The organism is Runella limosa DSM 17973, assembly GCF_000482465.1.
Taxonomy (GTDB): Bacteria; Bacteroidota; Bacteroidia; order Cytophagales; family Spirosomataceae; genus Runella; species Runella limosa.
Map to the genome: position 1 here is coordinate 194,950 of NZ_KI519429.1, position 40,737 is coordinate 235,686.

The window sequence follows — 40,737 nt, forward strand, 5'->3', positions numbered from 1 at the left end:
CTTTTGCAGTATGGTGTTCCGCCATAATTTATTGTTGCACTTGGAACATCAGTGATAACAACACTTGCCGTCGCACTCACTGCCGAACAACCGCCCGATGCCGCAAGCGAATACGTCACCGTGTAAGTCCCCGCCGTCGATGTACTTGGATTGATTGCACCAGTCGTCCCGTCAAGAGTCAAACCTGAAGTGGAACTGAACATTCCGCCGCTGCTGCCAGTTAATGTTACCGCTGCACTTGTCACACTTTTGCAGTATGGTGTTCCGCCATAATTTATTGTTGCACTTGGAACATCAGTGATAACAACACTTGCAGTCGCACTCACTGCCGAACAACCGCCAGACGCACCAAGAGAATACGTAACCGTGTAAGTACCCGCCGTAGATGTACTTGGATTGATTGCACCAGTCGTCCCGTCAAGAGTCAAACCCAACGTGGAACTAAACGTCCCGCCGCTGCTACCAGTTAATATTACCGCTGCACTCGTCACACTTTTGCAGTATGGTGTGCCGCCATAATTTATTGTTGCACTTGGACTTGTTGTAATCGTCACGCTTGTTGTCGCTATCACCTCTGAACAGCCACCTGCCGCAGCAATTGTGTACGTCACCGTGTAAGTCCCCGCCGTGGATGTACTTGGATTGATTGCACCCGTCGTCCCGTCAATACTCAAACCCGACGTGGAACTAAATGTTCCGCCGCCGCTACCAGTTAAGGTCACTACCGCCGATGTTAAACTTTTGCAAAAAGGACTGCCTCCATAAATGATATTGGCCGTTGGAGCAGCATTTACTGTCACACTCCCTGTTATTATATTCGACGTGCAGCCTCCCGCATTACTTACTGTTAATGTATAGTTGATCAAATTGCCTGAAGCAGGATCACTTAAATTAACAACGATTGGCGTGGTAGGCAAAGGTGCATTGCTCGCCCCAGTAATGCCTACCCCCGAAATAGAATAGGTTGTTGGCGAGCCTGTTGTGGCAGTGTAAGGTATGGTGAATGAATTACTGCCTGCACAAATGGCTGGACTTGGACCAGTGGTTATCGTCGGTAGTGCGCCCAGCGTCTGACTGACGGAGGCTACGTAAGAACAACTGTTGGTGGCATCGCTTACTGAAAAATAATTGACGTATGTTCCTGGAAAACTACGCGTGCTGCTGAAGCTGTTTGACGCCAATTGATACGTCCCTGCCGAGGTAGTTAGGGCAGCCTCTTGGTACCACGTAGTCCCAACGGTCAACGTATTACTAGCCCCTATTTGCAGCGCTGGACTACATCCTGAGATGGGAACAGCAATAATCCCGTTGTTGACTACGTTGGGTATGGCATTACCAACCGGGTATTCAATGACACCATTATTCACTAAGCCCGAAATAGAATTTGTATGCGCACTCGCAGTACTTACCCTAAAATAACCCGAATTAGTAAATGAGTTAGTCCCCGTGTTATTAATCGGTGAGGTCATAATGAGCGTAGCACAAGCCCGATTCGTAAACGTCCCTTGACTCCTTATGCCCACAAGTGTTCCGCCTGTGTTGGTTCCAATACTTACTTTACCCGCATTGACAAAAGTAGCATAGTTGAAAATACCGTTGAAACTTGTTCGGTCAATACTTAATTCGCCCCCCTGATTGTTGTTGAAAGTTCCCGAGTTCAGAATCCCCGTAGAACCTGCACTGCCTGTGCCCCCTATCGTAATTTTAGCGCTGTTGGTAAAAGTACCACCACTGACATTGATTGCGTATTGAACAACACCATTGATGGTAATTTCCCCACTTCCGTTGTTTGAAAAAGTAGCAGCAATCGACGGAGTGAAGTCTAGCCCCCTGTCACCTACATCACTCAGAATAATTTTGCCACTATTGGTAAAATCGCCCGCGCTATTCAACGCCGTTTGGCTAGTTTGGCTAATGTTGATTTCCCCACCCGCAAGATTGGTAAACGTACCTGCACTCACCAAGCCAATCACCCCACCCGTTGCGTTGGCTCCGATGATGATTTTGCCCGAATTGGTAAAGGTATTGATGGAGGCATTGTTAAGACCAGCGGCGGTGAAACGGTCGATGCGAAGCTCCCCTGCGTTGGTAAATGTACCGTAGTTGCTTAGCCCTACGCTGCCAACACTGGAAGAATTGCCAAGCACGAGCAAACCGTTGTTAACCACCGTACCACCTCGGACAATCAACGCTGAAGTAAGGGGGCCTGATTCAATTTTTGAGCCATTGATGGTCAAATTCCCCGACGCATTCAGCGTCAGCCTTGCACTAGACAGCACCTCCATCGACTTGGCAACCGCCAACGTCCCTGCCATAATCTCGGGTTTGTTGCTGGTGTTCGGAATCACTACGTCGTCATTCACCGTTGGCACAGTGCCATCTTGCCAGTTGCCCGCCGTCGCCCAATCGGTTGAAACGCAGCCCGTCCATGTATCGGTCGTGGTTGAAGCGGTAAAAGGCGAAGTCAGCACCACTGGATTGCTCCCGTATGTGGCTTCACAACTCGAAGAAGCCTGAAGACGCGCTTTTAGTTGATAATTAGCCGCCGATAGGTTGTTGAAGGTTGCACTACCTTGCCAACTACTGCCATCATCAATGCTGTATTCCAGCGAACTACTTGCAGTCGCATTGACCACAATCGTCCCTGCCGTACTACAACTAGGCGGCGTTACCGTGGGAGCAGTAAATGTGATGGGATTCGCCGCGTTTTGAATTGTGCCCGTGCCATCAAGGGTCGTGCCACTATTGCTAAAACGAACATTGCGGCCGTTGGTGATTAAATTACTCAGGCGAAGCAGCAGCGTTTCTGCGGATTCCGTCTTACAATCACCGTTGATGGTCACATCGACTTGTTTGCTCGTTTGGCCCGCTGTAAAAGTAAGCGTCCCTGAGTTGGACTGATAGTCGCCGTCGGCGGTAGTGGCGGTATTATCAACCGTAGCATAGTTGAGGGAAACGTCCGCATCCGAGGCTGTATTCATCGTTACATTGAAGCTCATGGTCACCGTTCCCGTACTGCTTTCGACGACTGTTGGATTGTTGATAGAAACAACGATTGGCGCATTAACCGTTATCACCACATCATTATTGTCCGACCCTCCCATGTAACTAATGGTCGCCGTCAATCCACTTCCTCTGAAATTAGGAATCGTTGCTCCTTCCAATAAGTCCGTAAATGTTCCTAAAATGGCGTCACTACCGTCATTGTCCACAATGGTGAAGGTATTACCGCCTACGGGTACGTAAGTACCCGTCAAAAGCAAATTTACTCCCGCGAGGTTAACCTCACCTGTTATTTTGAGTTGGGTATAAGTACTGCTCGTGCCGTTACCCAAGGTGGTTCCATTGATGACGATGCTTAAATTACTCGCAAAAGACAATCTGCTGGCCGTCACGTCTGTATCACTGAAAGTGGGCTTAACAGCCACTGATGAAAGGGACATCGTTCCGCCACCCGTATCGAAGCCCCCATCGCTGATGAGCACATCTCCACTGCTAACCAATTGTACGTTGGTACTGGCTGGGCGGGTGATGGCAGATGAAACATCAATGATTCCACTGTTGGCATTACCGATAACAAGCGTACCCGTCGTAATTTGATCGAGTTCAGTATCACTGAGCCCCAAGGGGCCGCCTGTCGTATTCGTCGCCGTGCCTAGGTTGATGGCGACATTGTTGGTATAGGGTCGCAACGTGGTGCTACCCCCTGGTACTTGGGTACTGACCGTACCTGCCAAACTCATGCTGTTGGCTATCAGGGTTATGTTGCCTCCACTGGTAGCCGTCGTGATGGTGGCTGGAGATTGATGATTGATACCAACGCCGCTCGATCCGCCCTCAATACCTGTAATGATGATATTGCCGCCGCTTGATGTGATTTGAGTGCCAGCATTACCGATGTTTACGCCGTGATTACTAAGACCAGTCCCTGACCCACCTTGGCCAGTGAGAGTTACAGTACCACTACCACCTGCTCTGATCTGTGACTCGAATCTCATATAGATTCCAAAATTAGCGTCACTCGCCGCCGTCCCCCCACCTACTGCATTTATCGTTACATTGCCACCAGTAGAACTTATTAAACTACCTTCACCATCTATATTAAGGCCGTGGTTAGCACCAGCCGCCGTGCCTGTACTCCCGTTGGCTTGTATTACTACATTACCACTACCACCAGCCAATACCTGAGCGCCACCATGGATACTCATTCCCCTATTATTAGATGATGTGCCTGAGCCACCACCTTGTGCCGTGATATTGATGTTCCCATTGGTACTATTTATGCTCCCTCCAGTAAAATATATCCCATGATTACTAATTCCGCTTGTGTTTGCACCTGTACCATTTACCGTTACGCTACCCGTGCCACCAGCAGAAATTATACCACTACTGTAAATCCCATAATTGCGTCCGCCTGCTGAAGTGCCTCCACCACCTTGCCCAGTTACGCTGATTGCACCACCTGAGGAGTTAATCTGCGCGGTACTCGAACTCACATATACCCCGTAATTATCACCACCCATGGTATTGCCTCCTGTGCCATTTACAGTTACTGTACCCGTGCCACCTGCAGTGATTTTAGCAGAACTTAGGAAAACCCCAGAATTAGAGGCAGAACTACCCGAGCCGCCCCCTTGACCAGTTACACTGACATTACCACCGCCAGAGGTGATTTGCGTATTGGCTCCAGTGAGATAAACACCATAGTTGTCGTTTCCAGTAGTTGTTCCTCCCGTACCTTGTACCGTTACCGAACCACTGCCACCTGCCGTAATCGTACCGCCTGACTCCTGCCAAATACCATAATTAGCTATGCTGTTACCAGTACCGCCCCCTGTTCCTGTTACGCTCACATTTCCTCCCGAGGAGGTAATCATCGTACTTGTATTACCAGCCACATAGACACCTGCATTACCATTGCTAACACTACCACCTGTACCAGTCACGCTTACATTCCCGCTGCCACCCGCAGTGATTGTTCCACCTGTAGCTACTATTACCCCTCGATTTAGAGCACCCGAACCCGTGTTATTACTTGTACCGATGACAACAACATGACTTCCCAAAGAAGTAATACGTGAATTTGTCCCTGTGACATTTACACCAGCACCACTACCAATCATTGAAAAACCTACCCCTTCGATGGTCGCTGTACCACTGATGCCGCCACTGATCACTCCTCCGTTTCTGACATATACGCCATATACGGGTACGGGTACCGACGGCAGGTTTTCACTTTTGCCCTTGATACTGAGCACACCAGTGCCATTGACTCGCAGTGTTGCACCATCTACCAGTACACAATAAAAACCACCAACAACAGCCGTACCTCGGTTGGAATCTACTATCAGGTTACCATTACTGGTTTCGAGTGATGCGTTGTTGTCCAATCTTACACCTTTGCTTACTTTCAACGTAGCCGTACCTGTACCCGAAAGAATGAGATTCGCCCCCGAGCTAAAGTCCACCGCGTCAATGCCAGGGGTAGCAGTATCGTTTTGTAAATCTACGTCTAGGTTGGCATCAGTAGCAAAAGTAATGTCACCATTAAAATTCACGTGGTCATCTCCTGCCCCGCCATTGATGGTCAAACTGGGGAGAAGATTAGTAATGTTGAATTCCCCTATACTGATAATGTCATCTCCTACTTCGGTATTGACCACAATGCTAGAAACTTCCGAAAGTGCTACGTCGGCAGGCGTGCTGAAAGCCGTTGTTGCACCGCCATTTAGGGAGTAAGTTCGGGTAGCAGGTACAGTAGCAAAGCGAATATTAGCACCACTTTCTGAAATGTTCAGCGTTTCGCCATTACCCGACACATCGGTAATGGTAATGACACCGCCTGTGGTGCTGATGGTATAATCGGCGGGACAAACGGTGCCACCATCGATGATACCATCACAGTTGTTGTCGATGCCATCGCAGATTTCGGTAGCCCCTGGCTTAATATCAGCGTTGTTGTCGTTGCAATCTCCACTGGTTGCTGATAATTCAGTCACTAATTTATATCCTGCTGGGCGCTCGCACTGCATCAAAGTCGTACCGCTCGAATAACCATCGTTGTCCAAGTCGGCATAATAGGTCGTAGGTGCTACCACATTAATCTCGACACTGGCCGTTGCAACACACCATCTAGAATCTTGGTAATTTACCGAATAAGTACTTGTCACACTCGGATTTACGGTAATACTTTGGGCTGTTGAAGCATCATTCCACTGATATAAAATCCCACCATCGCTAGCTTTTAAAGTAACAGGGTCGTTTTCACAAACAATACCATCATTGGCCGCTACCCCTGAATTTTCGGTTATTTGAATGCTGACACTGGAGAGTTCGTTAACCGTGATTGTTCGGTTGTTTGTCAAACTACACCCATCTCTAGTCACAGTGACGCTATAAGTTGTCGTTGCGATTGGACTGACAGTAATACTGTTTGTCGTTTCTCCATTGCTCCAACTGTAAGTCGTACCAGTCCCTCCGTCAGGCACACCCAAAGTAACTGACGCCCCTGCACAAATAGTCCCATCATTGGTAACAGTACCAGAGTTTTCGATAGCTGCTAAGTTAACGTTCGGAACTGACGGCGCCGCATTGATAACCACGTTTGCGGAAGCCAAAGAAGTACAACCTTCCGCATTCGTCACCGTAAATGTATAAGTACCTTCAGTTAAGCCGGTTACCGTCGTCGTTGTGCCATTACCCGTGCTCGTGACCGACCCAGGATTACGCGTCAACGTCCATGTTCCACTGGCAGGTAAACCGCTCAACACCACCGAGCCTGTCGATGTTGTGCAAGTTGGCTGCGTTCTTGTCCCTACCGTTGGCGGAGCAGGAACTGCACTTAAATCGCTGCTAATTCTCCAGCTTTTGGCCGAAGTTAAACTAGCCCTATTCCCCTCCGAATCGCAGTATTTTAGCCCCGCAGCCCCCATGTCTCTTCCCGTTACGCCACTCGCATTGAAGCCCCTGAGCGTGGCATCGTAGTTAGCTGTATTCATCCCGCTGTAATCCAGAAAATACACCAAATTCACATTGGCATTAAGCTTCGTCCCCCAAGCTTCCAAGCTTTGATTGAAAACTATAGCATCAAAAAACATATAAGACATATTGGTCACCAACGAGGTATTGAAGGTGCTTAGGGATTGATTAAAGGCCCTACTGCCCCGAAACATAGCATTCATATTGGTCACCGACGAGGTGATAAAGTTATTCGGTAAAGGCTTGTTATAGATACTACAACCAAAAAACATACCACTCATATTGGTCACCAACGAGGTATTGAAACTTTCGGGAAGCGCTTGATTAAAGGAAGTACAATTACTAAACATAGCACTCATATTAGTCACTGACGAGGTGTTGAAACTTTCGGGAAGCGCTTGATTAAAGGAAGTACAACTAGCAAACATATTATTCATATCAGTCACCGACAAGGTATTGAAACCATCAGGAAGTGCTTGATTAAAGGAACTACAACCGCTAAACATAGAACTCATATTCGTCACCCCCGTCAAATTCGGCACATCAGCGGCCGTTAGGGTCATATTACTACACCCAGAAAAAGCACCTTCCATACTTGTCCAAGCTACATCACCCCATTGTTTGATTTCCATCAAGCGCTGGCGGTCAGTGCCGCTGGCCATTCTTATTTGTTGGAAATTGGAAGGGGCAATACTTAAATCAATGATGGCATTGGCGGGTAAATCTGCAATGATCAGAAATCCTCCATTAAAAGTTCCCATACCGCTTGTCCCCGCAGGAACGGTCGTCCACGTATAGCCCACTATACCCGAAGTAGCAGTACTCATCGCGAGTCGGTTATTAGACCCCGAACCAGGCTTTGACAAATCCCAACGGGTGATGAAGGGGTTCTGCGCCAAAATTTGTTGGCTCAGAAACATAAGCACGAAGAGATAGAAGAATTTTTTCATGGTTGATTTTGTAAAGGTTGTGCATGTTTGGAAGTAGGGTTACCCAACTGTCACAAACATACATTGCGTCCACAAAATCACGTCAAATCCGCCTTCTCAATCTTTTGCTCTAATGTTCCAATCTTTTGCTCTAATGTTCCACTGCCTGATTATGAGATAGTTACAACAAGCAAACTTGAGCTATTTCTGGCAATTATTCGACAGTGCGGCCATATTCTGAAGGAGACATTCCAAACTCTTCTTGGAACGATTTGGAGAAATAAGACAAACTTTCAAACCCCACTTGATACGCAATCTCTGAGACTGTGAGGGTATTTTGCTGCACCAATTGTGCCGCCCGTTGCAGGCGTATTTTGCGAATAAACTCGGTCGCAGAGGTACCCGTCAGGGCTTTTAATTTGCGGTGTAAATTGGTACGGCTTATGCCCAATTCTTTACATAATCCATCCACGTCGAAGTTACTTTCACTCAAATGGGCATCAATCACCGCCCGAATGCGCTGAATAAATTGATTGTCCAGCTGTTGGGACACTTCGTTGCCTACCGCAGGTTCGTTGGGCAGCGTTGCCAAACGCAAACTGAATTTTTCGCGGAGCAACCTGCGCTGCTGAAGCAAATTTTTGACCCGAATCACCAATTCGTCTTTATTAAAGGGCTTCTGAAGGTACTCATCTGCCCCCAAGCCTAGCCCCTCCAGGCGGTCGGTTAGGGTGGCTTTGGCCGTCAACAATACCACAGGAATATGGCTCGTCCGTTCGTCGGTTTTTAGGCGTTCACACAGCCCAAACCCATCGAGGCGGGGCATCATCAAATCCGTTATGACCATATCAGGCACGTTTTGTAGGGCTATTTCCAGCCCTTGCTGCCCGTCGTTGGCTTCTATGATTTGGTATTGCGTCTCAAAAATCTTTCGAAGGTAGAGCCGCAAATCTGGGTTGTCTTCCACGATGAGCAACACGGGCTGGTCGTCGGCGGGAACAAGGTTTTGTTCTTGCGCCGCTTCGGTCAACAACAAAGAGATGGATGTATCGGTATGGCTGATTTCAAAGGTGGCCTCTGCGGCAGTCATGTCGGCGGGCGAAGCCATCAAAGCAAACTCTACCCGAAACGTTGTCCCTTTATTTACCTCACTTTTTACCGAAATACGTCCTTTGAGAATTTCCACGAGTTCTTTCACCAAAGCCAACCCGATTCCCGTGCCTTCATAGTTTCGATGCGAAGTATCGTCCACCTGATAAAAGCGGTCAAAAATGCGCGGAAGTCGCTGGGCGTCAATCCCGATTCCATTGTCGGACACCGTCAATATCACGTCTATCGTAGTTTCTTTGGGAATATATTCTACCTCTGCTCCGACCCTTCCGTTGGAGGGTGTAAACTTAAAAGCGTTGGACAGTAAATTGGTCGTAATTTTCTCCAGTTTGTCAGCATCAAATTGTGCGTCTAAACTTCGGTGACTTTGGTGGACGTTGAAGTGCAAGTTTTTATTTTGTGCTAACGTTTCAAACGAACCAAATATATACGAAAAGAATTGAGAAACATCCCCTTTTTTAGTTTCTACTTTCAGCTCGCCTGCGTCAAATTTGGACAAGTCCAACAACTGATTAATCAGCGCCTGAAGCCGATTGACGTTGCGTTGCATGACCTGCACAAGGTCTTCGTTGGGAAACTTTTTTCGTAAATCCGCCAAAGGCCCCACCAACAGGGTAAGCGGCGTCCGAAACTCGTGCGAAATATTGGTAAAAAACCGCGTTTTGAGCGTATCTAATTCCTGCAATTTTTCGGCCTCAAGTTTCTCGGTTAATAGCGCCTTTTCTGTCCGAATCTTGTCTTTTTCAGTAACATCAATAATTTTCCCCAACACCAACGACAAAGCGACGATTTCGATAAAATTGGTAAAATAAATGAGCGGATACGTCCACGAAAAATTGATAACTCCCAGCGCCTGAAGGTTTAGAAACAGAAAAGGAACCAACGTAATAAAGCATGGAATCAGCAAATAACGATTAAATTTAATTTGTTTGATGATTGCATACAAAGTCGTTGAAATCAGGAGTGCTTCCGTAAAAAGAAAGAGGTAATTATTAAATTCGAGCAAATGCGTGCGCGGCCACCAAAAAACGGCCAAAACCTGTCCAATACTCAGCACAACAACGCTCAAAAACACCCACCGAAGCTTGGGAAAATGACGTGGCACTTGCAGCAAAGAATACATAAAGAGCGTGTAAGTAGCGGGCATAAGCTGATAAAAACCCGAATTGAGTACCTTAGCCAACCACGGAATATCGCTAAAATAAGCCCCAATCAAGCCCATAGATCCCAAAACCGACAAGGTAACAATCACTGTATGAAAGGCATACCAGCGGAAGGAAGTATTGCGGATGTACAACGCCAAAATGATGTTATAAAGCACCCTTAGCAGCTGGATTCCAATCTCCATCCAAATCGGCGCCAGGCTTGTTGACACCTGATCAATATACACTTGATGGGTCATCAACGTGAGTTGTCCTACGACACTCTCATCGGCTTGCAAGCGAACGTAATACGTACTGACCTGATTTTTAGGCAATACCCCTAATCGAAAAACGGGCAATTGCCCTTGGTATTTTTTCTGGGCATGGGGCGTCAACATCCCACCGTATTGAATTTGCACAGTTCCGTCGGGTTGCTGCACGTACAAATCCACGTGATCTTTGAGCCCATCGCTCCATACCATATACCAGTTATTTTGGTCCAAACGGCTCTGATTATCCACCTGAACCTTAAACCAAAACACATCTTTAGAAAAGGCATACTGAAACGCGGGCGCGCTAACAGGCATAAATTTCTGCTTTTGTACTTCCGTAAAACCCATTTTCTGGGTAGGGTCACGAAACACCTCCGCAAATTGACTCAGGGTCACCGAAGATACACTGTCGCTAATTGTAATTGCCTTTTGCGCAAACAATTGTTGATAACCTATAAATATAAAGCAGACAACAATTAGTTTAAAATTCATAACAGTCAAAATAGGGCAAGTAGCGTATTCTAGTGAAATAGAGCCACAAATAACGTCAAAATTTATTTTTAACCTAAGATTGTTTTTGCATACTTTTATTTTTATTCTTCTAAAAAGGTATATTTTTCATCCACCTTCCTAGTTCTCTCTTTTGCACGACAAAGGGTTGCCTGAATGTATCTTACACTCAAGCAACCCTTTATTAAGCTCCGCTAAATTTGGCTTACTGCCCCACCTTCACCACTTTCAAAGTAGTTTGTTTTTCGGAGGTCGATACCTTCAAGAAGTACATTCCCGTCGGTAACTCGCTCACCCCAAACTCCTCTTGGTGTGTATTGGTCTCAGGAACAAATTGGCGACGCAACACCTCACGACCCGAAGCATCGGTTAAGGTAGTTTGCACTGCTTGCCCTTTGCTGTCTTGCACTTGGAGGCGGAGGATATTGGTGACGGGATTGGGAAGGACAGTGGCGAAACTGTTCGGATTTAGATCCCTTCGGGATGACAAATTGGTTGCCATTTCCCTCGCTGCTCCCACGCCTACTCCATCTTTCGACTGGATTCTGAACCAGTATTCTTGGTAGGCCAGCACGTTGCCTTGTGGTTGGCGCGTTGAAGGATAGATACTGCCCCAACCCTTCATGTCCCAATAACGAATGCCGAGTTTGTATAAACCTTTCGGTAAACCTGCGTCATATACATTGCCGCCCGCACCGTTGTCTTGGTAGAAACCATACGCTGGGTGATTCTGGGCGTATAACTCCGTCCAGCCTTCGCGGTTGGCGTACATAAAATACGGCGCGTTGTTCTCGTGGGTGTTGAAGGAACGAATCACGCCCATCTCTGGCGTCGCCAACATGTCAAAAGTTAATGAACCGTCTGTACTCAAGCCGCAGGCTTCCACGTTGATTGTCCAGTAACGAGGCGCTATTTTGTTGGCATTTTCTACGTAAAATAACGTCGGATTCACTTGCGTACTTTGCTCCAATTCAGGGCCACCGTCGCGCGTGATGAATTGGCTACTCCACAACGATTTATCGTTCGCAGGTTTCACCGCTGATTTGGTTTCACCTACGTTGATCAACGTCAACACAAAAGCATTCCAATAAATATCTTTACGAACACTTTCTGAACTTTGACAACCGCCTTCAAATAGACACTTCGCCCAGTACGTTTGCTTGGTGACGTTGTTGAACGCTACCTGAAAACTTGGCGCAGTTACACCTGTATTCCAAAATGTTTGGCTTCCCGCAGGACAGTTGGCCGAAACCGTTACCGTCGTTCCTGTGCAAACTATCTCTTGCGAAGCCGTAATTACGGGCGCTACTTGCGTTGGTGTCAAAGTAAACGTCACCACATTACTTTTCTCGCTCACGCAGCCATTTTCCGTTTGACAACGAGCGTAGTATGACGTCGTGGCACTTGGAACGGTTGATGGCAAATTGGGTAAAGCCACGTTCGTAGTTGCATTGTACCAAACTGTTCGCAAACTTCCACAAGTTGATTGTCCACTGAAACTAGCCGTCGCATCACAACTGCTTGTCGATGACAACGACACCGTCGGAGCCGTTGGAATAGTCACTAATTTTAACCGCATCACCCCCGATTCAGATTCTACGCAAGAAGGCGTTCCGTCTGATTTGCGGCAACGTACGCGGTAATTATGAAATTGATTATCCACCAAGCCCGTTGGCACACCCGAAGAATACTCGCCCCCATCCACTGAGTAAAGTACGATTTCACCCGCTGCACAATTGGCATTGAACGTCAGCGGAATTGTAACCAAACTACACACTTCTTTGGTCTCGCCTACGGCAACTGTTACGCCATCTACCACCAACGACACGTTTTGGGGAATAGAAGCACGGTTATTAATCGTCAATTCTATTACACCAGAATAGGTCGAAGCACAATTGGCATCGCAAGCCGCTTGGTAGCGGTGGGGTTGGTTATTGGATGGTTGGGAAACTGGGGCAGTTGCTGACCACGCACTCCACGCGCCACTGCCTACTTGCACGCGCCAAACGGGCGAACCCACCACACACAAACCCGAAACATTAAACTGTAAACTATTCACAGGATTGGCATCCGTATCACACAAAACAGGGTTGTTGCCTTCGTTGAGGGTTTGTTGGAGCGTATTAAGGGTAATCGTAGGTTTGCCTTGAATAGCAACAACCGTCGTCGCATTTACCCCTGCGCAACCGCCTGACGACGCGATCGAATACGTTACCGTGTAAGTACCCGCCGTGGATGTACTTGGATTAATTGCGCCCGTCGTCCCGTCAATACTCAAGCCCGAAGTTGAGCTAAATGTCCCACCGCTGCTGCCAGTCAAAGTGACTACTGCGCTTGTCAACGTTTTGCAGAAAGGTGTGCCCGCATAACTTATCGTTGCACTTAGGCTATTGATAATCGCTGCATTGTTATCGTTGCAATCTCCTGTCGTTGAAGTCAACTCGCTCGCGGCTTTGTAATTCGTTGGACGTAAACATTGCGTCAAGGTCGCTCCGCTCGAATATCCATCGTTATCCAAGTCCGCGTACCACACCTGACCAGGCTTTTCCAAAGCATCGCTGTCATCGCAATCCGTATTGTTGCTTACATAGCCCGTGGGCTGACTGCAAGCTTGTTGGCTCACCGAAGCATTCCCAAAACCGTCATTGTCCGAATCCGCATAATAAGTCGTTAAGACCCCTTCATCCACCAAACCATCACAATCGTTGTCAACTCCGTCGCACACCTCCGTTGCCCCTGGTTTAATGGCTGCATTGGCATCGTTGCAATCTCCTGTCGTTGATGTCAACTCGCTCGCGGCTTTGTAACCCAATGGTCGAAGGCATTGCGTCATCGTCGCTGCCCCTGTTTCAGCATATCCATCGTTGTCACTGTCTTTGTACCACACCTGAATTGGCTTTTCCAAAGCATCATTGTCATCGCAATCTGTATTGTCAGTCACATAACCCGCTGGAGCACTACACGCTTGCTGGCTCACCGAAGCATTCCCAAAACCGTCATTGTCGGCGTCGGCATAATAAGTCGTTAAGCCTCCCTCATCCACCAAACCATCACAATCATTGTCAACTCCGTCACACACTTCCGTTGCCCCTGGTTTAATCGCTGCATTGGCATCGTTGCAATCTCCTATCGTTGAAGTCAATTCACTCGCTACTTTGTAATTCGTTGGACGCAAACACTGCGTCAAAGTCGCTCCGCTCGAATAACCATCGTTATCCAAATCCGCGTACCACACCTGACCTGGCTTTTCCAAAGCATCATTGTCATCGCAATCCGTATTGTTGCTTACATATCCCGTGGGCTGACTGCAAGCTTGTTGGCTCACCGAAGCATTACCAAAACCGTCATTGTCGGCGTCGGCATAATACGTCGTTAAGCCCCCTTCATCCACCAATCCATCACAATCGTTGTCAACTCCGTCACAAACCTCCGTTGCGCCTGGTTTGATTGCTGCATTCGCATCGTTGCAATCTCCTGTCGTTGAAATCAACTCACTCGCGGCTTTGTAATTCGTTGGACGCAAACACTGAGTCATCGTCGTTCCACTCGAATAACCATCGTTATCCAAGTCCGCGTACCACACCTGACCTGGCTTTTCCAAAGCATCATTGTCATCGCAATCCGTATTGTTGCTCACATAGCCTGTGGGCTGACTGCAAGCTTGCTGACTCACCGAAGCATTCCCAAAACCGTCATTGTCCGCATCCGCATAGTAAGTCGTTAAGCCTCCTTCATCCACCGAACCATCACAATCATTGTCAACTCCGTCACACACTTCTGTTGCACCTGGTTTAATCGCTGCATTGTTATCGTTGCAATCTCCTGTCGTTGATGTCAACTCGCTCGCGGCTTTGTAATTCGTTGGACGTAAACACTGCGTCAAAGTCGCTCCACTCGAATATCCATCGTTATCCAAGTCCGCGTACCACACCTGACCTGGCTTTTCCAAAGCATCGCTGTCATCGCAATCTGTATTGTTGCTCACATAGCCCGTGGGCTGACTGCAAGCTTGCTGACTCACCGAAGCATTCCCAAAACCGTCATTGTCCGAATCCGCATAATACGTCGTTAAGCCTCCTTCATCCACCGAACCATCACAATCATTGTCAACTCCGTCGCACACCTCCGTTGCACCTGGTTTAATCGCTGCATTGGCATCGTTGCAATCTCCTATCGTTGAAGTCAATTCACTCGCTACTTTGTAATTCGTTGGACGTAAACACTGCGTCAAAGTCGCTCCACTCGAATAACCATCGTTATCCAAGTCCGCGTACCACACCTGACCTGGCTTTTCTAAAGCATCATTGTCATCGCAATCTGTATTGTTGCTTACATAACCCGTGGGCTGACTGCAAGCTTGTTGACTCACCGAAGCATTCCCAAAACCGTCATTGTCCGAATCCGCATAGTAAGTCGTTAAGACCCCTTCATCCACCAATCCATCACAATCGTTGTCAACTCCGTCGCACACTTCCGTTGCCCCTGGCTTGATTGCTGCATTGGCATCGTTGCAATCTCCTGTCGTTGAAGTCAACTCGCTCGCGGCTTTGTAATTCGTTGGACGTAAACATTGCGTCAAGGTCGCTCCGCTCGAATATCCATCGTTATCCAAGTCCGCGTACCACACCTGACCTGGCTTTTCTAAAGCATCATTGTCATCGCAATCCGTATTGTTGCTTACATAGCCCGTGGGCTGACTGCAAGCTTGTTGACTCACCGAAGCATTCCCAAAACCGTCATTGTCCGCATCCGCATAGTAAGTCGTTAAGACCCCTTCATCCACCGAACCATCACAATCATTGTCAACTCCATCGCACACTTCCGTTGCACCTGGTTTAATCGCTGCATTGGCATCGTTACAATCGACCGTCGTTGAAATCAACTCACTCGCGGCTTTGTAATTCGTTGGACGTAAACACTGAGTCAAGGTCGCTCCGCTCGAATATCCATCGTTATCCAAGTCCGCGTACCACACCTGACCTGGCTTTTCCAAAGCATCATTGTCATCGCAATCTGTATTGTTGCTTACATAGCCAAGACCACAAGAGCCGATGAATGTCATGCTGTTGTTTGGGTCTCCAAATCCATCATTGTCAGTATCAGCGTAACAAACAACATTATTAATTACCGTTATCACCACATCATTCCCCGAACCTCCTAAGTAAGTAATGGTCGCCGTCAATCCACTTCCCCTAAAATTAGGAATCGTTGCTCCTTCCAATAAACCCGTAAATGTTCCTACAATGGCGTCACTACCGTCATTGTCCACAATGGTGAAGGTATTACCGCCTACGGGTACGTAAGTACCCGTCAAAAGCAAATTTACTCCCGAGAGGTCAGCTTCTCCTGTTATTTTGAGTTGGGTATAAGTACTAACCGTACCGTCACCTAAGGTGGCTCCATTGATGACGATGCTTAAATTACTGGCAAAAGACAGGGTACTTGCCGTTACATCTGTACCGTCGAAGGTAGGCTTAACGGCTACTGATGAGAGTGACATTGTCCCTCCTCCCGTATTAAAACCACCGCCACTGATGAGCACATCCCCACCGCTAATCAATTGTACGTTGGTACTGGCTGGGCGGGTGATGGCAGATGAAACAGTGATGTTTCCACTGTTGGCATGACCGATAACAAGCGTACCCGTCGTAATTTGATCGAGTTCAGTATCACTGAGCCCCAAGGGGCCACCTGTCGTATTGGTCGTCGAACCTAAATTGATAGCGACATTATTAGTGTATGGCCGCAACGTGGTGCTACCCCCTGGTACTTGGGTACTGACCGTACCTGCCAAACTCATGCTATTGGCTATCAGTGTTATATTACCTCCATTGATGGCTGTCGTGATGGTTGCTGGAGATTGATGATTGATACCAAAGCCACTTGACCCGCCCCCTTCAATACCTATTATTGTTATATCGCCTCCGCCTGAAGTAATTTGGGTGCCAGTATTAGATAAATAAATTCCGATGTTATTATTTCCAGTACTTGCCCCCCCAGTACCCTGTACCATTACCGAACCATTTCCTCCAGCAGTAATTGTACCGCCAGATTCCTGCCAAACTCCATAATTATTATTGCCAGAGCTGGAACTACCACCTGTTCCTGTAACTGTCACATTGCCACCGCCAGACATAATCATAGTGCTTGTATTACCCGCCACATAGACACCCACATTAAAATTACCACTACCTGCGCCACCCGTACCAGTCACACTGACATTCCCGCTGCCACCCGCACTGATTGTTCCATTGGTACCTACAGCTACACCTCGGCAAGTGGAACTGGCACCTGCACTACCTCCCCAGCCTGTCACAGATACATTTCCCCCCAAAGAGGTGATACGTGCATTCGTACCCGCAACATACACTCCAATATTACCGTTGGCCGATCCAGCCCCCGCTGAACCTTCTATGGTAGCAGTGCCACTCGTACCACCACTGATTAGTCCACCATTCTGAGCAACTACTCCAAATTGATTGATGGCTGAATCGGTGCCACTTTTGCCCTTGACGCTGAGTGTACCAGTACCGTTGACCCGTACCGTAGCGCCATTGACCGATACTCCAATGAAGTTGCCCGTGCTGGCCGTAGCCTGCTGATTGGCTTCCAGAGTCAAGTTGCCGTTGGTGGTTTCGAGTGAAGCAGTACCATTGCTAAAGACGATGTTGCGACTCACTTTTATCACCGCAGCACCAGTGCCAGAAAGCACTAAATTGGCGCTGTTGGTAAAAGAAACCTGATCAGTGCCAGGGGTAGCATTATCGTTTTGCAAATCCACGTCTAAATTAGCATCGGTGGCAAAAGTAATGTCACCGTTAAAATTCACTTGATCGTCTCCAATACCTCCGTTAATGGTTAAGCTGGGGAGTAGATTGGCAGAAGAAAATCCACCTACGTTGATAATATCATTACCAGCGGACGCATTTAGCGTGATGGAATTAGCTCCTGTAAGGGCTACAATCGCTGGGAAGTTAACAATAGCCCCCCCATTCAATGAATAGGTACGACCCGTTACGTTAAATTGGATATTGGAACCGTTCTGCACGACATCAAGCGTTTCGCTATTACCCGAAATGTCCCTTATAATAATATCTCCATCTGTAGTAGAAATGGTATAATCAGCCGACTGTACCGTCAAGGTAAACGAGGCGTCAGTCGTTGTATTGCAGTTATCGGCCGCTCGAACGGTGACCGTGTAGGTACCTGCGGGTACGTTGTTGGGTACGGTCACTACACCTGTCACGTTGTCCACCGTCAAGGTAGCGGGTGCCGTTGTAGGCGAAACACTTTGTACGATAATGCCAGAGATGCTGCCGTTATCGGAAGGTCCAGTAGTTGGGCTGACGGTGGTCGCGTTGCCAAAATTGACGGAAGCATTGCTGTAGGTTAATACAGGGGCTGTATTGGCCGTCACGGTGACAGCCAGGCGGTTAACGCTTTCGCAACTATTCAGCATTTGGGACGCATAATAGATGGTTCCGTTTGTGAGCAAAGTGTTTGTGGCCAATAAATTCCCATTGGTAGCCGCATCATACCATTTTAGAGCAGTTCCTGTAGCGACTAAGTCAGAGATGGTGGCCCCTGAACAGAAAGTTTGGGTGGCACTTCCAGTAGGGGCGGCAGTGGTCAAAGCGGAACAGTTTACAGTAACAGTAAAAGTACAAGTCGCCGTCGTGCCGTTGGCATCGGTGGCAGTCATCGTAATCGTATGATTTCCAACACCCAAACTCGTCCCGACACTCGGATTTTGGGTGATTGAAACCGTGCCGCAGCCGCCAGAAGTGCTGGTGATGCCCGTGAAATCTGCCAAAGTATATGGAGCAGTCCCCGTCTGGTTGACTGGGCAGGTGATGGTCAGACCTGCGGCGGCGGATTGCAATTCGTGTACGCCCATATCAACCATCGTTCCGAAAGGTCGAGCGTTTCCAAAAAGGTCGGTCGCGGGTGCACCCGTGTTCGTTCCGCGGTTCAAAACGGGCGAGCAGTTTGTGATGTGAAAATCACCCGCCGTCGAAGGCGCGGTGGCGGGGTCGAGCAGAGTGATAAAATTCGGGTAATTTGAATTTGTCGCATTTGGGATGCCATTGAGGTTGCCCGTTCCGCTGGGGGTTTGGTTTTGGATGAGGGAGTAGGTAATGACGGGCGTGGAGGTAAAGTTAGTGATAGACGAAGAGGCTGAACCCAAGCCGTTGTTGTCTTGATTGTTCCAAATAACGCAGTTTTGGATAATGCAATTTGACTGATCGTTCATCATACCGCCCCCCAGCAAGTTGATGGAGCGGTTACCAGAGATGACGCAATTGATAAAACTGGGATTGGACTCATTGTTTCGCACGCCACCACCGTATTGAAGGGAGCGGTTTCCAGCAATAAGGCAGTTGGTCAGTGTGGCGTTAGAACCGCTAAAATTGGCGATTCCGCCACCGTTGGAACTACAATCGTTTCCAGAGATAATGCAATTAGATAATTGTGGTGAAGAATTACTATTGTATATTCCTCCCCCACTATTTCTGTCAATATTCACTGATTCTACCGTAATGTTGCTGCTCCCGTTAGCATTCCCTTTCTCGACCTTGAACCCGTCCAAAACGGTCGTACTGGCATCGCTGACGGACAAAACTACATGGTAAGCGTTGTCAGAATTATTGCCCGATGTGCCTATGTCTCCACTCAAAATCGTGGAGTTCGTTATCCAGTTTCGTTGACTGAGCAGGGTTTCCGTCCCAACAAAACCGCCGTAGATTTTTACACCATTTTTCAAATAAAAAGTCTTGTCGCGCGAATCGGTGGGCAAGATGTTCCCGAAAGGGTCTTTGGTCGGCAGGTAGGTACCCGCTTTTACCCAAACCTCCTGACCGCTGCTGGCAACATCAATCGCATCCTGCAAATTTTGAAAAGCACAAGCCCAAGACTTACCGCTGCCGCCGCTTGCTGCTGACCCATCCACATACCAAACTGGATTGGAAGGAGTCGTAACGGTGAAAGTCCGTTGGCAAGTTTGGTCGGCCTGGCAGCTAAGGTCTAGGGTAAAAGTAACAGTCGTCGAACCTCCGCAAGCAGACGGTGCGCCCGTGTTGTTGTTTGTCAAAACCGCGCCGCAGCCGCCAGAAAAACTGGCAGTCGCCAACCATGTGCTAAACGCAGCATTCACAGCGGCTTGGGTCTGACCCGCCGCGACGGTGGTGCTGGCTGGGCAAGTCAATGTGGCAATCGGCTCTTCCGACCATGTGAACGTGCGGGTACAAGTGGTAGTCAAACCGCAAGCCGTGGCAGTGAAAGTAAATAGCTGACTGCGGTTGCAGCCGTTGCTGGTGACAGTGCCAGCAACACAACTTACGCTCACGTTGCCGCACTCACTGGAGGCAGTGATGGCTCCGCCGAAAGGCGCAGTATGGACGTTGGAACAAGTGGGCAAGGTAGTAGGATTGCAGCCGAGGTCAATTGTATTGTCGCAGTTGTCAAAAACAGGAGCCGTTGCTATCTGCCAATTGTAAATCTTGATGCATGTACTGAAAGTGCCGCAACCAGGGGCATTTGCCACGTAAGTAAGCGTCTGGCTGCGGTTGCAACCGTTCATCGTGATGGCTCCGACATTACAGGTCACGGAAATGGGGCCGCATTGGTTGGAAGCAGTGACATTTGGGTCACAGGCTGGCAAAGTTAATGGATTGCAGCCAAGGTTAATAACGCCGTTTCCACAGGTGCCGTTAAACGAAGGCGGCGTGACGACCGTCCACGTGAAAGTCCTTGTACAGGTAACCGTCTGCCCACAAGCCGTTGCTTCAAAGGTAAAAACTTGGGTACGATTGCAACCATTGATGTCAATCGCACCTGCGGTGCAAGTCACTGGAACCGAGCCGCAGGAGTTGGATGCAGAAACCGCGCCGCCAAAACTACCAGCAGCAATGCTACTGCAAGACGGCAGATTGGATGGGTTACAACCGAGATTGACCGTGTTGTTGGTACAGTTGGCAAAAACTGGCGTGGGAGATGGGGTTGCATTCACCGTAAAAGTCGCTTGGCAAGTAGTGGTGAAGGGTGCGCAGGTACTGGTGTAGGTAAAAGTTACGGTTTTCGAGCCACCGCAAGCCAAGGGTGCGCCCGAACTATCGTTCGTCAATACACCGTCGCAGCCGCCGCTGCCCGATGCCGTTGCCAACCAATTGGTGAAAGCCAAATCTACCGCAGATTGCGTTTGGCAGGTACCGACGGCTGTGTTTGTCGGGCAAGTCAAACTGACCGAAGGCGTGTAAGTCAATTGAATATCGTCTGTGCTTGCCGTGCAAGTCGCGTTTGAAATTGTCCAACGGAAAATATTTGCACCCACTCCAAGATTGGTAATCGTAGTGCTGGGGCTGCCTGGCGTGGTAATCGTGCCAGAACCACTGACCAACGACCATGCTCCCGTGCCAATAGTGGGCGCGTTGGCAGTCATCGTAGCGGAAGTCACGCTGACGATTTGGTCAGTACCAGCGTTGGCAGTGGTCGGTGCAATGGAGGTACTTTGCAATTCATGCACGCCCATGTCCGTCGTCGTTGCAAAAGGTCTTGCGTTTCCAAAAAGGTCGGTAGCGGGTGCGCCAGTGTTTGTGCCATTATTTGCTGCTGGCGAGCAGTCGCCGATGTGAAAATCTCCCGCCGTCGAAGGTGCTGTAGCTGGGTCGAGCGGGGTGTCGAAATCAGGGTAATTTGAATTTGCCGCATTCGGGATGCCATTGAGGTTGCCCGTTCCGCTGGGGTTGTTGTTTTGTATGAGCGAGTAGGTGATGACGGGAGTAGAACTACCGGTGGACATATTGGCAGTTGCCGAACCAGTGGTGTTTGACCCGCGGTTGTTCCAAATAAGGCAGTTTGTGACTGTCGGATTGATAGCCAGAAATGTCACACCGCCGCCACTGCCGCTCGCCTTGTTGCCAGAGACCGTGCAGTTGGTCAACGTCATGGTAGTGCTGGAGTTGTATAAGCCGCCACCTGTGCCGCCTGCAGCGTTGCCCATGAACAGGCAATTGGTCAGCGTGGCGCTGGTCGAGCTCGTGCCGATGTAAAATCCGCCACCGTTGCTCGAACCACAGGAGTTGCCCTCGAAAACACAACCCGTCACCACCACCACCGTATTGTTCTCATTGCGCATACCGCCGCCGCTACTCATAGCTGTGTTACTGGAAAATGTACAGTTGGTAAATGTTGGGCTGGATTGGTTATTGAATGCCCCGCCTCCGTTATTTGCAGCGTTTGAGGTAAAAAGGCAGTTCGTCACTTGATTTCCAATGGCACTGTTGCTGTACATCCCACCGCCACTTCCGGCGGTTGAGTTGTTGGTGAACGTGCAGTTTTGAACAAGTGTGGCCGCACCGTAGTTGTGCAAACCACCGCCGTACCCCCGAACAATTGATGTTCCCTCAACAATAATAAAACTGCCCGCACCACCATTCGCATTCCCACCTTTCAATGTGAAGCCGTCCAATTGAGTCGTGTTTGCATCGGAAACAGTAATGACGACGTGATAGGCGTTCTCGGTGTTGTTAGTAAAACCGACGTCGTCGCCGTTGAAGTCGCCGCTCAAAATGGTTGCATTAGCGACCCAGTCTCGCTCGGAAATCATGGTTTCCAAGCCATCGAAGCCGCCATAGATTTTTACACCATTTTTCAAATAAAAGGTCTTGTCGCGCGGGTCGGTGGGCGAGGCATTTCCAGATGGGTCTTTGGTTGGCAGGTACGTTCCAGCTTTTACCCAAATTTCGTCGCCAGAAACGGACACCTCAATCGCTTTTTGGAGGGTAAGGTATGCCTGCGCCCAGGAAAGCCCAGTGTTCGCGTCGCTGCCATCGGTCTTGACATAATACACAGTGGCTTGCGCACCTGTAGCCAGCAGGATAAAAATGCAGGTAAAAATGGAGCGAAAAATTTGGGGGGCTGTTTTACTGCTGGGCGAAATAAGCGAATTCGTACTGATTTGAATTTGTAAAATTGCTTTTTCCCAATCTGCACGCAGCGGAAGGGTATTTGTCCATGAATTGGAAAATGGACACAGAATTGGTAGAAAATTTTTCATTACAGTCAAGGGGGTTTTAGTAAGTAATCTGTCGCAACGAGACGGGGTCAAAGGAGAAAAACACCGCTTCGTCAAGCAGTGTTTTGGCCTTCTCCTTCTGCCTTTTCTACCACGAAAGACGAAAACAAATGTGCGTATTTCGGTTAGATGAGGGTTAGCACAAACAACGCATTCTTTAACACATTCGGCGCAGGACACAAAAAAAGCCTCATTTTGAGGCTTTTTAAAGACTTTTTTATTAAATGCTTACACTATTGGGATATCAACTTACCGACGCAACGATGCAGTCGATGTTGGCTTTAGCGATGTATGGAAAGTCTGAACGACCCGTTCCTAGGCCGTAGGTTTGGGGATTAATAGCGTCGTAAATGCCTTGCGAAATATCGCCCGAGGCAATTGGCCCCGTGTTGATGTTGGGCGCAGTACCGTCGGTAAATTCTACCAAAGCTTGGGCAAAACAAATTTTAGGCATATTGTTATCCAACATAAAACCTACTAGAATAATCAAGTGATCATCTTGCTCCGAACGTACACAATCTATTTTGCACGAAACCATTAATCCCAAATTTAGGGAAGTAATCGGAACGTTTGTTTGCGAAGACTCTTGGTTCCAAGTTCGGTAAGATTGCGTGTTGTACGTATATTGTAGGACTTCATTGTTACGGCCTGTGTATCCTTGCCATGGCATCCAAGAGCCTTGTACGACTAAATCAGTTGAATTATAAGCCGTCAAAGCATTTGCAAAAGTGGTATTATTGAATTGCATTGTTTTAAAATTAAGGGGATGAAAGATAAATTGGGGTACATTAATCTACCGTTCCTGCCTCCACGGAGCAGGTGAGGCGATTAATGGTGTGGATAATGACGGGCAGGAAGTAGAACACCCCGCCGTTGTCAGTGTACTTGTAAATTTGCCCACAAGCAAAATTAAAAATCTTACAACTGACACTAAACACGTCATTAAATACATCGGCCACTTCCGTCGAAACACCATCGGTGACTACATCCAAAAGATCCCCCGTTAACGATACAATATCTTCGATGGCATCAACGGCATTGCTGGTTATGTTAAAAGCCCCTCCTTCCGACCAATTGAAATTTTGAATGTCGGTTAAGTTTCCATTGTTGTCAAAAACGGCATAAAATTTGGCATGATCGTCGGTAGCGGCGGAGTTTTCGTGGTCTAAATGAACATAATAGCAGGTAGAATTAATATCTCTCCACGAAAACGTAGGCATATAAATCCGATACACCGAGTCTTCGATGTTATAGGCAATAGCCTCCCCCGCTAGTTTGTCGTCTTCGTACGAATCAGGAAATAACTTACTAAAAGTAGCTTCGTTGATGTAGGGCATGGGTGGGTTGAAGTCCCAAAAACCTGGCTTTGAATCGTACATGAGGAAACTTTGGATTTGTTTTTTCCAATCTCCACTATCGCCACGCGGATAATCTTCTAAATTATCATAATTCGACCCATTTGGAATCAGTAGAAAATTCCCTTGGTAATTTTCTTGGTCAAACACAATCACCCATCCGTTACTATCGGTCTGCACCGATTGAATGTCGTTTTTGAGGTCGTCTTTATTATCCGCTTTATAGTATTGCGTCCCCAAATCAGGTTGTCCCTGAACCCCATTATAGGCTTTACCATTGTCTGAATAACTGGTACCTGAAAAAAATGATACGCTACACATGATGTTTTTTGTTTAAAGAGTTTTTGTTGTTAACGTGAGAAGTAAAATAAGGTTTTTCACCCAAGGGGGGGAGAATGATTAATGTGCATAAACGTTGAGTTTTAATGAAAAACGAGGTTGTTTTCTTTTACAAAATTGAGTCATTTAGCGGGGCAAGCGTTAGCACAAACGACGCATTTTTTAACACATTTGACCCAAAATGGCATAAAAAAGCCCTCATGCGAAGATGAAGGCTCAGTTACAGCTTGTTTTTAACTTATGAATACTCTGACGGTAGCGTACCAAATTTTTCCTGAAAGCTTTTGGAGAAATACGAAAGGTGCTCAAATCCAACTTGATAGGCAATATCCGAAACCGTACCTGCTTTGGCGCGGAGCAAATCGGCGGCGCGTTGCAATCGAAACGCTCGAATGAGCTCATTGCTGGAACAATCACACAATGCATTTAATTTTCGATTCAGTTGCGATTTACTCATGCTCATCGCCGTCGAAAATTCAATCACACCAAACGCACTGTTTGAAAGGTTTTCGTCCAGCACCGCCTTTACTTTTTGCAAAAATAATTCGTCCACCGTGCTTGTTTTTACTTCGGTGGGTTGTAGCTTGGTCGGTTTTGCTTCGAGGGTTTTACTGCTGAAATAGTGGCGTAGTTTTTCCTGCTTTTGGAGCAAGTTTTTCACCCGACTCTGGAGTTCGGTTTGGTGAAAAGGTTTGGTCAAATACTCATCGGCGCCCAATTCAAAACCTTCGATACGGTCTTCGAGCGTGGCCTTGGCCGTCAGCATCACCACGGGAATGTGGCTGCTACGTTCGTCTGACTTGAGGTGGCGACAAAACTCAAATCCATCCATGCGAGGCATCATCAAATCACAAATAACGATATTGGGCGAAGTCTGAATCGCTAAATCAAGCCCTTCTTGCCCGTCGGCTGCCTCTAATATTTGGTACTCTTTTTCAAAAATACTGCGTACATACGCCCGAATATCGGCATTGTCATCAATAATGAGCAACACTTCTCCCTCTTCCTCGACAGCCAACTGATTACGTTTTTTATCGACCGACGACCCTTCCACAAAAGGCAACAAGCTGCTGTAATCCAGCGCATTTGCTTGTGATTTCTGCTGGCTTTCACTCGAATGTTCGGTTAAATAGTCTTTCCAAGTTGTTTCATCAATGGGCAATCGTACCCGAAACGTTGTTCCTACATTTTCCGTGCTTTCAACCACGATGGTTCCTTTCAATACATCAACCAACTCCTTGACCAACGCCAGCCCAATGCCCGTTCCCTCGTAGCCCCGTTTTCGGTCGGCTTCGACTTGGTAAAAACGGTTGAAAATCTTGTCGAGCTGTGCGGGTTTTATCCCAATTCCTGTATCCGAAACAGTAATAACAACTTCCCTACTCCCAGCAAGGGAAATGTACTGTATATCGACCGTCACTTTCCCGCCAGCTTCCGTAAATTTCAACGCATTAGAAAGCAAATTGGTCACGATTTTTTCTACTTTGTCTTCATCCACAAATCCATGTACTTCATTCTGATTTTGAGACACGTCCAAACGCACCCGACGACTTTCGGCCAAAGAAACAAACGAACCCGTCAACGTTCGGAAATAACGCACCAATTCGGTCGAAGTAATTTCAGGTTTCATTTGTCCCGCTTCTAACTTACTGATGTCCAACAATTGATTAATCAAAGTCAGCAAGCGACTGGCGTTCCGCTGAATGACGGGAAAGCGACTATCCGCCTCGTATTCCTGAATAATTTGCTCCATTGGCCCCAAAATCAAGGTCAACGGCGTACGAAACTCGTGCGAAATATTGGCAAAAAAGTTGGTTTTAATCCCGTCCAATTCCGCCAAACGTTCGGCTTCTTTGTTTTTGTAAAGGAGTTGTTCTTGCAAACGCACTCGGTTCAACTGCGCCAAATAAAGCCGATACACAATCAAGGAAAGCCCCACAATATACCCCAAATAGGCCCACCAAGTCCGATAAAGGGGAGGATTTACGGTAATTTTCAGCTCCACTGGCGTGCTCCACTGACTACCATCAGCCGAGCCAGTCAGCTGAAAAGTATAGCTTCCAGAAGGCAATTGCGAATACGTAACTGAATGGGCTGTCCCCGCCTCGATACGCTTTTTGTCAATGCCCAACAGTTGGTAACGAAAACGATTTTTAGGGGCATTTTCTAAATCAATCAACGAAAAACTAAACGTCACTTGGTTTTGATCATGCGCCAATTGAATAGACGAAGTTTGCTCTATGCTTTGGGCTAAAATCTCGGTTTCGTCGCCTGGCATCACTTCTTGGTTGTTGATTTTCAACTGATTGATTTTCGGCAATTGGCTCGCTTTCGTACGTTGTAAAGCCGCTGGCGAAAACACCGTCAAGCCGTTTACTCCCCCAAAAACCAGTTCTCCTTTGTTTGTTTTAAAACATGAACCTACCAAAAACTCATCGGCTTGAAGCCCATCTTTGGCGGTAAAATTGGCACTAACAAACGTTTTTGGATTAAACTGTACCAAGCCATGATAGGTACTCAACCACAGGCTTTTGTTGTCATCGGGCAACATTCCAACGATATAATCATCGGGCAAGCCGTCATTGACGGTAAAATGCTCAAAAGTACCTTTTGTTTTATTCATTCGATTGAGGCCGCCACCGAGCGTTCCCACCCACAAGTAGGCAGTAGGCTCGTAAGGGTCGTCCAGCATCATTGATACTTGGTTTTCAGAAAGGGTAGTCGCGTATTTTGGGTGGTGCCTAAAAAGACGAAATTGGTAGCCGCCTTTGGAATGAGAAGTGGCTTGAAGCAGTCCGTTTTGCGTACCCAACCACCACGTTCCTTGTCCATCACAGTAAGCAGAAGACACCTTTATGTTGGAAGGAACAATTTTTTCGTAGGAATAATATCCCAATCGTTTTTGAAGCGTATCAAATTTAATAATTGAAGAACCTAAGCCCATAATGAGCACGTTTCCTTGTTTGTCTTTGTACATTCGACCTAAATTTTCCCCCATACTTTGGATTTTTAAGTCGTATTGTTCGGTCATTTGTAAATCATTACGAAGGTGTCTGAGGGTCATTCGTGAAAAACTGACAGCATCATTTTGAAGTTGCCAAAACCCACCTTTTCCATCTTCGACCATGGCGTGAACGTCTCTAAAAGTAGGCAATGGCGAAAGACTTTGTGTTTCTGTATTTGTGGTAAAATAAAATGCTTTAAAATTATTAATGACCCACCTGCCATGGGTATCCTCCAAACCTGACCAAACGCTCCTTCCCTTAAAATAATGTTTAAACTGCTGAGGCTCATTGGTTTCTTTCAAAATTCCATAGCCACCCGTACTCACCCAGCAGTTTCTGTGGGTATCGGATTTTAGCCCTCCAAAAAGAACAAGATTATCCGATTGATAAACAGGCGATGTCGTCAAAATATCAGAGGTGAGTCGGGTATAATGCGATTTATAAAGTCGTTTGTTACATAAAATAAGTACTGTCCCGAAGTCATCAATTCTGATTTGGCTTGGATTTTCGTCGGGGTTGCTTACGGCAAAAAGCACTACGGTCTTATTGTTTTTATAAGCCAATACCAGATTAGGCTGAGTAAGGATAAGCGTGCCATCGGGAGCTTCGTATATATTCAGAAAACGCCCCGTATCTACAGGTTCAATTGTAATCGGTATGTATTGATGATTGAGGTAGTCGATACGGCCAAAACCCGCTTGGGTCCCCACCACTAGTTGTTTGTTTTTGAGAAGTTTAATAAAATTTACCCGCATAGTTGAGGCGAGGTTCGTCTTCAAAAAAGCTACCTCAACACGGTCGGTAAAATCTTCATTTACTGGAAAGTTTCCTTTTTTCAAATCATCGGGGAGCGTGATTTTATAAATTCCGCCCGTCAATGTGCCCACCCACAAATCGCCTCGGCCGTCTTCGGATATACAATAAATATGCTGACTGGTCGCAGCGCGTGTATTTTTTTTATCGGTCAAAAAACAATGGTAAAACCGTTGCGTTTTGACATCAAACAAATTCAATTCACCGCTTTCTGTACCAATCCACAGGCGGTGGTGCTTGTCTTCGTAGAGGGCCGTCGTTTGGTTAGAAGTAATGGTATAAGAAGGAGTGGTATGGGTGGTAAATACCTTAAAACTATACCCATCGTAGCGGTTTAGACCCGCTTTGGTTGCCATCCAAACGTATCCTTCTTGGTCTTGAAGTAGGTCAAAAACAGTGCCATGAGAAAGTCCATCGGCCGTTGTAATGGAACGCCATTGACTTTGTTGAGCAAAAAGTAGGGTTGAGCAAAAGTAAAAAATCCAAAAAAAACGCATTTCCAAAGGATATTTATCCTCAAATTAAGCATTTTTTTTGGATATAACAGTCCAGCAATATCTATAAAACAAACAAACCGCTCACTCTCCCAAGCAAATCAGGATATTTTTTACGAATCCTATACCGTGCTTTCTTTACCGATTCGGCCGAAATACCAAGCATATTCCCTTTTACTTTATCGGTCAAATGTAACATCTCCAACGCAGCGAGACGTATTTCTGAGAGCTTTAAATCGGGATATTTTTGGCGAAGACGTTCAAAAAAATCAGGGAACGACTCTTCAAAGAGATTTTTAAAGGCCATCCACTGCTCATCCGTTAGGAGCACACTTTTTTGAAGGCTTCTGAGCACGTTTGCAAACTCGGTCTGGTCAATTGTAGGTTTATCGTCCTCCTCAATTTGCGCAGTAATTTTTTCAATCAGTTCATTTTTTTCTTTGATATTAGACAAAAACTGCTCCAACTGTTTGTTGGCGTGGGCCAACATCTCTTCTGCTTTCCGTCGCTCTTCAACGTGCAAGCGTTTTTCTTCTTTCCTACGGGTATTGAGCCAATATACGATTCCTAAAAAGATGGCAGCCAACCCACCAATCACCCAATTTCGTAAGCTACGTTCGTTGGCCACTTGCACCTGAAGCGCTTTTCGTTCGTTGATGTATTTATCGGCTTGCAAGCGGCTTTCCAAAACCACTATTTTTTTATAATCCAACTGCAACTTCAACGTATCCTTCAATACCAGCAGTGAGTCTTTGTAACGGCTTGCTTTCCCAAAATCTCCTATTTTGGTATAATAAAGTCCCTGAGTTTCAAAGCGTATTAAGTCGTAGGTTGGATACGTCCAAATGGGCATTTTTATCGGAGGAGGCGCTAAAAAAGCTTTCGCTCTTTCCACCGAATCAAGCATGATAAGGGCATTGGCGATGTACATTCGGCTAATTGCGGCATTTTCAGGAATGGCCTTTTCATTAACTTTAGCTTCTTCGTACAAATACGGCAAGGCACGTTTATACTCCCCTTTTAACCGTAGCAAATTTCCCAAGTTCCCTCGGATTAAGACTTCAAAATTAATATGTTTTTGCGCTTTTGCGGCCTTGATTCCATCCTTAAACGCTTTTTCCGCCTTATCATATTCTTTCAATTTAAGGTAACAAAGTCCCAAATTATTATAAATCCCCATGGGGGTAAAGACTACATTTGGGGGTTCTTTGAGGGCATCTTCGCAGTGAAATGCCGCCATTTTATAATCCTCAAAGAAATAATAAATATTAAAAAAGCCCACGTAATAATAAATACTGTGGGGAAATTTCTCAAAATAGGTTTCTTCCAATAGTTTTCGGGCTTTAAATAAAAGTGGAAGCCCTAAAACATAATCTTTCTTATCGAAGGCAGTCAAGCCTCGACAAAAAAGAATGTAAGCTTTTAAATCTTCATAGGATGTTGTATTAAAAATGTCATCTATTTTTTTGTTTAAAACAGATTTTTCTTTATCCAAATTTATAGTTACTTCTTGCAAGCGAAGGCGTAATATCTGAAGGTATGCCAAGGCACGTTTGTCTTTTTCTTGACTAGCTACTTTTTGTAAGCTATCCATTTGTAATTCAAAGCGACTGGCGGCATCCGTATTTTGAGCCACAAATTGGTAAGAAAAATCAATCAAAAAGCGAGTGCGTTTTTGCTCGACAGAGAACTGCTCTTGCCCATGCAGTGTCAAGATACTTCCCCATCCCATCCAACAAACTAAGAAAACAACCAGTACTCTAGTCAACATACGATGTATCGGTTAGGAGACATTGCCAATCTTGTCTCGCTTGGGTCAACCCAAAAATAGCACATAATTCGGGATATTTCCCACGGATCACATACCAAAAAACAAGCAATACCGCCTAAATTTCCCTTTTTTTTATTGACTATCAACCCAATAACCGAAAACTAAATATCCCAAAAAATAGACCCAGTTTATTTACTATTAGTCAAAGCATTAAATCGGTTATACATAATAAACAAGCTAGGCCGGCATGGGTTTATTCGCGCTCATTTGTTTCTTCCACATACTCAAGAATATCGGCGGGCTGGCAGTTGAGCGCTTTACAGATGGCTTCTAAAGTACTAAAACGTATGGCTTTGGCTTTTCCTGTTTTTAGAATAGAAAGATTGGAAAGGGTAAGGTCAACTTTTTCCGACAGCTCGTTGAGCGACATTTTTCGCTTTGCCATCATGACGTCTAAATTAACAACGATGGGCATAGGTTAGATGGTTAAGTCGCTTTCGTTTTGAAGTTCAACCCCTCTTTTAAAAATTTGTGCAATTACGTAAATCACGGCCGCCATTAAAATAAAGGCTTGACTATCTTCCCAAAACGCATTTAAGCGGTCGGTATCGAACTGGTGATGCTCCATGTTTTTGGCAACTTGTCGAGCAATGTAGCTGATAAGGCCAATGCAGAAAGTTTGTTCACTTAGTTGCGAGATTTTTGTGGATACATAACTATTAAAAGGATTTGCCAAGTCCAACTTCTCCAGCAAGAGGATGACGAGGTAGAATAATATGGCCTTTAACGTAGCAATCGTTAGCACAAAGCTATACATACCGTAAAACGCCCATTTGCTTCGCTGATACATTTCACTCAAATCCAGTTTTTGGTATAGATTGCCCACAAATTCGGGCTTGAAAATGCTAAAAAGGAAATTGACAAGCAGTCCCCCCGCTTCTATAGACAAACCGACAAAAATCACCCAAGCGATTACATACAGAGCTTTGAAAACGAAGTTGTTTTGAGTTGACATTGTGTTGAATGTTAAATTGATGATACAAATGTGAAAAATATTTACTAAAAAACAATAAAAATATATTGTTTAAATAAAAATATATTTTGAACATCAAAATTACAACTTCGCAAGTGCCTGTCGGCCCCATGCCACAAAGAGTGCCAAAAGACCCATGAAAATATTGAAACCAATGTCTTTTGCCTCACCTCTTGCAATGTGGAAAATACTGGCCGTAATCATTAAAGCAAGTATTCCATAAGCCGCCCAGATGGTTAGTCGAGGTTGGATACGAACTAACGCAGGGAGCAAAATTCCCACGCCACCTAGTAGGTCGATAATGCCTGTGAGTGGAACAAGAGCAGGGGTATCTTTTACCCACGGGAAGGGAAGGCTTTCGGGGGTAAAGAGTTTGGTAAAACCTGCCCATACTAACGTGGCAGCTAGAAGCCCTTGGGTTATCCAAAGTATAATGTTCAGGATTTTGGAGTAGTTTGATTTTGTCATTTAATTGTTGTTGTAGCGCAAAAGTAGCCACCTTTACAACCCAAACGGTGTTACTTTCCAGTGGGATAGTGCTATCCCACTGGAAAGTAATGTAAAAAAACGAAATCTATGTTGTCCAAAGCTGGTTGTCCAAGAACAATGCTGTCGATTCAAGATGCCCTCGAAGCGGTTGAAGGAAGATGGAAGTTGCTCATTTTGTTTGTATTGGCCGAAAATCCAAAACGCTTCAAAGAAATTGCCAGAGAAGTGAAAGGGATTACGGACAAAACACTGTCGAAAGAGTTGAAAAGCCTAGAAGCCAATAAACTTATCCGCAGAGATGCCTATGATACGTTTCCGCCAACGGTCGAATATTCCATTACGCCTCACGGTTTATCGCTAGAAAAAGTGTTGGATGAACTCCATTTCTGGGGGCTATCGCATCGAAAAAAAGTGATTGAACAAGACCGTTAAACCGTTGTAGAACTTACTTTTGGGCGGTTAGTTTTTGCTTTTTCAGCCACTTTTCAGTCTCTCCAAAAAACTGAGTAGGTTGTTCAACCCAACTTAGGTAGTTCGGGAAAAAGGTATTCCGTACCAAACATTGTACCAACTCATCTTTCAAAGAGTAGCAACTTGCCTTCGCCCTATTCGTTTTTTACCACCTTCAACGTCGCTTGTTGTTCAAAGGTTTGTACCTGCAAAAAATACAGGCCATTGGCAAGTGAACTCACCCCAAACTCCTCATGGTGCATATTCGTTTCTGGCACGAACTTCCGACTTAACACCTCTTGCCCCGCAGCATCTAGTAGTATCGCTTTCACCTCTTGCCCCTTGCTATCTTGCACTTCTAGGCGGAGGATATTGGTGACGGGGTTGGGAAGGACGAGAAGCCCCCTGCCCCCCGATGGGGGAACAATTACCGCTTGCCCTTCGCCATTTGCCGTGCGATGGTCCGACCCTTGCTCACGGCTCTCCGCTACCCGCACGGCTCCTACGCCGATACCAGCTTTCGACTGGATACGGAACCAGTATTCTTGGTAGGCCAACACGTTCCCCTGCGGCTTGCGCGTTGAAGGATAGATACTGCCCCAACCCTTCTGATCCCAATACCTTACCCCCAACTTGTACAATCCTTTGGGTAAACCTGCATCATATACGTTACCTCCCGCACCATTGTCTTGGTAAAAACCGTAGGCTGGATGATTTTGGGCGTACAATTCCGTCCAGCCTTCGCGGTTGGCGTACATAAAATAGGGTGCGTTGTTTTCGTGCGTGTTGAAAGAACGGATTACGCCCATCTCGGGTGTTGCCAACATGTCAAATGTTAGTGAACCATCCGTGCTCAAGCCACAGGCTTCCACGTTGATTGTCCAGTAACGAGGGGCTATTTTATTTGCGTTTTCTACAAAATATAAAGTCGGATTTTGTTGCGTACTCTGTTCCAACTCTGGCCCACCGTCACGCGTGATAAACTGACCTGCCCACGCTGCGCGGTCGTTTACCTTCACCGACGATTTGCTTTCTCCCACGTTAATCAACGTCACCACAAACGCATTCCAGTAAATATCCTTACGAACACTCTCCGAACTTTGACAACCACCTTCAAATAAACACTTCGCCCAGTAGGTCTGCTTGGTTACGTTATTGAATGCCACTTCAAAACTTGGTGTCGTCACCCCTGTGTTCCAAAACGTCTGACTGCCAGCAGGACAATTCGCCGAAATTGTTACACTCGTTCCTGTACATACTATCTCTTGTGAAGCCGTAATTACTGGCGCTACTTGCGTGGGCGTTAGCGTAAACGTCACTACGTTACTCTTTTCACTTACGCAGCCATTTTCCGTCTGACAACGAGCGTAGTAGGACGTCGTCTGGCTTGGTACAGTTGATGGCAAATTGGGCAAAGCCACGTTCGTAGTTGCATTGTACCATACCGTTCGCAAACTCCCGCAATTTGACAGTCCACTGAAACTTGCCGTCGCATCACAACTACTCGTCGATGACAACGAAACCGTCGGAGCACTCGGAATAGTTACTAACTTTAATCGCATAACCCCCGATTCAGATTCCACACACGACGGCGTTCCATCTGATTTGCGGCAGCGTACACGGTAATTATGAAATTGATTATCCACCAAGCCCGTGGGCACGCCCGATGAATATTCACCACCATCGACCGAATAAAGTGTCACTTCGCCAGCGGCGCAATTGGCGTTAAACGTCAGCGGAATTGTAACCAAACTACACACTTCTTTGCTCTCTCCCACCAACACTGTCACGCCATCCACTAATAGTGAGACGTTCTGAGGAACGGAGGCACGGTTATTTATCGTCAACTCAATGGGTGAAGTATAAGTACTCGGACAATTGGCATCACAAGCCGCTTGGTAGCGGTGGGGTTGGTTATTGGATGGTTGGGTAACTGGTTGACTGATTGTCCAATTGCTCCACGAACCACTGCCCACTTGCACCCGCCATACGGGAGAACCCACCACACACAAACCCGAAACATTAAACTGTAAACTGTTAACAGGATTCGCATCTATATCGCAGAATGTCTGACTGTTACCCTCGTTGAGCGTTTGTTGGAGTGTTGACAGCGTAATCGTAGGTTTACCTTGGACTTTCACTACAACACTGCCACTTTGAACTTGGCTGCAACCCGTCGAAGAACTCTCTGAAACACTCAATAACGTGTAAGTAAACTCTCCTACTGTTGTCGTCGAAACGGGAACGGTTACGCTATTGCCACTGACCGTTTTCACCGTTTGAGCAGCGCCATCATTGATTTTATACGTAAAGGTGTAAGGGGCGGTCGCATTTGCTCCCGTGAATGTAATGCTCGGTGTTGGGCTGTTTTGACATACCGTCGTTGTGCCTGAAATCGTCGCCGTCGGTAAAGGGTTGACCGTCACCACTGCACTTCCCGTTTGAGATTGACTACAATTATTCGGATTGGAGACTGACACCAAACGATACGTAAACTCACCCGCTGTTCCAGTAGTGACAGGAACAGTTACACTGTTTTCGCTTGTGGTAGTGGCCGTTTGTGAAGTCCCTTCGTTGAGTTTGTAAGTAAAGGTGTACGCCCCCGTCCCGTTTTGACCCGTGAAGGTTATACTTGGTGAGGTACTATTTTGGCATACCGTCGTTGCGCCTGAAATCGTCGCCGTCGGTTTCGCAGGATCCGTCAATACAACCGCCGTCGTGACCGCATTGCTCACGCAAGCCCCGTAAGTAGCAACCATGCCATTATAACTACCCGCGCCTAAATTAGGCAGGGTAATCACGCCGCTACCGTCGGAAGTAAAGTTAGCCGCCGACACCAACACATTATTCTTTTTATAGATGACACTGTAAGTGGTGGTTTTAAGAAATCCGCTTAAACGAATGCTCCCCTCTGTTCCGCCGCAGGTGGTGGGGTGGCTGATGCTTACCGTAGGGGTAACGACTGCGGGTGGAGCTGATTGGTACTCATAGGCACCCAAATCAATCGTTCCTACTTTGCGGTTATTGCCCCCTAAATCAATCGTGGTGGAGTTATCGGCATTATTTCCTGCATTGAGGACAGGTGAGCAAGCTTGCAGACGCAAATCACCTGAAGTACCAAGCCCTGCCGACGGCTGATTGACAAAGAGTGGGTTTTCAGTACCTTGAAAGCCTCCTACTGCCAAGCCTTCGACGAGGGTACTGGCATAGGTAGGATTGCTATCACTATCATCACTTTCCACTTCGTTATAGCTGCCAAACTCATTTTTGTTGCCCCACAGGATACAGTTTTTGAGGTTCACTGGAGAACCCACCATGCTACTTATCCCGCCGCCGCTTAAAATGGACTCATTACCCGAGAGGCTACAATTTACAAGGCTTGGCGCACAATATAACATATTAAAGATACCGCCACCTTTAGACGCCTCATTACCCAAGATGCTACAATTCACAAGGATTGGAGAAGATTCTGCCTCGTTACCCATACCACCACCACCAAATGAAGCCTTATTACCCAAAAAGCTACAATTCACAAAGCTTGGCGAAGATCTAACATTGCTAACCCCACCACCTAAGAGATAGGACTCATTTCCCACAAAAGAAAGATTGCTGAGGCTTGGCGATGAGTATTTGTTGTACATCCCTCCGCCAGAATCTTCACTAGCATTACCTCCTGTAATGGTAAAACCATCCAAAAGTGAATTGGACGTGGTTAGGCCGTTGTTATCATTTAAAATCACATGGTAGCTGTTCTCCCCTTTGCCCGCAGTGGCATCATCCCCGTTCAAATCCCCACTCAAAATGCTTTTATTGGCCGCCATCACCGCCGCCGTTCGATCGGAAAGGTTAGTCTCCGTGCCCGCAAAGCTGCCGTGGATTTTTACTCCAGCTTTCATACTAAAAGAAGCGTTTCGACTTGTACCTGGCTTGTAGGTACCTTTGGCTACCCAAATTTCCGTAATTTGCGAACAAAGACGGGCATTAGTTAAGGCCGTTTGCAAATCAGTATAAGCCGTAGCCCATGTACTGCCGTCACCGTTGGCCGCTGCGGCCGCATTGACGTACAAGCGCGTGCCTGTCACGGGTGGGCTTTGGGACTCGTAGGCACCCATATCAACCGTGCCGCCGAAACTGCGGGGATTTCCGATGATGTCCGTACTTGCAGCATCCGCATTGGTACCCGCGTTGATGACGGGGGAGCAAGGCAAAAGCTGTAAACCGTCATCCGACGTACCTAAAACGTTATCTGCCCCGTCGGGGTCGGCGGCGTTGACAAACAAAGGATTTTGTCCGTAGCGCATCCCGTCTCCTAGGGTAAAACCGCTACTGTAATTACTGGATTCTAACTGCAATAGGCAATAGCTTAAGGAAATACTCCCGCTTTGCTGTTTTATATCTGGGCCAGTTTCGGAGGACGTATTTCCCCAGAAGACTCCGTTTATAATACGAATTGGCCCCGTCTGATTGGTATTATAAACTCCAGCACCATTGACCGCCCGGTTACCTATAAAAGTAACGTGTTTGAACAAGGGATAGGATGAACCCGTATTATAAACTCCTCCCCCATTTACAGAAGCGATATTACCCAAAAAAACGACATTAATACGGTTACCATAGGAGTTAACGCCATACATCCCTCCGCCGTAACTTGCTTGATTATCAATAAAATAGACATTATTTAGGTTGATACTAGCATTATCATTACAAATTCCACCACCATCGCCATCGGCCTTATTTTCCTTAAAAATAACATTGGTAAGGTTTGGGGTGAAGGAGGTCAAATTGTACATCCCACCCCCTGCGGAAGCCTTATTTCCTTTAAAAAGAACATTATTAAGAAAGAGAGATGAAGAGGTTCCGTTTACCCCACCACCCTTATTAGCTTGATTTTTCTCAAAAGTGCCATTGCTGAGGCTTGGGGAGGAGCTAAGGTTAAAGAGCCCGCCGCCATTACTGGCATTATTACCAAAGAATGTGATATTGGTAAGATTAGGCGAGGAACTCTGATTATACATCCCGCCACCATAAGCATCGGCATTGCCCCCTGTAATAGTAAAACCATCCAAAAGCGAATTATCGGTGGTAAGACGATTACTCCCATCAGAAACATTATAAACCACATGGTAACAGTTTTCACCATTATTCGTAATGCTCAATGTAGCCCCGCTACCAGTGATGACATCATCTCCATTCAAATCCCCGCTTAAGATACTTTTATTGGCCGCCATTACCGCCGTCGTTCGCTCGGAAAGGTTAGTCTCCGTCCCAGCAAAGCTGCCGTAGATCTTCACTCCAGCTTTCATACTAAAAGAAGCGTTGCGACTTGTACCTGGCTTGTAGGTACCTTTGGCCACCCATACCTCTGCGGTCCCAGTTGCATTGATCATCCCCTGCAAATCTGCCGAGGCATTGTCCCACGACGAACCGTCACCCGTGCCGTTCTGTTTTACGTAGCGGATGGTTTGGGAATGGCTTAGAAAAGACATCATAGCCAGTAAAAGTGTCACATACATCCCTCGGTTGCGAGGAAAAATCAGTAAGGTAAAGTAAGTCATAAACGTCTTGCTGGTTGGCTTAAAATTTTACAAAATGATTCTGGCATTTCTTTAAGGGCTTGCCTTTAGTAAAGCTACCCCAAGTGCTCCCAAATCACCAAATCTTAAGCGTTGCAAAAACGTTGCAATTTACAACCAACTGTAAAACTGATAGTTACAGACAAGAAAACAATATTTCCTCTCTAAAAAAATAACGAGTACGTAATCGCTCTGAAATCGTAACTCTCCATTAAATAGTCTTCTAGCGATTTTTATCAAAAAAAAGCGAGTCGAAAACGAGATTTCTCCCGCTCCAACCCGCTTTTTTCATTCTTTTGAGCCAAAATTACTCCACCTTCACCACCTTCAGTACCATCTGTTTTTCAGCTGTTACTACTTTCAAGAAATACATCCCCGATGGTAACTCACTTACCCCAAATTCTTCTTGATGTGTGTTTGTATCTGGTACAAAATTTCGATTCAAAACACTTCGCCCCGAGGCATCCGTCAACGTAGTCTGCACCGATTGCCCTTTGCTTCTTTGCACCTGTAAACGCAAAACAGTTGAAACAGGATTGGGCATCACTTGTGCAAAAACGTTATCAGCAGGTTTTAGGCCCTTCGCATCGGCGAACCGCCAGGGTGACAAATCGCTGTCTGCTGTTCTCGCTGCGCCTACTCCTACTCCATCTTTCGACTGGATTCGGAACCAGTACTCTTGGTAGGCCAACACGTTGCCTTGCGGTTTGCGAGTCGATGGATAAATACTGCCCCAGCCCTTCATGTCCCAGTAACGAACACCCAATTTGTACAAACCTTTCGGTAACCCTGAATCATATACGTTACCGCCTGCTCCGTTGTCTTGGTAAAAACCATACGCAGGGTGATTCTGTCCATACAATTCTGTCCAGCCTTCGCGGTTGGCATACATAAAGTAAGGCGCGTTGTTCTCATGCGTGTTGAAGGAACGAGGCAAGCCCGTCTCGGGCGTTGCCAACATGTCAAACGTCAATGAACCGTTAGTTCCTAATCCACACGTCTCTACATTAACTGTCCAGTAGCGAGGGGCCATTTTGTTCACATTTTCTACGTAGTACAACGTCGGATTTTGCTGCGTACTTTGTTCCAATTCTGGACCACCGTCACGCGTGATAAACTGACTACCCCAAGCCGAACGGTCATTGAACTTCACCCACGACTTACATTCGCCAATATTAATCAACGTCAACTCAAACGACTTCCAACTCACCTCCTTAGCCGCACTCACCGCACTCTGACAACCATTTGAAGACACACAACGAACCGAATAACCCTGCTTCGTCACGTTCACAAAGGACACCTTAAAACTGCACTCCCTCACACCTGTATTCCACAAAGCACTCGTACCCGCTGGACAATTCGTAGAAACCGTCACTTCTGTCCCAGTACACGCAAGTTCCGAGCTCACATTCACCACGGGCGCTACATTGACAGGCACAATGGTAAAAGTTACCACGTTACTCTTCTCACTCAAACAGCCTCCCGATGCCTGACAACGTGCATAGTACGACGTCGTTTCACTCGGCGTTTGGCTTGGCAAAGTCGAGATGGCTACATCTGTAGCAGCATTGTACCACATTGTCGTCAATGCACCACAGTTGGCTGTACCACTGAATGTTACTGACGTACCACAGCCATTGCTTACGTTCAAACTTGCCATTGGAACTTGTGATAAATTGGTAATCCGTAAGCGCATCACCCCTGACTCCGACTCAATACACGAGCTCGTCCCGTCTGATTTACGACAACGTACGCGGTAATTGTGAAACTGGCCATCCACCAACTGCGTCGGCACTAAACTGCTATAATCACCACCATCCACCGAATATAACAGCACTTCGTCCGTTCCGCAGGTCGCACTAAATGCGATTGCGTTCCCTTCCACATTACATATATCTTTGCTTTCACCCACTCCAACGCTCACGCCATCCGCTACCAACGATACATTTTGAGGTACTGCTGCGCGATAATTAATTTTCACTTCAATTGGACTCGTGTACGTCGCTGGACAATTGACATCACAAGCCGCTTGGTAGCGGTGAGACTGGTTATTGGATAACTGGGACACTGGTGGATTGGCAGACCAACCGCTCCATGCACCATTTCCAACTTGAACGCGCCAAACAGGAAAACCAGATACACAAGAACCCGAAACCGTAAACTGTAAACTGTTCATTGGGTTACTGTCGGTATCACACAACTCTTGATTGTTGCCTTCAGTCAACGTTTGTTGCAACGTCGTTAGCGTAATCGTCGGCTTAGCGTGTATCGTCACCACTGCACTGCCGCTTTGCAACTGGCTACAAGTGGTGGAAGAGCTCTCCGAAACACTTACTAGCGTATATGTAAATACACCCGCCGTGGTCGTTGGCACTGAAACCGTAACACTGTTACCACTGCT

At 46.7% G+C, this 40,737-nt stretch carries 13 protein-coding genes; 1 reads left to right on the plus strand and 12 read right to left on the minus strand.

Annotation, left to right across the window (positions count from 1 at the left end):
• The 10 genes from K339_RS35285 to K339_RS0129660 all read right to left on the minus strand — a co-directional run.
• A partial coding sequence (locus tag K339_RS35285) for a BspA family leucine-rich repeat surface protein (protein WP_157607787.1) occupies window positions 1–7,928 on the minus strand: 7,928 nt, incomplete at its 3' end.
• Between the two features lie 193 nt (window positions 7,929–8,121).
• Window positions 8,122–10,923: an ATP-binding protein gene (locus K339_RS36365; protein ID WP_051398350.1), complete on the minus strand. Its 2,802-nt coding sequence runs from the start codon at window positions 10,921–10,923 to the stop codon at window positions 8,122–8,124.
• A gap of 223 nt (window positions 10,924–11,146) precedes the next feature.
• Window positions 11,147–22,996, minus strand: coding sequence for a MopE-related protein (locus tag K339_RS0129625; RefSeq protein ID WP_028526834.1), 11,850 nt, complete (start codon window positions 22,994–22,996; stop codon window positions 11,147–11,149).
• 262 nt (window positions 22,997–23,258) lie between these two features.
• Entirely contained in the window at window positions 23,259–23,762 is a 504-nt protein-coding gene (locus K339_RS0129630; protein WP_028526835.1) for a hypothetical protein, read from the minus strand.
• Between the two features lie 40 nt (window positions 23,763–23,802).
• Window positions 23,803–24,690: a hypothetical protein gene (locus K339_RS0129635; RefSeq protein WP_028526836.1), complete on the minus strand. Its 888-nt coding sequence runs from the start codon at window positions 24,688–24,690 to the stop codon at window positions 23,803–23,805.
• Window positions 24,691–24,946: 256 nt separating this feature from the next.
• Window positions 24,947–29,023, minus strand: coding sequence for a hybrid sensor histidine kinase/response regulator transcription factor (locus K339_RS0129640; protein ID WP_028526837.1), 4,077 nt, complete (start codon window positions 29,021–29,023; stop codon window positions 24,947–24,949).
• A gap of 61 nt (window positions 29,024–29,084) precedes the next feature.
• Entirely contained in the window at window positions 29,085–30,791 is a 1,707-nt protein-coding gene (locus K339_RS0129645) for a tetratricopeptide repeat protein (RefSeq protein WP_157607789.1), read from the minus strand.
• A 253-nt stretch (window positions 30,792–31,044) separates the two neighbouring features.
• On the minus strand, window positions 31,045–31,266 hold the full coding sequence (locus K339_RS0129650) for a helix-turn-helix domain-containing protein (protein WP_028526839.1): 222 nt from the start codon (window positions 31,264–31,266) through the stop codon (window positions 31,045–31,047).
• A 3-nt stretch (window positions 31,267–31,269) separates the two neighbouring features.
• The gene (locus tag K339_RS0129655; RefSeq protein ID WP_028526840.1) at window positions 31,270–31,806 is read right to left on the minus strand and encodes a DUF2975 domain-containing protein; all 537 of its coding nucleotides are present in this window, start codon (window positions 31,804–31,806) and stop codon (window positions 31,270–31,272) included.
• 99 nt (window positions 31,807–31,905) lie between these two features.
• Complete coding sequence (locus K339_RS0129660; RefSeq protein ID WP_028526841.1) at window positions 31,906–32,292, minus strand: DoxX family protein; 387 nt, start codon at window positions 32,290–32,292, stop codon at window positions 31,906–31,908.
• 108 nt (window positions 32,293–32,400) lie between these two features.
• Here K339_RS0129660 and K339_RS0129665 point away from each other — a divergent pair, with 108 nt between their 5' ends.
• Complete coding sequence (locus tag K339_RS0129665) at window positions 32,401–32,745, plus strand: winged helix-turn-helix transcriptional regulator (RefSeq protein ID WP_028526842.1); 345 nt, start codon at window positions 32,401–32,403, stop codon at window positions 32,743–32,745.
• A 173-nt stretch (window positions 32,746–32,918) separates the two neighbouring features.
• Here the strand turns inward: K339_RS0129665 and K339_RS0129670 are convergent, their stop codons facing one another.
• A complete protein-coding gene (locus K339_RS0129670; protein WP_028526843.1) occupies window positions 32,919–38,318 on the minus strand; it encodes a choice-of-anchor Q domain-containing protein in 5,400 nt (1,799 codons plus the stop codon).
• A gap of 325 nt (window positions 38,319–38,643) precedes the next feature.
• A partial coding sequence (locus K339_RS0129675; RefSeq protein WP_028526844.1) for a T9SS type A sorting domain-containing protein occupies window positions 38,644–40,737 on the minus strand: 2,094 nt, incomplete at its 5' end.

Bases quoted from the DNA above. Each gene is read 5' to 3' on its own strand.
- K339_RS0129640 (WP_028526837.1), bottom strand. From the start codon at position 29,023: ATGCGTTTTTTTTGGATTTTTTACTTTTGCTCAACCCTACTTTTTGCT.
- K339_RS0129650 (WP_028526839.1), bottom strand. From the start codon at position 31,266: ATGCCCATCGTTGTTAATTTAGACGTCATGATGGCAAAGCGAAAAATG.
- K339_RS0129655 (WP_028526840.1), bottom strand. From the start codon at position 31,806: ATGTCAACTCAAAACAACTTCGTTTTCAAAGCTCTGTATGTAATCGCT.
- K339_RS36365 (WP_051398350.1), bottom strand. From the start codon at position 10,923: ATGAATTTTAAACTAATTGTTGTCTGCTTTATATTTATAGGTTATCAA.
- K339_RS0129645 (WP_157607789.1), bottom strand. From the start codon at position 30,791: ATGTTGACTAGAGTACTGGTTGTTTTCTTAGTTTGTTGGATGGGATGG.
- K339_RS0129635 (WP_028526836.1), bottom strand. From the start codon at position 24,690: ATGTGTAGCGTATCATTTTTTTCAGGTACCAGTTATTCAGACAATGGT.
- K339_RS0129660 (WP_028526841.1), bottom strand. From the start codon at position 32,292: ATGACAAAATCAAACTACTCCAAAATCCTGAACATTATACTTTGGATA.
- K339_RS0129670 (WP_028526843.1), bottom strand. From the start codon at position 38,318: ATGACTTACTTTACCTTACTGATTTTTCCTCGCAACCGAGGGATGTAT.
- K339_RS0129665 (WP_028526842.1), top strand. From the start codon at position 32,401: ATGTTGTCCAAAGCTGGTTGTCCAAGAACAATGCTGTCGATTCAAGAT.
- K339_RS0129630 (WP_028526835.1), bottom strand. From the start codon at position 23,762: ATGCAATTCAATAATACCACTTTTGCAAATGCTTTGACGGCTTATAAT.
- K339_RS0129625 (WP_028526834.1), bottom strand. From the start codon at position 22,996: ATGAAAAATTTTCTACCAATTCTGTGTCCATTTTCCAATTCATGGACA.